This is a genomic window from Streptomyces sp. NPDC058289, assembly GCF_042880975.1.
GTDB classification, from domain to species: domain Bacteria; phylum Actinomycetota; class Actinomycetes; order Streptomycetales; family Streptomycetaceae; genus Streptomyces; species Streptomyces stoeckheimensis.
This window is the reverse complement of sequence record NZ_JBHVYI010000031.1, coordinates 1-55,401: the sequence shown is the minus strand read 5'-3', so window position 1 is coordinate 55,401 and position 55,401 is coordinate 1. Positions and strand designations below refer to the sequence as shown.

54 protein-coding genes and 3 pseudogenes are annotated in these 55,401 nt (G+C 71.5%); 29 read left to right on the top strand and 28 right to left on the bottom strand.

What is annotated here, in order from left to right:
- The first annotated feature begins 86 nt into the window (after positions 1-86).
- From purB to ACFVX6_RS18130, 3 genes are all read left to right on the top strand, one after another.
- On the top strand, positions 87-1,520 hold the full coding sequence (gene purB / locus ACFVX6_RS18140; RefSeq protein WP_388495207.1) for an adenylosuccinate lyase: 1,434 nt from the start codon (positions 87-89) through the stop codon (positions 1,518-1,520).
- On the top strand, positions 1,517-2,077 hold the full coding sequence (gene mug, locus ACFVX6_RS18135; RefSeq protein WP_389692610.1) for a G/U mismatch-specific DNA glycosylase: 561 nt from the start codon (positions 1,517-1,519) through the stop codon (positions 2,075-2,077). Before purB ends, mug begins: the two co-directional genes overlap by 4 nt.
- A gap of 74 nt (positions 2,078-2,151) precedes the next feature.
- Positions 2,152-2,802 carry an HAD family hydrolase gene (locus ACFVX6_RS18130; RefSeq protein WP_389692608.1) on the top strand — a complete coding sequence of 217 codons (651 nt, stop codon included), beginning with the start codon at positions 2,152-2,154 and terminating at the stop codon, positions 2,800-2,802.
- Between the two features lie 38 nt (positions 2,803-2,840).
- Here ACFVX6_RS18130 and ACFVX6_RS18125 read toward each other — a convergent pair whose 3' ends face one another.
- Positions 2,841-3,590 carry an ABC transporter permease gene (locus ACFVX6_RS18125; RefSeq protein ID WP_389692543.1) on the bottom strand — a complete coding sequence of 250 codons (750 nt, stop codon included), beginning with the start codon at positions 3,588-3,590 and terminating at the stop codon, positions 2,841-2,843.
- A 26-nt stretch (positions 3,591-3,616) separates the two neighbouring features.
- Entirely contained in the window at positions 3,617-4,528 is a 912-nt protein-coding gene (locus tag ACFVX6_RS18120; RefSeq protein WP_389692541.1) for an ABC transporter ATP-binding protein, read from the bottom strand.
- A 108-nt stretch (positions 4,529-4,636) separates the two neighbouring features.
- On the opposite strand from ACFVX6_RS18120, the gene ACFVX6_RS18115 reads away from it, so the two are divergent.
- The 3 genes from ACFVX6_RS18115 to ACFVX6_RS18105 all read left to right on the top strand — a co-directional run bounded on the left by ACFVX6_RS18115 (position 4,637) and on the right by ACFVX6_RS18105 (position 7,755).
- Positions 4,637-5,830 (top strand): sensor histidine kinase, encoded by a 1,194-nt coding sequence (locus tag ACFVX6_RS18115; protein WP_389692539.1) that lies wholly within the window; start codon positions 4,637-4,639, stop codon positions 5,828-5,830.
- 4 nt (positions 5,831-5,834) lie between these two features.
- Complete coding sequence (locus ACFVX6_RS18110) at positions 5,835-6,485, top strand: response regulator transcription factor (protein ID WP_250740194.1); 651 nt, start codon at positions 5,835-5,837, stop codon at positions 6,483-6,485.
- A gap of 112 nt (positions 6,486-6,597) precedes the next feature.
- Complete coding sequence (locus tag ACFVX6_RS18105; protein WP_389692537.1) at positions 6,598-7,755, top strand: ROK family transcriptional regulator; 1,158 nt, start codon at positions 6,598-6,600, stop codon at positions 7,753-7,755.
- Between the two features lie 131 nt (positions 7,756-7,886).
- Here the strand turns inward: ACFVX6_RS18105 and ACFVX6_RS18100 are convergent, their stop codons facing one another.
- Positions 7,887-8,648: a GntR family transcriptional regulator gene (locus ACFVX6_RS18100; protein WP_389692535.1), complete on the bottom strand. Its 762-nt coding sequence runs from the start codon at positions 8,646-8,648 to the stop codon at positions 7,887-7,889.
- Between the two features lie 424 nt (positions 8,649-9,072).
- Between ACFVX6_RS18100 and ACFVX6_RS18095 the strand changes: the two genes are divergently transcribed.
- The 4 genes from ACFVX6_RS18095 (at position 9,073) to ACFVX6_RS18080 (ending at position 15,144) form a co-directional block, all read left to right on the top strand.
- Positions 9,073-9,912, top strand: a complete 840-nt coding sequence (locus tag ACFVX6_RS18095; protein WP_389692533.1) for an alpha/beta fold hydrolase — start codon at positions 9,073-9,075, stop codon at positions 9,910-9,912.
- A 137-nt stretch (positions 9,913-10,049) separates the two neighbouring features.
- Positions 10,050-11,648, top strand: a complete 1,599-nt coding sequence (locus ACFVX6_RS18090; protein WP_389692531.1) for an alkaline phosphatase D family protein — start codon at positions 10,050-10,052, stop codon at positions 11,646-11,648.
- A gap of 115 nt (positions 11,649-11,763) precedes the next feature.
- Positions 11,764-13,203: a GNAT family N-acetyltransferase gene (locus ACFVX6_RS18085; RefSeq protein ID WP_389692529.1), complete on the top strand. Its 1,440-nt coding sequence runs from the start codon at positions 11,764-11,766 to the stop codon at positions 13,201-13,203.
- A 228-nt stretch (positions 13,204-13,431) separates the two neighbouring features.
- Positions 13,432-15,144 carry a DUF885 domain-containing protein gene (locus tag ACFVX6_RS18080; protein ID WP_389692527.1) on the top strand — a complete coding sequence of 571 codons (1,713 nt, stop codon included), beginning with the start codon at positions 13,432-13,434 and terminating at the stop codon, positions 15,142-15,144.
- A gap of 100 nt (positions 15,145-15,244) precedes the next feature.
- Here the strand turns inward: ACFVX6_RS18080 and ACFVX6_RS18075 are convergent, their stop codons facing one another.
- The 4 genes from ACFVX6_RS18075 to ACFVX6_RS18060 form a co-directional block, all read right to left on the bottom strand.
- Complete coding sequence (locus ACFVX6_RS18075) at positions 15,245-15,748, bottom strand: rhodanese-like domain-containing protein (RefSeq protein ID WP_389692525.1); 504 nt, start codon at positions 15,746-15,748, stop codon at positions 15,245-15,247.
- Between the two features lie 100 nt (positions 15,749-15,848).
- Positions 15,849-18,860 carry an AAA family ATPase gene (locus ACFVX6_RS18070; RefSeq protein WP_389692523.1) on the bottom strand — a complete coding sequence of 1,004 codons (3,012 nt, stop codon included), beginning with the start codon at positions 18,858-18,860 and terminating at the stop codon, positions 15,849-15,851.
- Positions 18,857-20,029, bottom strand: coding sequence for an exonuclease SbcCD subunit D (locus ACFVX6_RS18065; protein WP_389692521.1), 1,173 nt, complete (start codon positions 20,027-20,029; stop codon positions 18,857-18,859). The genes ACFVX6_RS18070 and ACFVX6_RS18065 overlap by 4 nt, the downstream gene beginning before the upstream one ends.
- 141 nt (positions 20,030-20,170) lie before the next feature.
- Positions 20,171-20,797 carry a YigZ family protein gene (locus ACFVX6_RS18060; protein ID WP_389692519.1) on the bottom strand — a complete coding sequence of 209 codons (627 nt, stop codon included), beginning with the start codon at positions 20,795-20,797 and terminating at the stop codon, positions 20,171-20,173.
- Positions 20,798-21,290: 493 nt separating this feature from the next.
- Here ACFVX6_RS18060 and ACFVX6_RS18055 point away from each other — a divergent pair, with 493 nt between their 5' ends.
- Positions 21,291-21,695, top strand: coding sequence for a CoA-binding protein (locus tag ACFVX6_RS18055; protein ID WP_389692606.1), 405 nt, complete (start codon positions 21,291-21,293; stop codon positions 21,693-21,695).
- 571 nt (positions 21,696-22,266) lie between these two features.
- On the opposite strand, the gene ACFVX6_RS18050 is transcribed toward ACFVX6_RS18055, so the two are convergent.
- On the bottom strand, positions 22,267-22,848 hold the full coding sequence (locus tag ACFVX6_RS18050) for a helix-turn-helix domain-containing protein (RefSeq protein WP_389692517.1): 582 nt from the start codon (positions 22,846-22,848) through the stop codon (positions 22,267-22,269).
- 126 nt (positions 22,849-22,974) lie between these two features.
- Here ACFVX6_RS18050 and ACFVX6_RS18045 point away from each other — a divergent pair, with 126 nt between their 5' ends.
- A complete protein-coding gene (locus tag ACFVX6_RS18045) occupies positions 22,975-23,844 on the top strand; it encodes an EamA family transporter (protein ID WP_389692515.1) in 870 nt (289 codons plus the stop codon).
- A 172-nt stretch (positions 23,845-24,016) separates the two neighbouring features.
- Complete coding sequence (locus ACFVX6_RS18040; protein ID WP_389692513.1) at positions 24,017-24,505, top strand: hypothetical protein; 489 nt, start codon at positions 24,017-24,019, stop codon at positions 24,503-24,505.
- Positions 24,506-24,557: 52 nt separating this feature from the next.
- On the opposite strand, the gene ACFVX6_RS18035 is transcribed toward ACFVX6_RS18040, so the two are convergent.
- On the bottom strand, positions 24,558-25,316 hold the full coding sequence (locus ACFVX6_RS18035) for an acyltransferase (protein WP_389692511.1): 759 nt from the start codon (positions 25,314-25,316) through the stop codon (positions 24,558-24,560).
- A gap of 126 nt (positions 25,317-25,442) precedes the next feature.
- Between ACFVX6_RS18035 and ACFVX6_RS18030 the strand changes: the two genes are divergently transcribed.
- A complete protein-coding gene (locus ACFVX6_RS18030; RefSeq protein ID WP_389692509.1) occupies positions 25,443-25,988 on the top strand; it encodes a gamma carbonic anhydrase family protein in 546 nt (181 codons plus the stop codon).
- Between the two features lie 99 nt (positions 25,989-26,087).
- Here the strand turns inward: ACFVX6_RS18030 and ACFVX6_RS18025 are convergent, their stop codons facing one another.
- The 4 genes from ACFVX6_RS18025 to ACFVX6_RS18010 form a co-directional block, all read right to left on the bottom strand.
- Positions 26,088-26,798, bottom strand: coding sequence for a DedA family protein (locus ACFVX6_RS18025; RefSeq protein ID WP_389692507.1), 711 nt, complete (start codon positions 26,796-26,798; stop codon positions 26,088-26,090).
- A 61-nt stretch (positions 26,799-26,859) separates the two neighbouring features.
- The gene (locus ACFVX6_RS18020) at positions 26,860-29,385 is read right to left on the bottom strand and encodes a beta-glucosidase (RefSeq protein WP_389692505.1); all 2,526 of its coding nucleotides are present in this window, start codon (positions 29,383-29,385) and stop codon (positions 26,860-26,862) included.
- Positions 29,386-29,588: 203 nt separating this feature from the next.
- On the bottom strand, positions 29,589-29,741 hold the full coding sequence (locus ACFVX6_RS18015; protein WP_389692604.1) for a DUF2191 domain-containing protein: 153 nt from the start codon (positions 29,739-29,741) through the stop codon (positions 29,589-29,591).
- Positions 29,742-29,904: 163 nt separating this feature from the next.
- Positions 29,905-30,339 (bottom strand): hypothetical protein, encoded by a 435-nt coding sequence (locus ACFVX6_RS18010; RefSeq protein WP_389692503.1) that lies wholly within the window; start codon positions 30,337-30,339, stop codon positions 29,905-29,907.
- Between the two features lie 145 nt (positions 30,340-30,484).
- On the opposite strand from ACFVX6_RS18010, the gene ACFVX6_RS18005 reads away from it, so the two are divergent.
- The 3 genes from ACFVX6_RS18005 (at position 30,485) to ACFVX6_RS17995 (ending at position 32,264) form a co-directional block, all read left to right on the top strand.
- Positions 30,485-31,057, top strand: coding sequence for a hypothetical protein (locus tag ACFVX6_RS18005; RefSeq protein WP_389692501.1), 573 nt, complete (start codon positions 30,485-30,487; stop codon positions 31,055-31,057).
- 88 nt (positions 31,058-31,145) lie between these two features.
- Positions 31,146-31,700 (top strand): hypothetical protein, encoded by a 555-nt coding sequence (locus ACFVX6_RS18000; protein WP_389692499.1) that lies wholly within the window; start codon positions 31,146-31,148, stop codon positions 31,698-31,700.
- Positions 31,701-31,871: 171 nt separating this feature from the next.
- On the top strand, positions 31,872-32,264 hold the full coding sequence (locus ACFVX6_RS17995) for a hypothetical protein (protein WP_389692497.1): 393 nt from the start codon (positions 31,872-31,874) through the stop codon (positions 32,262-32,264).
- Between the two features lie 256 nt (positions 32,265-32,520).
- Here the strand turns inward: ACFVX6_RS17995 and ACFVX6_RS17990 are convergent, their stop codons facing one another.
- Positions 32,521-32,973, bottom strand: a complete 453-nt coding sequence (locus tag ACFVX6_RS17990; RefSeq protein ID WP_250740213.1) for a DUF4442 domain-containing protein — start codon at positions 32,971-32,973, stop codon at positions 32,521-32,523.
- Between the two features lie 95 nt (positions 32,974-33,068).
- Here ACFVX6_RS17990 and ACFVX6_RS17985 point away from each other — a divergent pair, with 95 nt between their 5' ends.
- Positions 33,069-34,130: a hypothetical protein gene (locus ACFVX6_RS17985; protein ID WP_389692495.1), complete on the top strand. Its 1,062-nt coding sequence runs from the start codon at positions 33,069-33,071 to the stop codon at positions 34,128-34,130.
- Positions 34,131-34,299: 169 nt separating this feature from the next.
- Positions 34,300-35,577, top strand: a complete 1,278-nt coding sequence (locus tag ACFVX6_RS17980) for an MFS transporter (RefSeq protein WP_389692602.1) — start codon at positions 34,300-34,302, stop codon at positions 35,575-35,577.
- Positions 35,578-35,674: 97 nt separating this feature from the next.
- On the opposite strand, the gene ACFVX6_RS17975 is transcribed toward ACFVX6_RS17980, so the two are convergent.
- From ACFVX6_RS17975 to ACFVX6_RS17935, 9 genes and pseudogenes are all read right to left on the bottom strand, one after another.
- Positions 35,675-36,466 carry a spermidine synthase gene (locus ACFVX6_RS17975; RefSeq protein ID WP_389692600.1) on the bottom strand — a complete coding sequence of 264 codons (792 nt, stop codon included), beginning with the start codon at positions 36,464-36,466 and terminating at the stop codon, positions 35,675-35,677.
- 67 nt (positions 36,467-36,533) lie between these two features.
- Complete coding sequence (locus tag ACFVX6_RS17970) at positions 36,534-37,415, bottom strand: patatin-like phospholipase family protein (RefSeq protein ID WP_389692598.1); 882 nt, start codon at positions 37,413-37,415, stop codon at positions 36,534-36,536.
- Between the two features lie 125 nt (positions 37,416-37,540).
- A pseudogene (locus ACFVX6_RS17965) lies at positions 37,541-38,464 on the bottom strand (GTP-binding protein); the annotation flags it as partial.
- A 118-nt stretch (positions 38,465-38,582) separates the two neighbouring features.
- Complete coding sequence (locus ACFVX6_RS17960; protein WP_389692493.1) at positions 38,583-39,125, bottom strand: NUDIX hydrolase; 543 nt, start codon at positions 39,123-39,125, stop codon at positions 38,583-38,585.
- A 4-nt stretch (positions 39,126-39,129) separates the two neighbouring features.
- Positions 39,130-40,251: an adenosylhomocysteinase gene (locus tag ACFVX6_RS17955; RefSeq protein ID WP_389692491.1), complete on the bottom strand. Its 1,122-nt coding sequence runs from the start codon at positions 40,249-40,251 to the stop codon at positions 39,130-39,132.
- A gap of 16 nt (positions 40,252-40,267) precedes the next feature.
- Positions 40,268-40,717: an ATP-binding protein gene (locus ACFVX6_RS17950; RefSeq protein WP_389692489.1), complete on the bottom strand. Its 450-nt coding sequence runs from the start codon at positions 40,715-40,717 to the stop codon at positions 40,268-40,270.
- A 117-nt stretch (positions 40,718-40,834) separates the two neighbouring features.
- Positions 40,835-41,680, bottom strand: a complete 846-nt coding sequence (locus ACFVX6_RS17945) for a helix-turn-helix domain-containing protein (protein WP_389692487.1) — start codon at positions 41,678-41,680, stop codon at positions 40,835-40,837.
- Complete coding sequence (locus tag ACFVX6_RS17940; protein ID WP_389692485.1) at positions 41,677-42,429, bottom strand: DUF6879 family protein; 753 nt, start codon at positions 42,427-42,429, stop codon at positions 41,677-41,679. Before ACFVX6_RS17940 ends, ACFVX6_RS17945 begins: the two co-directional genes overlap by 4 nt.
- A 162-nt stretch (positions 42,430-42,591) precedes the next feature.
- Positions 42,592-43,527, bottom strand: coding sequence for a major capsid protein (locus ACFVX6_RS17935; RefSeq protein ID WP_389692483.1), 936 nt, complete (start codon positions 43,525-43,527; stop codon positions 42,592-42,594).
- 644 nt (positions 43,528-44,171) lie between these two features.
- On the opposite strand from ACFVX6_RS17935, the gene ACFVX6_RS17930 reads away from it, so the two are divergent.
- The 3 genes from ACFVX6_RS17930 (at position 44,172) to ACFVX6_RS17920 (ending at position 45,119) form a co-directional block, all read left to right on the top strand.
- Positions 44,172-44,336, top strand: a complete 165-nt coding sequence (locus ACFVX6_RS17930; protein WP_389692481.1) for a hypothetical protein — start codon at positions 44,172-44,174, stop codon at positions 44,334-44,336.
- A gap of 210 nt (positions 44,337-44,546) precedes the next feature.
- Positions 44,547-44,783 (top strand): small ubiquitin-related modifier, encoded by a 237-nt coding sequence (locus ACFVX6_RS17925; protein ID WP_389692479.1) that lies wholly within the window; start codon positions 44,547-44,549, stop codon positions 44,781-44,783.
- A gap of 114 nt (positions 44,784-44,897) precedes the next feature.
- A complete protein-coding gene (locus tag ACFVX6_RS17920; RefSeq protein ID WP_389692477.1) occupies positions 44,898-45,119 on the top strand; it encodes a hypothetical protein in 222 nt (73 codons plus the stop codon).
- A 2-nt stretch (positions 45,120-45,121) separates the two neighbouring features.
- On the opposite strand, the gene ACFVX6_RS17915 is transcribed toward ACFVX6_RS17920, so the two are convergent.
- From ACFVX6_RS17915 to ACFVX6_RS17900, 4 genes and pseudogenes are all read right to left on the bottom strand, one after another.
- Positions 45,122-45,469, bottom strand: coding sequence for an HNH endonuclease (locus tag ACFVX6_RS17915; RefSeq protein ID WP_389692475.1), 348 nt, complete (start codon positions 45,467-45,469; stop codon positions 45,122-45,124).
- Positions 45,470-46,430: 961 nt separating this feature from the next.
- Positions 46,431-47,927, bottom strand: a complete 1,497-nt coding sequence (locus ACFVX6_RS17910; RefSeq protein ID WP_389692473.1) for a recombinase family protein — start codon at positions 47,925-47,927, stop codon at positions 46,431-46,433.
- A 49-nt stretch (positions 47,928-47,976) separates the two neighbouring features.
- Positions 47,977-48,243 (bottom strand): annotated as a pseudogene (locus tag ACFVX6_RS17905) (GTP-binding protein); the annotation flags it as partial.
- Positions 48,244-48,586: 343 nt separating this feature from the next.
- Positions 48,587-49,318, bottom strand: a complete 732-nt coding sequence (locus ACFVX6_RS17900; RefSeq protein WP_389692471.1) for a DNA alkylation repair protein — start codon at positions 49,316-49,318, stop codon at positions 48,587-48,589.
- 49 nt (positions 49,319-49,367) lie between these two features.
- Between ACFVX6_RS17900 and ACFVX6_RS17895 the strand changes: the two genes are divergently transcribed.
- From ACFVX6_RS17895 to lnt, 5 genes are all read left to right on the top strand, one after another.
- The gene (locus ACFVX6_RS17895) at positions 49,368-50,105 is read left to right on the top strand and encodes a TVP38/TMEM64 family protein (protein WP_389692469.1); all 738 of its coding nucleotides are present in this window, start codon (positions 49,368-49,370) and stop codon (positions 50,103-50,105) included.
- Positions 50,106-50,153: 48 nt separating this feature from the next.
- A complete protein-coding gene (locus tag ACFVX6_RS17890) occupies positions 50,154-51,032 on the top strand; it encodes an undecaprenyl-diphosphate phosphatase (RefSeq protein WP_389692467.1) in 879 nt (292 codons plus the stop codon).
- A 113-nt stretch (positions 51,033-51,145) separates the two neighbouring features.
- The gene (locus tag ACFVX6_RS17885) at positions 51,146-51,322 is read left to right on the top strand and encodes a hypothetical protein (RefSeq protein WP_266876352.1); all 177 of its coding nucleotides are present in this window, start codon (positions 51,146-51,148) and stop codon (positions 51,320-51,322) included.
- A 69-nt stretch (positions 51,323-51,391) separates the two neighbouring features.
- Complete coding sequence (locus ACFVX6_RS17880; protein WP_389692465.1) at positions 51,392-51,871, top strand: nuclear transport factor 2 family protein; 480 nt, start codon at positions 51,392-51,394, stop codon at positions 51,869-51,871.
- A 46-nt stretch (positions 51,872-51,917) separates the two neighbouring features.
- Positions 51,918-53,630 carry an apolipoprotein N-acyltransferase gene (lnt, locus tag ACFVX6_RS17875; protein ID WP_389692463.1) on the top strand — a complete coding sequence of 571 codons (1,713 nt, stop codon included), beginning with the start codon at positions 51,918-51,920 and terminating at the stop codon, positions 53,628-53,630.
- Here lnt and ACFVX6_RS17870 read toward each other — a convergent pair.
- Entirely contained in the window at positions 53,554-54,459 is a 906-nt protein-coding gene (locus ACFVX6_RS17870) for a Gfo/Idh/MocA family protein (RefSeq protein WP_389692596.1), read from the bottom strand. The two genes, lnt and ACFVX6_RS17870, sit on opposite strands and share 77 nt — an antisense overlap.
- A gap of 85 nt (positions 54,460-54,544) precedes the next feature.
- Between ACFVX6_RS17870 and ACFVX6_RS17865 the strand changes: the two genes are divergently transcribed.
- A complete protein-coding gene (locus tag ACFVX6_RS17865) occupies positions 54,545-55,066 on the top strand; it encodes a DinB family protein (protein ID WP_389692594.1) in 522 nt (173 codons plus the stop codon).
- Between the two features lie 72 nt (positions 55,067-55,138).
- Positions 55,139-55,401, top strand: a pseudogene (locus ACFVX6_RS17860) (hypothetical protein); the annotation flags it as partial.

Sequence of the window (55,401 nt, the reverse complement as noted above, 5' to 3'; positions counted from 1 at the left end):
CGCCCGCTCTCGTAGCAAGGCACAATCCAGGCCGGGTCCCCTACCTGCGTAAACGCACAGCCGAGGCCCAAGTAGAATCCCTACACGTGACTGCCAAGCCCCGCATCCCCAATGTCCTGGCCGGCCGCTACGCCTCTGCGGAGCTCGCCGTCCTGTGGTCCCCCGAGTACAAGGTGACGCTGGAGCGGCGGCTGTGGCTCGCCGTGCTCCGCGCCCAGAAGGATCTCGGCATCGAGGTCCCCGACGAGGCCCTCGCCGACTACGAGCGCGTCCTGGAGACCGTCGACCTCGCCTCCATCGCCGAGCGCGAGAAGATCACCCGGCACGACGTGAAGGCCCGCATCGAGGAGTTCAACGCCCTCGCCGGCCACGAGCACGTCCACAAGGGCATGACCTCCCGCGACCTCACCGAGAACGTCGAGCAGCTCCAGATCCGGCTCTCGCTGGAACTGATCCGGGACCGCACGGTCGCCGTCCTCGCCCGCCTCGGCAAGCTGGCCGGCGAGCACGCCGAGCTGGTCATGGCCGGCCGCTCCCACAACGTCGCCGCTCAGGCGACCACCCTGGGCAAGCGCTTCGCCACCGCGGCCGACGAGCTGCTGGTCGCGTACGGCCGCCTGGACGACCTGCTGACCCGCTACCCGCTGCGCGGCATCAAGGGCCCGGTCGGCACCTCGCAGGACATGCTCGACCTGCTGGGCGGCGACGCCGCGAAGCTGGCCGACCTGGAGCAGCGGATCGCGGCCCACCTCGGCTTCGGCCAGGCCTTCACCTCGGTCGGTCAGGTCTACCCGCGCTCGCTCGACTACGACGTGGTCACCGCCCTGGTACAGCTGGCCGCGGCACCCTCCTCCATCGCCAAGACGATCCGCCTGATGGCCGGCCACGAGCTGGTGACCGAGGGCTTCAAGCCCGGCCAGGTCGGCTCCTCCGCGATGCCGCACAAGATGAACACCCGCTCCTGCGAGCGCGTGAACGGCCTGATGGTCATCCTGCGCGGTTACGCGTCGATGACCGGCGAGCTGGCCGGCGACCAGTGGAACGAGGGCGACGTCTCCTGCTCCGTGGTCCGCCGGGTCGCGCTGCCCGACGCGTTCTTCGCTCTCGACGGCCTGATGGAGACCTTCCTGACGGTCCTCGACGAGTTCGGCGCCTTCCCCGCCGTCGTGGCCCGCGAGCTGGACCGCTACCTCCCCTTCCTGGCCACCACCAAGGTCCTGATGGGCGCCGTGCGGGCCGGGGTGGGCCGCGAGTCCGCCCACGAGGTCATCAAGGAGCACGCGGTGGCCTCCGCGCTCGCCATGCGCGAGCAGGGTGCCGAGCGCAACGAGCTGCTGGACAAGCTGGCCGCCGACGAGCGCATGCCGCTGGACCGGGCCCAGCTGGACGCCCTGATGGCCGACAAGCTCTCCTTCACCGGCGCGGCGGGCGACCAGGTCGCCGCGGTGGTCTCGCGCATCGAGGAGATCACCAAGGAGCACCCCGAGGCCGCGGGCTACACCCCCGGGTCGATCCTCTGACCCCCGAAGAGCTGAACGCCGCCCGTGACCGCGTCCTCCCGGACGTGGTCACGGGCGGTCTTCGTGTCCTCTTCTGCGGCATCAACCCGGGCCTCCTCTCCGCCGCGACGGGCCACCACTTCGCCCGCCCCGGCAACCGCTTCTGGCCGGTCCTGCACATGTCTGGCTTCACCCCGCGGCTCCTCTCCCCCGCCGAGCAGGAGGAACTGCCGACCTATCGCCTCGGCATCACGAACGTCGTGGCCCGCGCCACGGCCCGCGCCGACGAGCTGAGCGCCGAGGAGTTCCGCGAGGGCGGCCGCATCCTGACGGCCAAGGTGGAGCTCCTGCGCCCCCAGTGGCTGGCCGTGGTCGGAGTCACCGCCTACCGCACCGCCTTCGGCGACCGGAAGGCCCAGATCGGCCCCCAGGACCGGACCATCGGCGCCACCCGGATCTGGGCCCTGCCCAACCCCAGCGGCCTCAACGCCCGCTGGACCGCCGCCGCCATGGCCCAGGAGTACGCCCGCCTCCGCACAGCCGCCGAACACCCGGGCCCCGCCGACGCCGACTCGTAGACCACCCGCCTTGATCGCCTCCTAGATCACCCGTCCCCGCGGTCGTCCGGAGGGTTGTCTATTCTCCGGGGATGATCATCAGGCCGATAGAACTCGTGATATTCGACTGCGACGGGGTTCTCGTCGACAGCGAACGGATAGCCGCCCGCGTGCAGGTCTCCCTCGGAGCGGAGCTCGGCTGGCCCCTCACCGAGACCGAGGTCGTCGAGCGCTTCATCGGGCGCTCCTCCGTCTCCATCCGCGAACAGATCACCGAACGGCTCGGTCCGCAGACGGCCGACCTCTGGTGGGACCTGTTCGAGGAACGTCACCGGGAGGCGGTGGACCACGCCCTGTCCCCCGTCGAAGGGCTGCCGGAGGCGCTCGACGCGATCGACCTGCCGACGTGTGTCGCATCCAGCGGCTCCCACGAGAAGATGCGGCACACCCTCGGCCGCACCGGCCTCTATGAACGGTTCGAAGGCCGCATCCACAGCGCCACCGAGGTCTCCCGCGGCAAGCCCGCCCCGGACCTCTTCCTGTACGCCGCACAGCGGATGGGTGTGGATCCCGCCGCCTGCGCGGTCGTCGAGGACAGCCTGCCCGGCGTCCGGGCGGCCCGCGCCGCCGGGATGCGCGCCTTCGGCTACGCCGGCGGGCTGACCCCCGCCGATCAGCTCGAAGGCCCCGGGACGGTCGTCTTCGACGACATGCGCCGACTCCCCGCCCTCCTCGCCGACCACTGACCCCGCCGGGCGGCGGGGTCCGGGCAGCCGGTCCGGCGTCAGGCGTCCCGCCGCCGCACCGACAGCCATCCGCCGGTCACCGCGACCAGCGCCCACAGCGCAAGCACTCCGAGACCGGCCCAAGGAGCGAGGCCCCCCGAGGTGTCCAGCCGCATCATCATCTGACCGGCACGGTCCGGCAGGTAGCCGGCAACGCCCTCGGAAGCCTGACCGAGAACGAACGGCAGGATCAGCACGAAGGGTATGAGCAGGCTCAGGACGGCTGAAGCGCTACGCAGCACCGCCGTCAGTCCGGCCGACAACAGGGCCATCAGCGCGAGGTACGCGCCGCAGCCGAACATCGCACGGTAGGTGCCCGGGCTGCCCAACTCCAGGGTGTACGGGCCCATGAAAGCCTGTCCGCCGACGAAGGTGGCCACTGCGGCGAGCTGGCCGACCAGGAAGGCGAGCCCTCCCACCATGACCATCTTCGACAGGTAGAGCCGCGTACGGTTCGGCACCGCGGTCAGCGACGTGCGCAGGGCGCCGTTGTGGAATTCCGCGGACAGTGCGGTCGCACCGAAGGCGAAGGCCGCTATCTGGCCGAAGTTGAGGCCGTAGAAGGCCGCGAGGAGCGGATCCTCCCCCAAGCTGCCTTCCTCTGCCGTGCCGATCAGCGAGGCCGTCAGCACCTGGATGCCCACCGTGGCGGCGAAGACGGCTATCAGCGCCCCGAAGGTGCCGCGCAGGGACCGTATCTTGATCCATTCCGAGTGCAGGACGGGGACGGTGGGCAGAGCGGTGCTCATGGGGAGGCCTCCTTGGAAGGGGTGGGTCAGCGGGTGGCGGCGAACTGGGCGCTGTCCGCGGTGAGATCGAGGTAGGCCTGCTCCAGGGAGGCCCGCTCGTCGATCAGTTCCAGCATCGCAATGCCTTCGCGGGCGGCGATGACGCCGAGTTGCTCGGCCTGTATGCCGTCCACGGTCCACCGCCCGCCCTCGGCGGTGACCAGCTCGAAGTCGTCCCGGGCCAGGGTGGCCCGGAGCCGGACGGGGTCCGTGGTGCGCAGCCGGACCCTCGGGGTGCTGCGGGCGTCGATGAACTCCTCTATGGAGGTGTCGGCCAGCAGCCTGCCCCGCCCCAGCACGATCAGGTGGTCGGCGAGGGCCGCCGTCTCGGTCATCAGGTGGCTGGAGACGAGGACCGTGCGCCCCTCGGCGGCCAGGCCGCGCATGAGCTCGCGGATCCAGATGATGCCCTCGGGGTCGAGGCCGTTGGTGGGCTCGTCCAGGAGGAGCACTTCCGGGTCTCCGAGCAGCGCGGCTGCTATGCCGAGGCGCTGACGCATGCCCAGGGAGAAGGTCTTGATCCGCCGCTTGGCCGCCGAGGCTATCCCCGACTGCTCCAGGACCGCTTCCACCCGGCTCATCGGGATGCGGTTGGCCGCGGCGAGGAAGCGCAGGTGGTCGCGTGCCGTGCGGCCGCCGTGCGCCGACTGCGCGTCCAGCAGGGCCCCGACCTGGTGGAGGGGATCGGGGAGTTCGGTGAACCGCCGGCCGCCGATGGTGGCCGTCCCGGAGGTGATCCGGTCCAGGCCGAGCAGCAGCCTCATCGTGGTCGACTTGCCGGCCCCGTTGGGCCCGAGGAAGCCGGTGACGCGGCCGGGCATGACATCGAAGGTGAGGTGGTCCACGGCCCGGGTCCGGCCGAATTCCTTGGTCAGTTCTCGGATCTCGATGCTGTTCATGTCTCAAGGTTCGCCGCCGGCACCACCCCTCTTCCTCCCCCATGCGAGGGTTCCTTCTCCCCCACGTGGGGGAGGAGCCGCACCGCCCCGAACTGCGACGATGAGGGGATGCACCGACTGTTCCGCGCCGCGCTGCGCCCAGTGACCTACTCCCGCTGGGTGCATCTGTGCGTGCCCATGCTGATGCTGGCCATGTGGATGTTCATAGGGCCCGAGGCTCCGTGGGTGCCGATGCTGCTGGTGATACCGATGGGGCTGCTGCCTTGGATGCGCCTGGCCGAGGGACTCCAGGCGCAGTTCCTCCTCGCTCCGCACGAGCGCACCGCGCCGGGCGATCGAGAGGCCGAGGAGCAGAGTTTCAGCACCGTCGCCTCCAAGCGGTGGAGCGACCGGTGGCGGACCCTGTTGTGGCTGGAAATACGGCTCGTCGTCGGGCTGGTCGCCATATTCGCCACGGTGTGGCTGCCCGTACTGACGGTCCAGCTGGTCAGGACCGGCCTCGGCGGGACGGTCATCGACGACCGGCTGGTGCCCGCCGGCCTCCCGACTTGGGCGGCCTGGGCACTGGCTCCGCTGCCCCTGGTCCTCCTGATCGTCGTCGTGGTCCTGCTCGGCGACATGATCACGGCCATCGCCCGTCGGCTCCTGGGCCCCTCGGCCGCGGAGCGGCTCACCGCCCTGGAGGTGCGCACCGAGCAGCTGTTGGAGCGCACCCGCATCGCGCGGGAGCTGCACGACTCCATCGGCCACGCCCTGACCGTGGCCGTCGTCCAGGCCGGGGCCGCGCGGGCGGCGGGCGATCCGGAGTTCACGGACCGCGCGCTGAGCGCGATCGAGGAGACGGGCCGGGCCGCGCTGGAGGACCTGGACCGGGTGCTGCGCATCCTGCGCGAGTCCGGTCAGCGGCCGTCCCAGCGGCCGACCCTGGCGGAGGCCGACCGCCTGCTCGAGTCCGCGCGCGCCTCCGGCGCCACCGTCGACGCGCAACTGGTCGGCCCGCTCGACCAGTTGCCCGACCCGGTGAGCCAGGAGGGGTACCGGATCCTGCAGGAGGCGCTGACCAATGTGCTGCGGCACTGCGGTCCCGTACCGGTGCGGGTGCGGATCGGCATGGTCGCCGACCGGCTGGACCTGGAGGTGACCAATCCGCTGCCGGACCGGCCTTCCGTCATGACCGGCGGCGGAACCGGACTGCGCGGGATGCGGGAGCGGGCCGCACTGCTCGGCGGGGAGACCGAGACCGGGCTGTACAAGGGGGGTTGGAGGGTGCGCACGCGGCTGCCGCTGGAGCGAATACGCTGACCGGATGCCGGTTACCGTACTGCTCGTCGACGACGAACCCCTGGTGCGCGCGGGGCTGCGCGCCGTCCTGGACGCCCAGCCCGACATCGAGGTGATCGGCGAGGCCGCCGACGGCGCCGCGGTGGTCCCGCTCGTGCGGCAACTACGCCCCGACGTCGTGGCGATGGACGTGCGGATGCCGCTGCTCGACGGCATCGAGGCGACCCGCGCGGTCCTGCGGAGCGTGGACTCGCCGCCGAAGATCCTCGTGGTCACCACCTTCGAGAACGACGAGTACGTCTACCAGGCGCTGCGGGCCGGCGCGGACGGGTTCCTGCTGAAGCGGGCCCGTCCGTCGGAGATCGTGCACGCGGTCCGGCTGGTGGCGGAGGGGGAGACGCTGCTCTTCCCTTCGGCGGTCCGGTCGCTGGCCGCCGAGTACGGGAACCGTCAGGCGCGGACGGTGCTGGAGCGGGCGGCGCTGACCGAGCGCGAGGAGGCCGTGCTCCGGCTGATGGCCAAGGGGCTGACCAACATCGAGATCGCCCGCGAGCTGATCGTGGGCACCGAGACGGTGAAGTCCCACGTCAGCGCGATCCTGGCGAAGCTGGGGGCGCGGGACCGCACCCAGGCCGTGATCACCGCGTACGAGTCCGGGTTCGTCGCTCCCGCATGACCGGCCCACGAGGGGAAAGGCTGATTCCGGCCGATGGGGGGCCGCTTCTCGCCGCCGCGGCCGGTGCGCAGTACGATCCGGCTGACAAGCTCGCTAGCTGGGAGGACACACGTTGGGGCAGCTGACCGGCGGGGACCCCTCTCTGCTGCGGCGGATCAACTCCGCCGTGGTGCTGCGGGCCCTGCGTGCGGCCGAATCGCCGACGCTCACTGACCTCACCCGGGTCACCGGGCTCTCGCGGCCCACCGTCGAGGGAGTCGTCGAAGGGCTCATCGGGACGGGCCTGGTCGTCGAGGCGGGCGCGGAGGAGGGTGCGCGGCGCCAGGGGCGCCCGGCCAGACGGTTCCGCTTCCGCGCGGAGGCGGGGCACCTGCTCGGCGTGGAGATCGGCGCGCACCGGATCGCGGTGCTGCTGTCCGGACTGGACGGCCGGGTGATCGGCGCCGGCACCAAGGAGGTCGCCGAGACGGCCTCCGCCGACGAGCGGCTCGAACGGGTCCGCGGTGCGGTGGCCGACCTGCTGCGTCGCGCCGGGGTGCCCCGGGACTCCCTGCGGGCGGTCGGTGTCGGCAGCCCCGGGATCGTGGAGGCCGACGGCACCGTACGCCTCGGCACGGCCCTGCCCGGCTGGACCGGGCTGCCGCTCGGGGAACGGCTCCGGCGCTCGTTCCGCTGCCCGGTGCAGGTGGAGAACGACGCCAACGCCGCGGCGGTCGCCGAGCACTGGAAGGGCGCCGCGACCGACACCGACGACATGGTCTTCGTGATGGTCGGGCTCAGCCCCGGAGCGGGCTCCCTGATCGGGGGCCGGCTGCACCGCGGCTTCGGCGGGGCGGCCGGGGAGATCGGCGCACTGCACCTGCTGGGACGCGAGGTCACGCCCGAGAAGCTGCTGTCGACGACCGGCGAACCGCTGCACCCGCTGGACGAACGGGCGGTGGCGGAGGTCTTCGCGATGGCCAAGCGCGGGGACGTGGGGGCGGTGGCAGCGGTGGAGCGGTTCATCCAGCGGCTGGTCCACGACGTGGCCGCGCTGGTCCTGGCGATGGATCCGGAGCTGGTCGTGGTCGGCGGCTGGGCGGCCGGGCTGGACGGGGTGCTGGATCCCCTCCGCCGGGAACTGGAGCGGTACTGTCTGCGCCCGCCGCGCGTGGCACTGTCCCGGTTGGGCGAGGCGGCGGTGGCCACGGGAGCCTTGCGGTTGGCGCTGGACCACGTGGAGGAAGAACTGTTCGCGGTGGAGAAGACGGTCACCGCCCGGCGCCGCTGATCCCCTCCGGGGACGCAGAGCGGGGCCACCACTGTGTGGCGGCCCCGGTCAGCAGGTGGTCAGGACGCGACCCGTGGACGTGGTCGGAAAGCGACTCGTGGACGTGGTCGGAAAGCGACTCGTGGACGTGGTCAGGAAGCGACCCGCGTGTCGTGGGTGATCTGCACGTCGCCCGAGTCACCGAAGGTCAGCCGGCAGGTGTCCGCCCGGTAGGTGGCCACCGAGACGGCCGCCGTGCCCGCCGCCGTGAAGTAGCGGGTGGTGACCAGCAGGACCGGGGCGCCGGGCAGGCGGTCCAGTTCCTTCGCGTCCTCGGCGCGGGCGGAGCCGAGCTCCACCGAGCGGTCCTGTCCGTCGAGGACCAGCTTCTGCAGCTCGCGCATGACGGCGCGGGCACGCGCCGGACCGGCCGGGGCGTCGATCTCGGAGAGACCCGGCACCGAGGAGGCCGGCACGTACAGCAGCTCGGCCGCGAGGACCTGGCCCTGCTCGACGCGGCTACGGCGCACCGCGAGCACCATCTCGCCGGGGGTGGTCCCGAGGAGCTTCAAGAGGGCCGGGGGCAGCACGGCCTCCTCCGCCGCGTCCACGGGCTCCCACCCGTCGACGCTCTCGCCGGGCCAGCTGTGCTGCGCACCGCCGACGTCGACGCCCACGCGCGGCGGGGCGACGGTGGTGCCGACGCCCCGGCGGCGCTGGAGGCGGCCTTCGAGCTCGAGCTGCTCCAGGGCCTGGCGCAGGGTCGCCCGGGCGACACCGAAGCGGGCGGCGAGCTCGCGCTCGTTCGGCAGGATCTCGCCCACGGCGAAGTCCTGGTCGAGCGCCTCACTGAGGACGGTCTTGAGGTGCAAGTACTTCGGCTCCGGCACCGATTCGAGCTGCATGGTCCCCACCCTGACTCCTCCTGCAATCGCCGCACTCGCCGTGTTCCAGCGTGAGTTCCGCGCCTTTGTTTATTAAAGGTTCCTGCACTATGCCTGCGACGATAGGACGGCGCACCCCCTTGGTCAAGACCAATGCTCACCGCTTTACCGGGCAGATCGGGCATATGCATCACCTTGTTCACGGGATGTTCGCGAGCACCGCCGAAGACACGCGGAAGACGTCACGGAAGTCACCCCGAAAGACCCCTCGAAAGACCCCCCGGAAGACCCCTCCGTAGACCCCTCGGAAGTCCTGCGGACGCCCCCCCGAAGACCACCGCGAAAGCCGAAGTCCCGCCTCCAGGGGCTACCGGGCGGTAACCGGCCGAGAGACACTACTGACAAGCCGTCTCACACGGCCGCCGAAGCCGCCCGACCCCCGACGAGGAGCAGCATGACCGCCACGGTCTCCTTCACGATCGATTCGCCGCTGGGCCCCCGCACCACCACCGCCGCCTACGAGCGCAAGGGCGCGGGCGAGCCGCTCCTGCTGCTCCACGGCATCGGCCACCACCTCCAGGCCTGGCGCCCGGTGACCGGCGTCCTGGCCGCCGAGTACGACGTGATCGCCGTCGACCTGCCCGGCTTCGGCGTCTCGGAGCCGCTGCCGCACGGGGTTCCGTACGATCTGGGCACCATCGCCACGGCGCTGGGCGCGCTCTGCACGGCGCTCGGGATAGAGCGGCCGCACATCGCGGGGAACTCCCTCGGCGGGCTGCTCGCCCTGGAGATGGGACGCATCGGCCTGGCGCGCTCGGTCACCGCCCTCTCCCCCGCCGGGTTCTGGTCCGAGGGGGAACGTCGCTACGCCTTCACCGCACTGCGTGCGATGCGTGCTGGCGCCGGCGCGCTGCCCCGCTCCGCCGTGGAACGGCTCGCCCGCAGCGCCGCCGGACGCGCCGCGCTCACCGGCAGCATCTACGCGCGACCGGGACGGCGTTCGCCCGGCTCCGTGGTCGCCGAGACCGTCGCCCTGCGCGAGGCCACCGGCTTCGATCAGACCCTGGCCGCGGGCGGCTCCGTACGGTTCACCGCGGATCTGCCCGGTCTGCCCGTCACCATCGCCTGGGGCAGTCGCGACCGGCTGCTCCTGCGCCGCCAAGGCGTCCGCGCCAAGCACACCATCCCCGGCGCGCGCCTCGTCAGGCTCCCGGGCTGCGGCCACGTCCCCATGAACGACGACCCGGCCCTGGTAGCCCGCGTCATCCTGGACACAACCAAGCTCGCCCGATGAGGTGTTGACGGGGCGTCGGCCGTGCGCACCAGTGTTCACGCATGGTTCGCATGCACGACGTGGGCGGTCCGGTGTACGGCCGGTGTACGGCGGCACACTGGTCCGGCCCGTCCCCGCCGGCCTCTGGAGACGCACCGATGGCACCTCTGCCGCACACCCGACGCTCCCTGCTCGGCGGTTCCCTCGCCGTTCCGGTGGGCCTCGCCCTGTCCAGCGCCCTCACGGGCGCCCTCGCCACGCCCGCCCACGCGGCGGCGCCCGCCTTCGTCCGATCGGACCGCCCGAACGCCTTCTGGGGGGTCCAGTCCGGCGAGATCACCGCCCACTCGGCCACCGTCTGGACGCGTTCGGACCGGCCCGCGCGGATGTACGTCGAGACCTCCCCCAGCGAGTCGTTCCGCTACGCCGTCCGCCGCCACCGCGGTCCGCTGCTCGGCCCGGACACCGACTTCACCGGCACCACCACCCTGCGCGAGCTCCCGCCGGGACAGCAGATCCACTACCGGGTGCTCCTCGCCGACCCCGACGATCCGCGCCGCAGCGGCGAGCCGGTCCACGGCACCTTCCGGACCACCCCCGCCTCCCGCCGCCGCGACGTGCGCTTCCTGTGGTCCGGGGACCTCGCCGGCCAGGGCTGGGGGATCAACCCGGAGCTCGGCGGTTACCGCGTCTTCGACGAAATGCGGCTGAGGGACCCCGACTTCTTCCTCTTCAGCGGGGACACCATCTACGCCGACGGGCCGATCCAGGCCTCGGTACCGCTGCGCGACGGAACCCTGTGGCACAACGTGACCACCGAGGAGAAGGCGAAGGTCGCCGAGACCCTCGCCGAGTACCGGGGCAACTTCCGCTACAACCTGCTCGACCGCAACCTGCGCGATTTCAACGCCCAGGTGCCGGTCCTCGCCCAGTGGGACGACCACGAGGTGCGCAACAACTGGTACCCCGGCCAGATCCTCGACGACCCCCGCTACACCGTGAAGGACGTCGATACCCTCGCCGGCCGGGCCCGCCGGGCCTTCGGCGAGTACTTCCCGGTCACCGACCTGCGCGGCGGCCGCGCCGAGGGGCGGATGTACCGGGTGATGCGCTACGGGCCGCTGCTCGACGTGTTCGTCCTCGACATGCGCACCTACCGCGACGCGAACTCCCCCGGCCGCCAGACCGACGACCCCATCGGCATCCTCGGCCCCGAGCAGCTGGCCTGGATCAAGCGCGAGCTGTCGCGCTCCCGGGCCACGTGGAAGGTGATCGCCGCCGACATGCCGCTGGGCATCGTGGTGGCCGACGGGGCCGCGAACTTCGAGGCCGTCGCCCAGGGCGACCCCGGCGCGCCGCTCGGGCGCGAACTGCAGATCGCCGAGCTGCTGCGCCACATCAAGCACCAGCGCATCACCGGCACCCTCTGGCTCACCGCCGACGTCCACTACACGGCCGCGAACCACTACGCACCCGAGCGGGCCGCCTTCACCGACTTCGCACCCTTCTGGGAGTTCGTCTCGGGCCCCATCGGCGCGGGCGGGTTCCCCGCCGGCCGGCTGGACGCCACCTTCGGCCCGGAGATGGTCTACGTCCAGTCCGGACCCTTCGCCAACATGTCCCCGTCCGAGAACCCCCCGTACTACGGGGAGGTCGAGATCGACGGGGAGGGCGGCGAGCTCACCGTCCGGCTGCGCCGCCAGGGAGGCGGCGTACTGTTCACGCGGACCCTCCAGCCCGGACGGGTGGGGCAGTAGGGTTCGATATCTGAAATCAGCCGGAAAACAGGGCGAAATCGGCCAGATGGATCCTTAACCAGTCGGTCACAGATCGTTCGTGATCACGCAACACCCCTGCGTCACAGTGGTCTGCATGACTGAGCGTATTCCTGCCTCTGCCCACCGTCCCCACCGCCACCACTGGCGCCGCGACGTCGTCGAACTCGCCGCTCTCTTCTGCGCCGTCGCGGTCGCCGACGCCATCGCCAATCTCGTCGTGCACGGTCCCCGGGGCCCGGTGCTGCTCGTCGCCTCGGCCGTCGCACTCCTGGTCACGGCGGCGTTCCACACCTGGTGGGCACGCCGCCACAGCCATGCGCCGCCGCCCACGGACACCGCGCTCCCGGACCCGGCCACGGGGACGGGGACCGGGGCGGTCGCGGAGGAGGCCGGTACGGACACCCCGCCGGCCTCCGTCCTGTGGCGGATGCGGACGACCGTGCGCGACGAGCCCGGCAGCCTCGCCGCGCTCTGCACCGCCCTCGCCCGCAGCGGGGTCGACATCCTGACCCTGCAGACGCACCCCCTCCCCGAGGGCGGCACGGTGGACGAGTTCCTGCTGCGCGCACCGCAGCAGCTCCCCTCCGCCGACCTCACCCGGGCCATCGCCGGCGCCGGCGGCCAGAGCACCTGGATCGAGCGCGCCGACGCCCACGACTTGGTCGACACCCCGACCCGCGTCCTGGGGCTGGCCACCCGCACCGCGCTGGACGCCGCCGAGCTGCCGCTCGCCCTGCGCCAGTTGCTCGGCCGCTGCACCATCCACTCGATCCCGGCGACCACCCTCTCCGGGCGCCCCAACGCCGGCGCCGACGCGCCCGTCGAAGGCGTCCTGGAGGCCACGGTCATGCGGCTGCGCGATCCGTCCGGCGGTGCCATCACCATCGAGCGGCCCTACCTGCCCTTCACCCCGACCGAGTTCGCCCGCGCCCGCGCGCTCGTCGAGCTGGACGCCCGGCTCGGGCCGCGGGTCCCGCGCAGCCGCGACGTACTGACCCTCCCCGAGGGCAACGAGATCACCGTCCGCCGCGCCGACGGCTCCGACCTGCCCGCGGCCCGCGCCATGCACGACCGCTGCTCGGAGCGCACCCTCGGCCTGCGCTACCACGGCCCCGTCGCCGACGCCGACCGCTACCTCGGCCACCTGCTGAGCCCGCGCTTCGGCCGCACCCTCGCGGCGACCACCGCCTCCGGCAAGCTCGTGGCCCTCGGCCACCTGCTCTGGGACGGCGACGAGACCGAGGTGGCGCTGCTCATCGAGGACGACTGGCAGCGCCGCGGCATCGGCTCCGAGCTGCTGGGCCGGCTGATCGGGATGGCCGTCGAGGCCGGATGCGACAGCGTGTACGCCGTCACCCAGGCCCAGAACACCGGCATGGTCGCCGCCATGCGCGGCCTCGGCCTCCCCCTCGACTACCAGATCGAGGAGGGCACCCTGGTGATCACGGCCCGGCTGGACGCGACCCCGGTCAGCTCCCGGCTGCCGTACGAGCTCCCGGGCGAATCCCGCGGCCTGCCCCGCGGCCGGCAGTAAGTCGGAGCCACCCGCCAGCCACCCCGGCCCGCTCCTGAAGTCACCGACGGAGACCGCCCTTACCCGTACGGGGAGCGTCGAGAGCCCTCGTAGCAGCAGGTGCGCGGCCGGCCGCTGCAGGACGGGGTCGTTATTGCCGCCTACACCAGCCTGCTGACGATCTTCGCGTCAGCAGGCTGGCGATCTTTGGTGATGACGCGGACCCGTCCCGCATACGAAGATGTCCACATGTCAGACATCATCACCAGTGACAGCACCGCACGGCTGCCCCGTCAGGTCGCCGATGCCTACGTCGACGACCTCATCGCCATCGACCCGATCATGGGCACCTATCTCGGTGTCGCCGCGAGCTCCGGCAAGCTCCCGGACCTCTCCCCCGCGGGCCGCGCGGCGGCCGCCGAACTCTCCCGCGCCACCCTCGCGAAGCTCGACGCCGCCGAGCTGCTGCCGGGCGCCGACAGCGACGCCGAGCGCCGCTGCGCCCGGCTGCTGCGCGAGCGGCTCACCGCCGAACTCGCCGTCCACGAGGCCGACGAGGACCTGCGCGCGGTCAGCAACATCCACTCTCCCGCGCACTCGGTCCGCGAGATCTTCTCCCTGACCCCGGCCGAAACCAACGAGGACTGGGCCGCGATCGCCGAGCGGCTGCGCGCCGTACCGACCGCGTACGCGGGCTACCGCGAGTGCCTCGCGCTCGGCCTGGACCGCGGCCTGTTCGGGAGCCCGCGCCCCACCGTCACCTTCATCGAGCAGCTCACCGCCTGGGCCGGCGAGGACGAGAGCGCCGAGGGCAAGGGCGGCTACTTCGTCGAGTTCGCCGCCGCGGGCCCACAGACCCTGCGCGCCGAGCTCGACGAGGCCGCCGCCGCCGCGACCGCTGCCGTCGTGGAACTGCGCGACTGGATGCGGGACGTGTACGCCCCCGCGGTCGAGGGCAAGCCCGACCCGGTGGGCCGGGAGCGCTACGCCCGCTGGTCGCGCTACTTCAACGGCACCGACCTGGACCTCGACGAGGCGTACGCCTACGGCTGGTCGGAGTACCACCGCCTGCTGGCGGAGATGAAGACGGAAGCCGCCAAGATCCTGCCGGACGCCGGTCCCTGGGAGGTGCTCAAGCACCTGGACGAGCACGGCACGCACATCGAGGGCGTGGACGAGGTCCAGGCCTGGCTGCAGGGCCTGATGGACGAGGCCATCGAGAACCTCGACGGCACGCACTTCGAACTCGCCGAGCGGGTCAAGCGGGTGGAGTCGCGGATCGCGCCGCCCGGCGGCGCCGCGGCCCCGTACTACACGAACCCGTCCGAGGACTTCTCCCGTCCGGGCCGCACCTGGCTGCCGACGATGGGCCAGACCCGTTTCCCCGTCTACGACCTGGTCTCCACCTGGTACCACGAGGGCGTTCCGGGCCACCACCTCCAGCTGGCGCAGTGGACGCACGTGGCGGACCAGCTGTCCCGCTACCAGGCCAGCGTCGGCCTCGTCAGCGCCAACGCCGAGGGCTGGGCGCTGTACGCGGAGCGGCTCATGGACGAGCTGGGCTACCTCAAGGACGCCGAGCAGCGCCTCGGTTACCTGGACTGCCAGATGATGCGCGCCGCGCGGGTCATCGTGGACATCGGCATGCACCTGGGTCTGGAGATCCCGGCGGATTCGCCGTTCCACCCGGGCGAGCGCTGGACCGTGGACCTGGCGCAGGAGTTCTTCGGCCTGCACAGCGGCCGGCCGGGCGACTTCGTCGAGAGCGAGCTGACCCGCTACCTGTCCATGCCGGGCCAGGCGATCGGCTACAAGCTGGGCGAGCGCGCCTGGCTGCTGGGCCGCGACAACGCGCGTGCCGCGCACGGTGATTCCTTCGACCTGAAGGCCTGGCACATGGCGGCCCTGTCCCAGGGTTCGCTGGGCCTGGACGACCTGGTGGACGAGCTGTCGAAGCTCTGACCGCCGGGATCCGCACCACGGACGGGCGGACGGGCCGGCTCCGCGAGGGAGCCGGCCCGTCCGTCCGTGCAAGCGTCGGCCGGTCTTCAGCAGCCGGTCTTCAGCAGCCGCAGTCGTCGGAGTCCGTGGGGGCGGTCAGCGGGTCGGCCTCGGCGCGCTGCTCGCGGCCCTGCCAGGTCTCGACCTCGAAGCCCTCGCGGATCCAGTACTCGATGCCGCCGAGCATCTCCTTGACCTGGAACCCGAGCTGGGCCAGGGCGAGCGCGGAGCGGGTGCCGCCGTTGCAGGCGGGGCCCCAGCAGTACGTCACCACGGGAACGTTCTTGTCGAGGAGGCGCTCCGCCTGCTCGGCGACGAGGGCGTTCGGGAGGTGGACGGCCCCGGGCACGTGGGCCTGGTCCCAGGAGGGGGTGGAACGGGAGTCGACGAGCTGGAAGCCGAGCTCGGCGCCCTCCTCCCGGTGGGCCTTGAAGGCGGCGGCGACGTCCGAGACGTCGGCGTGGAAGGCGAGGGCGGCCGCGAAGTAAGCGGCGGCCGCGGCCGGTGCGGCCGGGGGGACCCGCAGGACGGGGTTGGCGGAAACCGGGGAGTTCGTGGTCGTCATACCGAGAAATCTACAATTTGTTGATCACGTCCCGGAGAGGGCCTCCCCCGGAGGACCGACATGTCCACGGGGGCCGCTTTCACCCCGTTGACCAGGTGTTTCAGCCTGTTCCGCCCGCCGTGCGGTGCCGTACCACCGAGCCTCCGCGCTGCTTGACGATCTCCAGCTGGGCCTGCACCCGGGTCCGCAGGTCGGCGACGTGGCTCACGATGCCGACGCTGCGGTCGCGTTCGCGCAGCGAGTCCAGCACGTCGAGCACCTCGTCCAGCGCCTGGTCGTCGAGGCTGCCGAAGCCCTCGTCGATGAAGAGGGTGTCGAGCCGCATGCCGCCCGCCTCGTCGGTGACCACGTCGGCCAGGCCCAGCGCGAGGGCGAGCGAGGCGAAGAAGGTCTCGCCGCCGGAGAGCGTGGCGGTGTCCCGCTCGCTGCCGGTCCAGGCGTCGACCACGTGCAGCCCGAGTCCGGAACGCCCTCGTCCGCTCGCCTTGGCGTCCGAGTGCAGCAGGGTGTAGCGGCCGCCCGACATGCGCAGCAGCCGTACCGTGGCCGCAGCGGCGACCTGTTCGAGCCGGGCCGCGAGCACGTAGGCCTCCAGCCGCATCTTGCGCTCGTTGTCCGCGGAGGTGCCCGCGGTGAGCCCGGCGAGCCGGGCCACCCGTTCGTAGGCCTCGCGCAGCGGTCCCAGGGAGCGCAGCTCCCGCTCCGCCTGGAGGGAGAGCCCGTCGAGGTCCTTGCACCGGACCCGGGCCGCGTCCACGGCGGACCCGGCCGTACGAAGCTTCGCGGCGGCCAGCGCCGCATACGCCTCGGCCGCCTCCGGCGCGGCCGGGGGCAGGGCCGCCGCCGCGGCGGTGTCGCTCTCGCCGAGGCGGTCGGCCAGCATGGCCTCCTCCGCCTGCCAGGCGTCCGTGCGGCGTTGGAGCGCGCTGCGTTCGTACTCGGGGAGCACGGCCTCGGCCGCCTCCTCGGTGGTGTCGAAGCCGGCCTTGAAGGCGGCGTCGGCGAGCTGGTCGTCGGCTTCCTTCAGCCGGGCGGCGGTGGTCTCGGCCCGGCGCAGCGAGGCGGCCGCCGCCGTGACCATGCGGACCCGGTCCTCCAGGACTCCGGCGCGGGCCGCGACGCTGGGAGCGTCCGCCCGCACGAGGGCCAGCTCCGCTTCCAGCGAGGCCTGTTCCCGGTCGAGCGCCTCGCGGCGCGAGGCCCTGGCTGCGGCCCGGGCCTCGGCTTCGCTGCGCTCGGCACTGCGCACGGCGTGCTCCCGCTCGGCGCGGGCCAGCCGCTCGCGGGCGGTGTGCAGTCCGGCGGCCGCGGCGTGCGCCTCGGCGTGACGGGTACTCAGCCCGGAGGTGAGTTCCAGGAGTTCGGCGGTGGTGGCCTCACCCGCGGCGGCCGCGGCCTCGGCGCGGGCCTCCCGGACGGCGGCCAGCCTGCGCTCGACGCCGGCCCTGCGCTCCTCGGCCCCCTCGAAGCGGGCCTGCGCCGCCTCCTCGGCGGCCCGGTCGACGTGACCGGGGGCGGGCCGGGCCGGAGCGGGATGCTCCGCTGCCCCGCACACGGTGCAGGGCTCCCCCGCCACCAGGGCGGCGGCGAGTTCGGCGGCGATCCCGCGCAGCCGGGTCTCCTTGAGCTCGAGCCAACGCTCCCGGGCGGCGGCCGACTCCTCGCGGGCGGTGAGCAGTTCGCCCGAGGCCTGCTCCGCGTCGGCGTCGAGGGCGTCGCGCCGCCGGGCGGCGTGCAGGTGCAGCCGGGCGGGCTCCAGCTTGCCGGCGAGCTGCTCGGCCAGGGTCGCGGCCTGCTGGGCGGCGTCCGCGCGCCCGGACAGCTCGGTCCGGGTGGCATCCCAGCGGCCGAGCCACTCGGCGGTCTCCTGCTGCTGCTCCTCGGCGGCCCGGGACTCCCGTTCCAGGTCGGCCCGTTCGCGGCCGATCTCGGCGCTGCGCTGCTCGGAGCGGCGGGCGGCTCCGAGGGCTCCCAGATCCTCGCGCAGCCGCTGCTCGACCGCGGCCAGCTGCTCGGTCCCCGCCTCGGCGAGCTGCGGCGGCAGCTCCGCCCGGGCCACCGACTCCGCGTGCGCGGCGGCCATGTGGGCGCCGGCGGCGGCTCCGCGCAGCTCCAGGGCGGGGGCGACCAGGGCTCCGCGCCGGGCCCGGTCGAGCAGGGCGCGCACCCGCTCCCGCTCCGGACCGGCCTCGGTGAGCAGGGCCGCCCGACGGGTGGTCTCCGCGTGTCGGCGCTGCAGCCGGTCGAGCTCCCGCTCCTCCTCGGCGGCCCGCCGGGCGGCGTGGTACCGCCCCTCGACGGCGGCGAGGGCGTACTCGGCGACGGTGAGCCGCTCCCGGGCGGAGCAGCGCGCGACGGCGGCCCAGGCCCGGATCGCCCCGGCCAGCCCGGGATCGCCCGGCTGGTGCCGGGGCAGCGGCCAGGCGCGCAGGTCGGCGGCGTCCCCGGCGGCCTGGGCGAGCCGCTGGGCGGTGTGCAGCACCTGCTCGTCACCGGCGCGGACCTTTGCCTCGGCGGCGCGACGGCGCTCGCCGAGGAGGGTTTCGACGGCGGCGAAGCGGCGGGTGTCGAAGAGCCGGCCCAGCAGTCGGCCGCGTGCCACTTCGTCGGCCCGCAGGAAGCGCGCGAACTCCCCTTGCGGCAACAGCACGACCTGGCAGAACTGCTCGCGGCTCATGCCGAGCAGCTGCTCGATCTCCTCACCGATCTCCTGGTGGGACCGGCTCAGCGCGTCCCACTTCTCCCCGTCGTACTCGCGCAGCCAGCTCTGCGCCTTGTCCTTCGTCGTCCCGGTGCCGCGCTTCTTGGGCCGGTCCTGTTCGGGGCGCCGGGTGATCTCCAGGCGCCGCCCGGCCGCGGTGAGTTCGAGGGTGATCTCGGTCGGGGTGTCGGAGGCCGCGTGATCGCTGCGCAGGCTGGTGCCCGGGGCCTGCCGGGAGCCGGGGACGGATCCGTACAGGGCGTAGCAGACGGCGTCCAGGACGGAGGTCTTGCCCGCGCCGGTGGGACCGTGCAGCAGGAAGATCCCGGCGCCGGAGAGGGCGTCGAAGTCGATCTCCTGGGGTTCCGCGAAGGGCCCGAAGGCGGTGATGCGCAGCCGGTGCAGCCTCATCGGTGGGTCTCCTGCCGGCTGTCCTCGGCCCGTACCTCGTCGAAGGCACCTTGGAGGACGTCCCGTTCGGCCTCGTCGGAGAAGCCACCGCCCCCGCGCACGTGGGCGACGAAGTCCTCGGCGATCTCCCGGTCGCTGCGGCCCTTGAGGCGCTGGGCATAGGACCCGCCGGCGTCCTCGCTACGGCCCTCGGGGTCGAAGGCGAGGCTCAGAACATGGGGGAACCGCGCGGCGAGCCGGGCCATGGGGTCCTCGGGCCGAATGGCGTCGGTGAGGGTGGCTTCCACCCAACAGTCCTCGTACCGGGCGTACGCCCCCTCGGAGAGCAGCTCCTCCAGGGGCCCCCGCACCCGGGCCAGCCCGCGCGGCACGGGGGTGTCGACCCGCTCGGCACTCACGATCTCCCCGCCCTCCCCCATCTCCACGAGCCACATGCTCTTGCGCTGATCGGCTTCGGAGAAGGAGTACGCGAGCGGGGAGCCGGAGTAGCGGACCCGTTCGTTGATCGTCTGGCAGCCGTGCAGGTGGCCGAGGGCGGCGTAGTCGACCCCGTCGAAGACGGAGGCCGGCACGGCCTCTACGCCCCCGACGGTGATGTCGCGCTCACTGTCACTGGCCTGCCCGCCGGTGACGAAGGCATGGGCGAGCACAACAGACCGCGTCCCGGGCGCCCGCTCGGCCAGATCCGCCCGGATCCGGTCCATGGCCGCACCGAGCACGGCCTCGTGGCTCACCTTCCCGGCACCGAACTCGTCCTTGACCAGCGCGGGCTCCAGGTACGGCAGGCCGTACAACGCCACGTCACCGTGTACGTCGGCCAGCACCACGGGGTCGGCACACCCGGCGGGGTCGGTCCTGAGATGGATCCCGGCCCGTCCGATCAGCCCGGCCGCGACACCGAGTCGGCGGGCGGAGTCATGGTTCCCGGAGATCATCACGGTGGGCACACCAAGATCGGCGAGCCGGTGCAGGGCCTGGTCGTACAGCTCCACGGCAGGCAGCGGAGGGACGGCCCGGTCATAGACGTCACCGGCCACAAGCACGGCGTCGACCTCGTGCTCCCGCACGGTCTCGACGAGGTGATCGATAAAAACGGCCTGGGCACCGAGCAGGTTCACGCGGTGGAAGCTCCGCCCCAGATGCCAGTCGGAGGTGTGCAGGAACTTCACTCGCCGGCACCGCCGCGCATACCGTCTCCCCCTGCTGGATGACCCCGCCGGCCGGACCGCGCCGGCCGGACCCTGAACCCCTCTACGCTAACGCCTCCCCGGCGTCGCTCCGTCCCCTTCGTCCCTTCGCCCCCTCGGCAGTCAGGGCGCGTACGTCTCCCCGCCCGGGGTGAGGGTGGCGCTGCCGGCGGTGCTGTCGGCGAGCCAGGCCTCGAAGGCGGGCAGGTCCGCCTCGGGCAGGGCGACCTCGATCTCCACGGCGGCCCCGTAGCGCACGTCGACCACGGTCCTGCCGGTGGAGCGCAGGTCGTTCTCGGTCTTGCCGGCCCGCTGGTGGTCGACGGTGACGGTGACCAGCCGGTACCGGTGCCGGGTGACGGTGCCGAGCACGTCGAGGGCCTCTCCGACGACCCCGCCGTAGGCACGGATGAGCCCGCCGGCGCCGAGCTTCACGCCGCCGTAGTAGCGGGTGACGACGGCGACGGCGTAGCGGATGTCCCGGCGCGTGAGCATCTGCAGCATCGGCACCCCGGCGGTGCCGCCGGGCTCGCCGTCGTCGCTGGCCTTCTGCACGGAGGCGTCGGCGCCGATGACGTAGGCGAAGCAGTTGTGCGAGGCGGTGGGGTGCTCCTTGCGGATCCGGGCGACGAACTCCTGCGCCTCCCGCTCGGTCGCCGCGGGCGCGAGCGCGCACAGGAACCGGGAGCGATTGATCTCGGACTCGTGCACACCCTCACGGGCCACCGTCACGTACTGGTCTGCCTTCACCCGTCCACCCTAAGCCGTGGCCCAGGCCGGACCGGCCGGAGGAGAACCGGGCGCCCTGCTGACCCGCCTCGGCCGTTGACCCACTGACCACGAAGGCGGGCGCGGCTGCCGCCGGACCCGGGACCGCCCACTGCTCCGGGGGCCGGACCCAGGGAGCGAAGCGCTGATCGGGGCCCGCGTCCTCGCGTCAGTACCGCAGGACCGTTTCCCGGGCGATGTCGAGGCGCCCGGCGGCGATGGGGCACGAGACCGGCTCCTGCCCGCCTCCATCGGCCTCGAAGGCGACCACGACCGGCGGCTCCTCGCCGGGCCGGCGCGTGATCTTCAGGAGTTCGTCGGGCGGCGGGGCCCGGAAGACCGGATCGAGAGAGCGGCTTGACGAGTGAGGACCCTGAGGCGCCTACGGGGAATCCGACATGCGTCTTTTCTGTTGATCGAGCTGGCGGCAATCAGCGGTCAGACGCAGCAGGACCAGCAGCAGGAGGCGGCACGCGTGTACGGCGATCCGGGAACCATCCGCAAGATCCTCACCGAGCTCGGCGACACCTGGGCCGTGGTGGGCCTGTCCAACAACCGGGACCGGGCCGCGTACCGCGTGGCCGAGGTCCTCCAGCAGTACGGCAAGCGCGTGATCCCCGTGCACCCCAAGGCGGAGACGGTCCACGGCGAGCAGGGCTACCCGTCGCTGGAGGCCATCCCGTTCAAGGTGGACGTGGTGGACGTCTTCGTGAACAGCGCCCTTGCGGGTGCGGTCGCCGACGAGGCCGTCGCGAAGGGGGCGGAGGCGGTCTGGTTCCAGCTGAACGTGGTCGACGAGGCCGCCGCCGCCCGTACCCGCGCGGCCGGGCTGGACATGATCATGGACCGCTGCCCGGCGATCGAGATCCCCGCCCTCTGAGGCCCCGGGGGCCCTCCCGGGCTTCAACCCTTTCAACGCGGCTCAAGTATCCAAACCGCCCAAACGGTACGAATACTTGAGACCGCGCCTCCCCGTCGGGGTCTGCCGCGCACCTCAGGCCGACCGCGACCAGGGAGTCCCGCCGTGATCAGTCATGCCCACAGCCATGCCCCCAGCGATGTCCACAGCCACGCCCGGATCGCCGTGCTCGACCTCGACGGGACCCTGGTGGAGGGCGCCGACGAGCTCGTACGGCTCCTGCACGCGGCCGGGCTGCGGACGGTGCTGATCTCGGGGAGCCCGTACGAGATCGTCCGGCGCGCGGCGGCGGAGCTGGGCATCGGCGGGGCCCACGGGAGCGGGCCGAGTTCCGCCGCGGCCGCTGCACCGGAACCCTCACCACGGCGCCGGCCCTGCCCGGCGGCAAGCGTGCGCCGTCTGCCAGGACCTGATCGCGACGCACCCGGTGCCGGGCGCGGCAAGCCGCGAAGCGAACCGCGACGCCGGCCTGGGGGTCGCCGGCTCGCGCTGACCCCGCCGCGGACACGCGCGGGCCGTCAGCCGCGGGCGGTCAGCCGTGGGCGGTCACCGGCGGGATGGAGACCGCCATGGTCATCTCCATCGGACCGGGCCCCTCGTTGCGGTAGGCGTGCGCGGCGTCCGCCTCGAAGGAGACGGCCCCGCCGGCCGGTACGGCGTACGTCTCGTCCGCGACCACCAGCGTCAGCTCGCCCACCGTGACGTGCAGCATCTCGAAGGTGCCCGGCGGGTGCGGGTCCGAGGCGGTCCCCTCGCCGGGCTCCAGTCGGTAGGTCCACATCTCCACCGGCCCGCGCCGGTCGTCGCCGAGCAGCATGCTCGCGCCGCTGCCGCCCTCGGTGGACCACATCCGCACCCCTTGCCCCGGCAGCACCACCTTCACCCGCGGACCGCGGTCGTGGTCGAGCAGGGTGGTGATGCTGACGCCGAGCGCGTCGGCGAGTTTGACCGTCGTGCCGACACTGGGGTTCGTACGGGCCTGCTCGATCTGGATGATCATGCCCCGGCTCACCCCCGCACGGGCGGCGAGGGCCTCCAGGGTGAACCCGCGCTCCCCGCGCCAGCGCTTGAGGTTGCGGCCGAGTGCCTGGGTGAGCTGTTCGAGGTCCGACACCGTTCCATCCACTCCGTACAATATTTTGGATGACAGGGTTCAATAGACTGAACTATCGTGCGCTGTACTTCACGTGTACTTCATCGTGTACTCCACCGTCCAACGCACTGTACTGCGAGGCCTGCCATGACCGCCCTGTTCGCCTTGGCCACCGCCGCCCTGTGGGGCCTCGCCGACTTCGGCGGTGGGCTGCTCACCCGCCGGATACCGGCCCTCACGGTGGTCGTGGCCTCCCAGGTCCTCGCCGTCCTCGTCCTGGGCGCGGTGGTCCTGGGCACCGGCGCCTGGCGCGAGGCCGGACCGCAGCTCTGGTTCGCGGTGGGGGCGGGGCTGGTCGGTCCGGTCGCGATGCTCAGCTTCTACAAGGCCCTCGCCCTCGGCCCGATGGGCGTGGTCTCCCCGCTCGGATCCCTCGGCGTGGTGGTGCCGATGGGCGCGGGACTGCTCCTGGGCGAGCGGCCCGGCGCCGCCCAGCTCGCCGGGATCGCGGTGGCCGTCGTGGGCATCGTCCTCGCGGGCGGACCCGAGCTGCGCGGCGCTCCCGTGCAGCGACAGGCCGTCGTCCTCACCCTCGTCGCGGCCTTCGGCTTCGGCGCGGTGATGGCCCTGATCGCCCCCGCCTCCTCCTCCGTGCCCGGTCTGTTCCTCGCGCTGTTCGTCCAGCGCGTCACCAACGTCGCCGTCGGCGGCACGGCCCTGTGGGTGCGGACCCGGCGCGGCGTCCCGGCCCTCCCGGCGGGTACGGGCGGCCGGCGGATCCTCTGGGCGCTGCTGCCGGCGCTCGCCTTCGTCGGACTCGCCGACGTCGCGGCGAACGGCACCTACTCCATCGCCGCCCAGCACGGCCCGGTCACCACCGCCGCCGTACTCTCCTCCCTCTACCCGGTGATCACCGCCCTGGCCGCCTTCGCCGTCCTCAAGGAACGCCTGCGCACCGTCCAGGCGGCGGGCGCGGGCCTGGCCCTCGCGGGCACGGTCCTCCTGGCAGCGGGCTAGGGCCTCCTGGGCACCCCTCTCCTGCACGGAGGTGCGACACCGCCGCCCCGCGCCCGTCCCGCCCTCCCGTCCGGCATGCCCGGACCAAGCCCCGCCACCGCGCGGGGCTTTGGTGCGTCACAGACCGGTCACAGGCACCACACAGCCGCCGCGACCCGGACAGAGTGGCGCGATGCGCACACACCGCCCCGCCGTCGCACTCGCACTCGCCGCCGCAGGCCTCCTCGCCCTCACCGGCTGTTCGGAGGTACTCACCAGCGAGCCCAAGCCCGACGCCAAGCCCGTCTCCTCGCCGTCCGCCGCACCCAGCACGGCGCCCACCAGCGCAGCCACCACCGCAGCCCCACCCGCACCCGCACCCGCACCCGTGGGCAGCAAGTCCGCCGCGCCGGCCTCCACTCCGCCGGCAGCCCCGGCACCGGCACCCGCCCGGGCCGCCGTACCCAACGGCGTCGGTCAGGTCCTGCAGACCGCTCAGGACGACGCGCAGGCCGCAGGGTTCTTCCTCCTCGGCTCCACCGACGCCCTCGGCCGGAACCGCATGCAGGTGCTCGACCGGAACTGGAAGGTCTGCTCACAGGCGCCTTCCGCCGGCACACAGGCCGCCACCGGCACGAAGATCGTGTTCAACACGGTCAAGCTCGAAGAGACCTGCCCCTGACCCGCCGGCGCCTGCCGACCGGCGACCGGCGACCGGACAGCAGGCGCGGCGTTCACTCCGGCTCGGCCATGTCCGCCAGTGCGCGCAGCTGGTCCGGTGTCACCCCGTCGGGGATCGGGACCGGCGCCGGGGTGCGCAGCGGTGGCTGCCAGCCCGTCTCGGGGTCCCAGCGGCGGACGATGCGCGCCGGCGCCCCCGCCACCACGGCGTGGTCCGGCACCTCGCCCCGTACGACGGCGCCTGCCGCCACCACGACGTTGCGGCCCAGCCGCGCCCCCGGCAGGATCACCGCGCCGGTCCCCAGCCAGCAGCCCGGGCCGATCTCCACCGGGGCGCTGCGCGGCCACTGCTTGCCGACGGGCTCGTGCGGGTCGTCGTAGCTGTGGTTGGTGGAGGTGATGTACACCCCGGGACCGCAGAAGGTGTCGTTGCCGATCGTGATCCGGGTGTCGGCGATGACGTGGCTGTCACGGCCGATGACCACGCCGTTGCCGAGGACCAGCATCGGCTCGGCGCCGAGGTCGAGGTCCGGCATCATCCCGGCGGTGAGCGTGACCTGTTCCCCGATGATGCAGTGGTCGCCGAGCCGGATCCAGGGCGCGCCGAAGACCGTGCCCTGCGGGAAGGCGAGCCGGGTGCCGTGCCCGATCGCGCCGAAGCGCAGCCCTCCGGGGGTCTCGGCGGTGACCGCGCCGGCCTGCTGCATCCAGCGCCAGCCCGCGTGGACCGCGCGCCCGGCGAGCCGGCGGCGCAGCGCCGTCAGGGAAGAGAGCGCCGTCTGAGAAGAGAACGTGTTCTGGTTCTTCGCCACCGGGTCACCGTAGCGCGCCGGGAGCCCGGGCCGCGCCGTGATCTTCACCCCATCCCCGGGGGTGCGGGCGGCGTGGCCTACGGTTCCGGTAGCGCGACGCGACGTACCGGAAGAGGAAGAGAACACATGACGCAGCAGGCGGCCCAGGCACTCGTGGCGGGTGTCGGCGGGAAGAACCCCGAGATCGACCCGACGGCGTTCACCGCTCCCACCTCCGTCGTGGTCGGGGACGCGCGCCTCGGCGCGGGCTCGAGCATCTGGTACTCGGCCGTGCTCCGCGCGGACTGCGGGCCGATCACGCTCGGTGCCGACAGCAACGTGCAGGACAACTGCACCGTGCACGTGGACCCCGGTTTCCCGGTCTCCATCGGCGAGCGCGTCTCCATCGGGCACAACGCCGTCGTGCACGGCTGCACGGTCGAGGACGACTGCCTGATCGGGATGGGTGCGACGGTCCTCAACGGCGCGGTGATCGGCGCCGGCTCGCTGGTGGCCGCCCAGGCGCTGGTCCCGCAGGGCATGATCGTCCCGCCCGGCTCGCTGGTCGCCGGCGTACCGGCGAAGGTGCGGCGCGAGCTGACCGCGGAGGAGCGCGAGGGCATCAAGGTCAACGCCCTCATGTACACCGAGCTGGCCAAGCAGCACAGCGCCTCGGTGGCCCCGGGCGCGTAGCGGGCGCTGCCACCCCGTGCTCGCCGGCGCCCCGCGCTCGCCCCCTCCGCCGGCGATGCCGCGCCCGCCCTCGGGCCCGGCGGAGGAGGGGCGAGGCTCTCAGTCGGTGAGCACGGTCGGAGCGGCCGAAGCCTGCCCCGGCACCTCAGCCGTGTCCGGGGCCGCAGTCGCAGCCGCGTCGGCACCGGCCTCGACCCGCGCCGCCGCGGCCGCCTTCTTCATCCGTCCGCGCACCACCACGGTCATGGCGAGCCCGCAGACGAGGGCCAGGGCGAGGGCCACCCACGAGAACCCCTTCAGCCAGGGCTCGGCGACGATCCCGATCGAGTAGATGACGGCCGTCGTACCGCCCGCCCACAGGATCCCGCCGAGGACGTTCGCGATCAGGAACCGCCAGTACGGCATGTGCAGCACGCCCGCCAGCGGCCCCGCGAAGATCCGCAGCAGTGCCACGAACCGCCCGAAGAAGACGGCCCACATGCCCCACTTGTCGAAGGAGCGCTCCGCCATGGCCACCTGGTCCGGCCCGAAGTGCTTGGGGAAGCGCCGGCCCAGCCGCTCCAGCATCGGCTTCCCGCCCCTGCGCCCGATCGCGTAACCGATCGAGTCGCCCACGATCGCCCCGGTGGTCGCGCAGATGCCCAGCACCACGGGGTCGATGTGCCCCTGCTGCGAGGCCAGCAGTGCCGAGCTGACCAGGACGATCTCCCCCGGCAGCGGGATGCCGAGGCTTTCCAGTCCGATGACGAGCCCCACCAGGAGGTAGATGCTGACCGCCGGAATCGTCTCCAGCCATTCCTGGATGTGCACCGGTACGTCCTCCCGAGTTGTTCCGCCCGGCCCGCCCCCTGTGGCGGACCGAACGGGCAGCCTATCCGGTCGCCACCACAGCCTTTGCCCGCAGCGGCAGTTCGCGCGAGGAACGCCCCGCGAACACTGCGCGGCGTCCCGTCCCCACCACCCACGCGTCCCGCCCGGGATCCCAGGAGGACAGGGTGCGCGCGTCGAGGTCCATGACGATCCGCCGCTCCTCGCCGGGTTCGAGGGTGAGGCGCCGGTACCCGGCCAGCGCCCGGACCGGCTGGTCCAGCTTCAGGTCCGGGGACGGGCCCACGTAGACCTGGGCCACCTCCGTGCCCGTCCGGCGTCCGGTGTTGCGGACGGTGAACTCCACGCGCAGCCCGCCGTGCTTCCCGTGCGCGCCGCCCCGCCGGACCGCCAGCTTCTCGTACGCCCACGTCGTGTACGAGAGCCCGTGCCCGAAGGCGAACAGCGGAGCCACCCGCTGCTGGTCGTACCAGCGGTGACCCACGTGCACCCCCTCGGTGTACTCCTGCCGCCCGCCCACCCCCGGGTAGCGCACCGGGTCCGCGCCGACCGGGGTCGCCCGCTCGTCGGCCGGGAAGGTCTGGGTGAGGCGGCCGCCCGGGTCCGCGTCGCCGAAGAGCACGTCGGCGGTGGCGGCCGCGCCCTCCTGCCCCGGGTAGTACATCTGGAGGACCGCTCCGGTACGCGGGAGCCACGGCATGGTGGTACCGGACGAGGTGTTGAGCACGACCGTGGTGCGCGGGTTGGCGGCGGCGACGGCCTCGATCAGCGCCGCCTGGCCGCCGGGGAGCCCCAGGGAGGTGCGGTCGCTGCCCTCGGTGGCGTCCTCGTAGGCGAACAGCACCACGCTACGGGCCGCCTTGGCCGCCTTGACGGCCTCGGCGAGGTCGGCGGCCCGGGTCGCCTTCGTCGTGTGCCGCAGCCGCAGCCGCTGCCCCTCGGGTCCGCCCTCGGCGAAGACGGCGAGGCGGTGTTCGCCCGCCTTGAGCGCCAGGGTGCGGCGGCGCACGGTGCGGCCGTCGGGCGCTGCACCGAGCAGTCCGCCGGCGAACTGCTCGGCCACGCCCTGCCGTACGGGGAAGAGCTCCTCCCCGTCGAGCCGGACGGCCGGCCGTTTCCCGGTGTAGTGGACGAGCAGGGTCCACTCGTCGTCGGCGGCCAGCCGGAAGGTCCCCTCGTAGCCCCAGGTGCGCCCGGGTGCCACCGCCCGGTCGTCGAGGCCGGCGTCGGGCGTCAGCAGTTTCGCCGGCAGCGGGCGCCCGTAGAGGTCCTCGCCGAGCGCGTAGCCCACCGTGGAGCCGCTCCCGGCCCGCCGCCGGATCTCGTCGAGGGGTGCGGCGGCCGCGTCCGGCACCACGTGGGCGCTTCCGCCGCCGCCGACGAAGGGGGTCCGCCCGGTGGGGCCGATCACGGCGATGGAGCGGGCGGCGGGGCCCGTCAGCGGCAGGGTGGCCCGCTCGTTGCGCAGCAGGACCGCTCCGGCGGTGGCGATCTGCCGTGCGGTGCGGGCCCCGGCGGCGGCGTCCCGGGCGGGCCGGGCGGCGGGGTGCCCGGCGAGCAGTCCGAAGCGGTCCATGGTGGTCAGGATCCGGCGTACGGCGAGGTCCACGGTGTCCTCGTGGACGGAGCCGCCGCGCACCGCCTCGCGCAGCGGGGCGCCGTAGTGGGTGCCCGCGGGCATCTCCATGTCGAGGCCGGCGCCGATCGAGGCGACGGTGCTGTGGGTGGCGTCCCAGTCCGACATCACCCAGCCGTCGAACCCCCAGCGCCCGCGGAGCAGTTCGTCGAGGAGCGGCTTGTTCTCGCAGGCGTAGACCCCGTTGACCTTGTTGTAGGCGCCCATCACGGCACCGGCCCCGGCGGCCACGGCGGCTTCGAAGCCCCGTAGCTCCGTCTCGTGGAGGGTCTGTTCGGTGGCGATCACGTCGACGGTGTCGCGACCCTTCTCCTGGTTGTTGAGCGCGAAGTGCTTGACGGTGGCGATGAGCCCCTCGTCCTGGATGCCCCGGACGACTTCGGCGACCAGGTCGGCCGTCAGCTTCGGATCCTCCGAGAACGTCTCGAAGTTCCGTCCGGCGTACGGGGTGCGGATGAGGTTGGCCATCGGCGAGAGGAGCACGTCGATGCCGAGCGCCCGGCCCTCGCGGCCGATGACCCGCCCGTACGCGCGGGCGAGCGCCGGGTCGAAGGCGGAGGCGAGCAGGACCGGCGCGGGCAGCGCGGTGGCGGGCTTGGCGACGCGCACCCCTGCCGGACCGTCGGCGAGGCGGAGCGCCGGGATGCCCAGGCGCGCGATGCCCGGCACGTAGCCGGCCTGGCCGAGCGGTTCCGGGTCCGGGCCGCCGTGCAGCAGGACGGTCTTCTCCTCCAGGGTGAGCCGGTCCAGCAGGGCGTCGATCCGGGCGGCGCTGCCGGCCGCGGGAGCGGCGGCGGGGGACGCCCCGGAGGCGGAGGCCCTACGGGGCTGCGCGCCGGGCGGCGGCGCCGGTACGCAGGAGGCCGCGCCGAGGGCGGCGCCCATCGCCCCGAGGAGGCGCATCGCACGGCGTCTGGACACGGCCTCGCTCATGGGCGCTCCCTGCGGCGTGGGCATCGGCGTCAGGTGGCGGGAGCGGCCCGCGCCGGACCGCTCCCGCCGCCCACTGTGCGCCGATCGCCGCGCGGGCCCGCTTCAGGCGCGCCACCGCGACGCCGATGTTCAGCCCTGCGGCGGCGGCCGCCCGATGTTCAGCCCTGTGGCAGCGGCCGCCCGAGCTCGACAAACACCGAAGCTCAGCCCTGCGGCGGCTGCGACCCGAGGTCGACCTCGCGGCGGGGCTCGTCCTGGAGCTGGACCCGTGCCTCGGTGCGGTGGCCGCGCTCGATGTAGTCCCGTACGACGGCCTCGACCGCGTCCTGGGGCGAACCGATCCCGGCGAGGACCATCACCTCCACCACGAGCTCGGCGTCGAGGCTGATGCTGATCTTGGCTCGGCCCGGCACGGGACCCCCTCCATCCGTCGTCGGAGGAGGGACTCTAGCGGGCTCAGGTCTTGGGGCGCAGCGTCCGGGGCCACCCGCGCAGAACCGCAAGCGGCCGCTGGCAAGTTCACCGTCCGGCCGGCGGGAGCACGCCCTTCTTCCGGGCCTCCGCGATCCACCGGCCGGCGGTCGCTTCCGACTTCGCCCACCGGGTGGCGATGGCACGCCGCGGTGGGATGTTGCGCTCGGTCGCCCACCGGTAGACCTCGGCGACCTTGGCGATGTGCTCGTCGGCGCCCCCGTACGGGCGACCCTCGGCGGCCGGCGCGGGCTGAACCTCGCCGGCGATCTCGGCGGTCCGGGCTTCGGCGGCAACCCGGAGCAGCCGGTCCAGGGGGAGCCGGCGCAGCCATGTCGCGGTCACCGGCTGGTCGTTCGGCGCCTTGACGTAGAACCCGTTCGGCTTCGAGCCGCCCGTGGGGAAGCCGATGATGAAGCTGTGGCCCTCGAAGCCCGGGAAGTCCTCCACCGTGACCCCGCTCCCACTGTTCTTGATCCTCACGCCTCACCTCTCACCACAAATTTGATCGCTCGCTTGTCTCAGACGCGTGCAACTTTGATGCGGGTATGCCACCATGATGCCGCCCCTGCCGCATTGCGCCGCACCGCATGACCTGGGGAAACCATCCTTTTCGCAAGGACCCCGCATGTCTGAGTACCCGCAGCAGCCCTACCCTCAGCAGCCCCCGCAGTACCCCGCCCCGAAGCAGGGGATGTCGACCGGCAAGAAGATCGCCCTCGGTTGCGGCATTCCCACCGTCCTGGGTCTCGTCCTCGTCGGCGGCTGCACGGCCATCGTCGGCAAGGCCGCCGACGACGTGTCCAAGGAGATCGACAAGTCCTCCGACAGCTCCATCGTCCAGCCCGAGGGGGCGAAGCCGTCCGGCGGCGGCCCGGTCGACGCCGAGCCCGACATCACCAAGGACGTCGCCGTCAAGTCCTGCAAGGTCGCCCCGACGAACTACGGCACCAAGGAGGTCGAGGTCGAGCTGGAGTTCACCAACTCCGGCGAGCGCCGGTACTCCTACGTGGCGGAGGGCGAGGTGCTCGTGAACGGCGAGAAGAAGGCCGACATCACGTCCTTCGCGCAGAACCTCGACAAGGGCCAGAAGTACACCGACGACAAGGCGGGCAGCGGAGCGTACGACGTCGCCGACAAGCTCAAGGCCGGCGACAAGCTCGAATGCAAGCTCATCAAGGTCAGCCGCAACTCCTTCTGATCCGCCGACCGAGGGAGCCCGCCCCCGCAATGACGGGTCGGGTTTTCTCGTGCAGTTGCCGCGCGACAATCCCCCGAAGGAGAGCGTCATGTCCACGCCGCCGAGCCCGGACCAGATACCGCCACAGCCCACCTACGGGTACCCGCAGCCCGGATTGCCCGCCGCCCCGGCGTGGCCGGCCCCCGCCGCACCGTCCAACAAGTGGCCCACCTCGGCCAAGGTCGTCACCGGCTGCGCCGCGGCGGCTCTGGTCATCATGGGGACCGTACTGGCCACCGTGTCCCTGACCGGAGGCACCGAGAACAGCACGGCCGCCGCACAGGAGACCTCGACACCCAGCCCGACGCCGACGCCGACACCCACGGTCACCCCGACGCCGACGGTCACCCCGACGCCGACGCCGGTGCGCCCGATCACCCCCACACCGAGCCACACCTACAGCTCCACCGACGAAGCGATGGCACGCCTGGGGTGGGCGGGAATGGACGCGGCAGGACACAAGACGGTGTGCGACGGCTACCTCATGTTCAGCCGGGAAAAGCTCATCGAGACCCTCGGGAAGTCGTACAAGGAGAGCGGTATCACCGCCAACCCCGGAGCCATGTACGACATCGTCATGGTCCAGGAATGCCCCAAGCCCTGATGTGCTCAGCGTCTGAGCAGAACGTCATTTCCCCTGGTCCTTGGGGCGCAGCGTCCAGACCACGGTCCTTGGGGGTCCTGGATCTTGCACCTGGGGCGCATTCGGCGAGTCCGTCGCCGACTTGGACACTTCCACCACCGGCAGCCACAGCACCCGCCGAAGGAGCACCACATGAGCGACCACCAGGCCCTCGTCCTCAAGCTCAGCGCCCGCAAAGAGCTGGACTGGGACAAGCGAATCGACCCCTTGAACCGTGAGGCCAACGGGTGGAAGGAGGGCATGTCCCTCCAGGACGTCTACGACACCAACCGCGGAATCTGGCGGATCGCCGCCGAGAAGCTCGCCCCCTGCGAGTACGTCCTGTTCTGCGCCTACGGCCAGGTCCGCCTGATCATCAAGCGCACCGGCCACGAGATCGTGCGCCACCCCCTGACCAACATCAGGCACCGCGTCCTCGAGGGCGACATCGTCACCGAAGGCGACATCCACACCAAGTGGTTCGGAGCCGACACCCCCGTCTTCAGCACGAACGCCCGCCTCTTCCACGGCTTCATCAGCCTCTGATCCACCGCGTCGGACGCGCCAGGCCCCGGCGACACCGAGTACGCGGCGTCGCCGGAGAACGGCGTGCGGATGCTGCGGCACCTCTGCGCAACGAGGTGGATCGCGTCGGGCGGGTCGCCGGTCGACGTGGCCGACCGGCTCGGGCACGAGGACCCGCTCATCGCCTTCGAGCGATAAGCCCACGGCCGGAACGGCGCGGGTGATCGCGGGTCCAGCGCCGTGGACGCCTTCCTTGGCGCTCCTCCACGTGTGCCGACTACGCGTTGGGGCGCAGCGTCCAGACCACGGTCATCTCGCCCGTCACGGCCTCGTCCTCGCGCTGGATGGCGATGGTGACGGGGAACTCCGGGCGGCCGCCCGCGTCGAGTTCGGCGACGACGTCGGCGGCCGGGCGGCCGAGGGTGGCGGTGGCCGTCACGACGCCCTTGGCGAGCTTCTTGTAGCCGATCTCCGCGCTCACCGCGAGGGGCACGGCGCGGGAGAGCTGGTCGCCGAAGGCGGCCAGGACGATCGCGCCGCTCGCGGACTCGGCGAGGGTGAACATGGCGCCGGCGTGCGGGCCGCCGAGGTGGTTGTGGAAGTCCGGCTGGTCCGGAAGCCGGACGACGGCACGCTCGGGGGTGGTCTCCAGGAACTGGAGGTTCAAGGTCTTGGCCATCGGCACGGTCGCGGCGAGCAGTTCGCCCACGTTCATCTGTTCAGCGCTCATGGAGAGCGATGTTACCCGCGAGTAGTCACCCTTGGCCATACCCGACCGGGGGTGGCCGTGGCTCCCCGCCCGCACTCCCACTATCGTTACCGGCCATGTGGCCAGGACAGCAGCAGCCGCCCGGGGGAGAACCCAACCCCCAGGACGCGCATCAGAACCCGTACCAGCAGCAGCCGGGAACGCCGAACCCGTACCAGCAGCAGCCGCCGACCGCGGCGTACGGGGAGCAGCAGCAGCCCGGCTACGGGTACCCGCAGCAGCCCCCCGCTCCCCAGGGATGGGGCCAGCAGCCCCCGACCGTTCCCGTACCCCAGTGGGGCGGCACGCCGCCGCCCCCGCCCCCGCGCGGCGGGAGCCCGTTCTCGACCAAGACCGTGGCCATCGTGGCGGCCTCGGCCGTCCTCGTGACGGCCGCCGCCACCGGAGCGTTCGTCCTGACCCGGGACGACGACACCTCCAACCAGGCGGACGACAAGCCGACCGCCTCCCCCTCCGCCCCAGCCTCCTCGGCCGCGCCCGCCCCGGCGAGCCCGAGCGCCAACCCGCGCGGCGGCGCCGAGGCCAAGCCCGTGATCCCCGGCTGGAAGGTCGTCCTCAACCCGAAGTACGGCACCGCCTTCGACGTCCCGCCGGACTGGGAGGTCAAGTCCTCGGGCCTGTCCATCGGCTTCGAGGACCACGCCAAGAACGACGGCTCGCCCCTGGTCATGATGGGGGCGCCCGCCATCCTCAAGGAGGACTGGTGCAAGGTCGACGCCGACAAGGACGGCAAGGAGGATTCGACCGAGCTGGCGAGCACCGGAACCAAGGGCGGCATGGGCGCGAAGGGCACCGCCGAGGCCGCGTACAACGAGGCCGGCAACTGGGCCTTCGCCGCGTACGCGCAGAAGGCGCCGAAGGGCACCACCAAGGTGGTCGAGGCCAAGGAGTACACGACCTCCTCCGGGCTCAAGGGCCACATGGCGACCGCGACCGTCAGCGGCCTGCCCAAGGAGAACAAGTGCTCCACGGACGGCAAGTCCATCGCCTTCAGCTTCTTGACCACCAACGGTGACCTCTCCACCTGGGTCCTCTACGGCGCCGCCGGCGTCCAGGGCGAAGTGAGCAAGGAGACCTACGAGAAGATCCTGAGCAGCGTCCGCCTCCAGGCGAGCTGATCCACCCCGCTCTCCCTCCCGGGCCGGAAATCCGTTTGGATTCCCGGCCCGGGACGGGGATAGTCCGGAGGTGAGTTCTTCCCCCGCCTCCTCCCCCGGTCCCGCCCGTCCGGCTTCCACCCGCCGCAGCTCCCGCCGCAGGCCGGAGTGGGCCGGCCGCAACTACACCCTGCTGACGGGTGCCGCGGTCATCACGAACCTCGGGAGCCACGGAGCGCTCATCGCGACCGCCTTCGCGGTCGTCCAGGCAGGCGGCTCCGCCGGCGACGTCGGCCTGGTGGCCGCCGCGCGTACGCTGCCGCTCGTCCTCTTCCTGCTCATCGGCGGAGCGATCGCCGATCGGATCCCCCGCCACCACGTCATGGTCGCGGCCAACGCCCTCAACGGCATCTCGCAGGCCGTCTTCGCCTTCCTCGTCCTGACCGGCGATCCGGAGCTGTGGCAGATGATGCTGCTCACGGCGTTGTGCGGCACCGGTACGGCCTTCTTCAACCCGGCGGCCGAGGGCATGCTCATGGCCAGCGTCTCCGGCCCGCAGGCCAACCGCGCCTTCGCCCTCTTCCGGATGGCGATGAACGGCGCCGGTGTGGGCGGAGCCGCCCTCGGCGGAGCCATGGTCGCCTTCATGGGCCCCGGCTGGGTGCTCGCCGTGGACGCGGCCGCCTTCGCCGCCGCCGGAGCCCTACGGGCCTTCCTCGACGTCGGCCACATCGCCGAACGCGCTCCCGGCGGCGGCCTGCTGACCGATCTGCGCGAGGGCTGGGTCGAGTTCAGGAGCCGCCCCTGGCTGTGGAGCATCGTGCTCCAGTTCTCCGTCGTCGTGGCCGTGGTCGGCGCCGCCGAAGCGGTCTACGGGCCCCTGGTCGCGCTGGACCAACTCGGCGGGGCGGCTCCGTGGGGCGTGGCCCTGGCCTTCTTCGGCCTCGGCACCATCGGCGGGGCCGTCCTGATGATGGTCTGGAAACCGCGCCGCCTGCTGCTGGCCGGCACCCTGTGCGTGTTCCCGCTGGCGCTCCCCTCCGCGGGACTGGCGGTGCCGCTGCCGGTGTGGGGGCTGTGCGTGGTGATGTTCGTGAGCGGAGCGGCCATCGAGGTGTTCGGCGTGAGCTGGATGACGACGATGCACCAGGAGATCCCGGAGGAGATGTTCTCCCGCGTCTCCGCCTACGACTGGTTCGGCTCGCTCTCGATGCTCCCGCTGGCCACGGCGGTGGCCGGGCCGGTCGAAACCGCGATCGGCCGCACCTCCGCCCTCTGGGGCTGCGCGGCCCTGGTGGTCGTGGTGACGGCCGCCGTCCTCCTGGTCCCGGACGTCCGCCACATGACCCGCAAACCGTCCGGCGCCATCGGCCCCGGCGCAGGCGGCCCCGACCTGGCCAAGGCGAGTCCGGCCGCCGCCGGCTCCGCCGAATCCAGCCCCGCCGCCTCCAGCCCCGCCGGCGTTTGAGGCGACTCTTCGGCCCCGCCGGCGTTTGAGGCGACTCTTCAGCCCCGCCGGCGTTTGAGGCCACTCTTCGGCCCCGCGCAGCGGCCGGCGCGCGCCGTCAGCCGAGGCTGAACGCCCCCTCCGGCGGCTCGGGCGAAGCCACCGCGTCGGCGTCGGACACCGGCCGAGCCCCCCGCATCAGCCGCGCGAGAGCCGCCCCCGTCTCCACCCGCGCGGGAAACACGTCACCCGCGCACACCCGCGAGAGCTCCGCCACCGGCAGCTCCCGCTCCGAGGCCAGCAGCACCGCGTTCCCGAACCGCCGGCCCCGCAGCACCCCCGGCTCCGCGATCAGCGCCAACTCCCCGAAGGCCGCTCCGAAGTTCGCGAGCTGCCCCCGCAGGAAACCGAACGGCGCCCCGTCGGCGAGGTTGGCCACGTACACCCCGCCGGGCCGCAGCACCCGCGCCACCTCCCGCGCGTACTCCACCGAGGCGAGCGAAGCGGGCACCCGGGATCCCCCGAAGACGTCCCCCACCACCACGTCCGCACTCGCGTCCGGCGCCGCGGCCAGCCAGGCCCGCGCGTCGGCGACGTGCACCGTGATTCCGCTCCCGGCCGCCACCGGCAGGAACTCCCCGACCAGCGCCACGAGCCCGGCGTCGAACTCGACGACGTCCTGCCGCGACCCCGGCCGGCCCGCCGCCGCGTACCGCGGCAGGGTCAGTGCGCCGCCGCCCAGGTGCAGCAGGTCCAGCGCGGCCCCCGGCTCGCCCACGCAGTCCAGGACGTGCGCGAGGCGGCGTACGTACTCGAACTCGAGGTGCTCCGGGTCGTCGAGGTCCACGTACGACTGCGGCGCCCCGTCCACGGTGAGCAGCCAGGCCCGCTCCCGGTCGATGTCCGGCATCAGTTTGGCGGTGCCCTGGGCCACGTCCCGGATCACCGGGATCTGTTCGTCACTCACCGCACCATTGTCAGGCCCCCGGAGCCGCCCACACCTCGCGCGCCTGCTCCACGTGCTCCGCGGCCTGCTCCAGCCCCGCCCGCGCGGCGGGATCGCGGCGCCCGGGGTCCAGTACGTTGCGTCCGAAGACCTTGCGGGCCTGCGACGACGGGGTGATCAGCAGCACCTTCGCCCCGGCCTCCCGCAGTCGCGCGGCCTGCGCCGCGGGCGAGGGGATCAACCCGGCGCCCGTGGCCATCGGCGCGAGGATGACCACGCGCCCGTAGCCGGAGGCGAGGTCGGCGTTGGTCGCGGAGCGGATCCCGCCGTCGACGAACCGCCGTCCCGCGACCGTCACGGGCGGCCACACCCCGGGTACGGCGCAGCTCGCCGAGACGGCGTCGACCAGCCCGGCCTCGCTCCCGCGCTCGAAGGCGGCGAGTTCGCCGGTCAGTGCGTCCACCGCCGTGACGACGAGGCGCCGCTCGGGCCAGTCGTGCGACACCAGCCGGGCTTCCAGCACCTTGCGGCGCACGCCCTCCGGCTCCGTGTCGGCGGCGAGGGCGAAGGCGCCGATCCGGCGCCGGTAGGACTTCGCGTCGCGGGAGCGCACCATCGCGACGGCGTACCGCCCGATCAGGGAAGCCCCCAGCTTCGCGGGGAGCTCCCCGCCGGGGTCGCCGAGCTGGCGCTCGTACAGCTCCTGCGGGGTGAGCAGTCCGGAGGTGAGCTGCGCGCCGACGACCGAGCCGGCCGAGGTCCCGACGACGAGGTCGGCGCCGGTCAGGTCGACGCCCGCGCGGGCGAGTCCGTAGAGCATCCCGGCCTCCCAGCCGACGCCGGTCAGCCCGCCGCCGCCGAGCACCAGAGCCGTGCCCTTGCCCTCCCCGCCGCCGCCGTCGCCGCCGCCCATGCCGCCGTCGCCCATGCTGCCGTCTTCCACGAACTGCTCCCTCCCCGCATGCCTGTGGTGACGGCAGTCTGGCGCAAGCCGACCACCGCCACCACAGCGGGTACCGCCCGGCCGCTACCGGCCCGCTATCCGACCTCGGTCACCGTCCCGGCCCCGACGGTGCGCCCGCCCTCGCGGATCGCGAAGCCGAGCCCGCCCTCCAGGGGGACGTCCCGCCCGAGCTCGACGGTCATGATGACCGTGTCTCCCGGCCGGGCCGGGCCCGCCTCGCCCAGGTCCACGTTCCCCACCACGTCGGCGGTGCGGATGTAGAACTGGGGCCGGTAGCCGGTCGCCACCGGCGTGGTGCGGCCGCCCTCGCGGGCGGACAGCAGGTACACCCGCGCCGTGAAGCGGCGCCTCGGTACGACGCTGCCGGGCGCGGCCACCACGTCCCCGCGGCGCACCGCGTCGCGGGGCACCCCGCGCAGCAGCAGCGCGACGTTGTCCCCGGCCTCGGCGGACTCCATCGGCTTCCCGAAGGTCTCCAGTCCGGTGACCACGGACTCCACGGCCGCGCCCTCGCCCCCGCCGCCGAGCAGTGCGACGCGGTCGCCCATGGCCACGGTGCCCCGCTCGACGGCGCCGGTGACGACGGTGCCGCGACCGGTGATGGTGAGGACGTTCTCCACCGGCATCAGGAAGGGCGCGTCGGTGTACCGCACGGGCATGGGCACGTACGTGTCCACGGCGTCGAGCAGGGCCTCGATCGACGAGGTCCACTGCGGGTCACCGTCCAGCGCCCCGAGCCCGGAGACCCGTACGACGGGGGCTGCGTCCCCGCCGTAGCCGTGCGCGGTGAGCAGCTCGCGGACCTCCAGCTCTACCAGGTCGGTGAGCTCGGGGTCCCCGGCGTCGGCCTTGTTCAGCGCGACGACGATGTGGTCGACGCCCACCTGCCGGGCGAGCAGCACGTGCTCGGCGGTTTGCGGCATGACCCCGTCAAGGGCGGAGACGACGAGGATCGCCCCGTCGAGCTGGGCCGCGCCGGTGACCATGTTCTTGATGTATGTGGTTGGTTCACCCTTGCATGACTTTAGCTGTGTCGAGCAGGCATGAGAAGAGCCCCCGTTCGCCGGCCGCCGGAACGGGCCGTGAACGGGGGCGATCATGAGTTGGTGACGCGCTTCAGCGAAGGGCGGCGGCCACGCGAGCACGCAGCGTCTCGTCAGCGAGGGTGTCGACGCCGCGCCACGCGTACCCGCTGACTTCCTCTTCTTGGAGCGTCACGGTCTGGTTGCCAGTCGCGCGGAAGACGTACCGGAAATCCGCGTGCCAGTGGGCGTCCTCGCCCTTGCTGTCGTTCGCGGGGATCGGGTGTACGTCGATGTGCACGGGCGTGGACTGGACGGGGGCGAGGCTGAGGGTCACTCCCGTCTCCTCGACCAGTTCGCGGAGCGCTGCGCCCAGCAGGTTCACGTCCTCGGTCTCAAGGTGCCCGCCCGGGGTCAGCCACTTGTCGAGCGCGTTGTGATGGATGAGGAGCGCCTCGCCCCGGTCGTTGACGAGCACAGCGCCCGCAGTGACGTGGCCGCGAAACTCCTTGCGGCTCGTCACCTCTGCCCCCTGATCCAGGAGCTCGACCAGCGGGGCAAGCGCGTCCTTGTCCTCGGGATACGCGTCGGTGTACTCGGCCAGGGTGGTACGGATGTGGTCTGCCGTGATGGGCATTCGATCACCTGTTGTAGTAGTGGAGCCAGGTAGCCGCAATGGCTTCCCGGTCTGCTGTGGGCACCTCGTACATGCCTGCGTCCAGCCCGCCGCGAGCCAGCATGGCCGCGCCCGCGAGGATCTCGGCCTGAACGAGGAAGATGAACGGTCCAACGCTCGCGCCGTGGATGAAGTTGACGGCCTCGCCGCCATTCAGCAGATAGAAGTAGTGCCCGGTCGTGCTGTAGCGGCTCACGTGCTCGCCAGCACTCTCGCGGATATAGCCCGAGGGCAGTCCGCTCAGCTCCAACTCATCCTCAGAGCTGGTCACGGTTGCTACGTAGGCCCCGTTCTTGAGCTGCGGGAAGTCCTCGCCGTGCAAGGACAGCGCCCCCGTCGCGCAGAGAACGAGCCCCGCTGTGGCTATGGCCCGGTCCCGGTCCCGGGCCACCTCGAAGCCCTGTGACATGGCCTGTGCACGCCGTACGGGGTCGATGTCGTAGACGATGACCCGCACGCCCTTGACGTGCAGCAGACGGGCGATGCTGGACCCGAGCTTGCCGAACCCGAGGACCAGGGCCGGGCGCCCGTGCAGGATGTCCCCACGCTGCCGTAACAGCGCTTCAGCGGAGAACACGACGGACTGCCCGACGAGGAAGTCTTCCGGGTCCTTGAGCGGCGAGCGAGCCACGGACACGACCGGGCACGGCAGCTTGTCCCGCTCGGCGTAGCGCTTGTGTCCGTTCTCGGTGTCCTCGACCACGCCGAGGATGGTCCCCGAGAACCGTTCGCACAGCGCGTCGAGCGAGGGAGCGAAGTACCCGCCCACGTCGAGTAGAACGACACTCTCGCCGGCCGCCCTGGTCTCCAGGTACGTCACGGCCGTGTCGGGGTCGCTGAACATGTCGCGGGACAGCTCGTCGCACGCCACGGTCCGTTCGATCTCTCGGCGAGCGCTGGCGTGGATGGACTTCGGCTTGGGCAGAACGGCCCGCAGGTGCGACACCTTGCCCACGGCCCCGACGAACGCAGGGCGCTCGGGCAGCAGATGAGTGATCAGCAGCGAGGACGGACGTTCATGCGGTGTGAACGCTTCGGCGAGCTTGCCGAAATACGTGTCGAGCCGCGCACGATCGGCTGATTCCATGGGTGCCCCTTCTCTGTCAGCGGTGGAACTCGGTCCAGACGGCTTTGCCGGGGTTCCGTGCCTGCACGCCCCATGCGTCCGAGAGCGCGGCCACCAGCAGAAGCCCCCGCCCGGTCGTCGCGTCGGTGCTCACATCGGTTCGCGGGAGGCATGGCATCGGTTCGCCGCTGTCGTGCACCTCTGCCCGAATGACTGGTCCGTCGTGCACCAGCTTCAGCAGGAAACCGCGCCCAGGTGGTACTCCGTGACGGACAGCGTTGGCCGCGAGCTCGCTCACGCACTGCACGATCTCGTCCGTACGGCTGTCCACCTGCCAGTCCACCAGGGCGAGCCGGGTAAAGTCCCGGGCTCGGGGTACCGCCCGGAGCGTCCGCAGGTAGAACCGACTACGGGATGGCGGATCACTCGGCGCGATCGTCTCGGGCCCGTGTGTCCTTCCGCCGCCCCAAGAGACAGGCAGCGTCATTGCGCTGCGCCTGGTGATGTTCGTACTGTCTCGGCCCACCGTCCCGCCCTTCACATCTGGCTCTGTGTGCCAGAACGCTAGGCAAGGTGGGGGAAGCCGGAGGGACGGTATTCGCGCTTATTCTCGCGGGCTCAAGAACTGCTTGGCTCGCGCGAGCGCACGATGCGCGTCGGCCCCGTAGATAGCATTCCTCTCCAGCGCCTCCCACGCACGAACGTGCAGCGCAACGTCCTCCGGATCGTCCAACCACATCTCGGCGTGCCATGTTTCGGTGATCACGAGGTTGTTGTCATGCATGGAGAACCCGACTCCGGGGGGCACGTTCAGGTCCGCTTCGAACGGCACGATCCCTACCCTGACGTTCCCCGGACCGAGCCGTCCCACGATCCGGTCAAGCTGCGCGGAGAGCACAGAGGGCGGACAGGGACGGGCACGCAGGGCTCCCTCCCAGACGAGGAAGTGAAATGACCGGCTCTGATCGGTGAGGATGTCCTGCCGCCCCATACGTGCCTGCACGGCAGCTTCTATGTCCCTGGGGGCGGTATGGATCGTGGAGTACCGGGTCAGGACGGAACGCGCATAGTCCGCAGTCTGCAAAAGCCCCGGTATCAGTGCGGGGTCGAAGCTGCGGCGGGAGCGCGTCTTCTGCGCTTGCGCCCAGTGCGCTTCCTGCACGGCGCGGTATCCGCCGACCAGTTGGCGGCGCCAGGATCGGTACTGCGTCTCCAGCCCACGCAGTCGCCCGACCAGTTCACCTGTTGCCCCTGGGTGCCCGGTGGCCCCGGCCCATGCAATGAGATCGGCGACGGTCGGCGTCTGCTTGCCGTTCTCCAGCTTGCTGACCTTGGACTGCCCCCACCCGAGCCGTTCTGCTAGTTCGCGGCCCACGAGCCCACCCTCGGTGCGCAGCTCCCGTAGGCGCGCACCGAGGGAAACCCGGGCTTGCTGAAAGTCCGTACTCACTCAGCGGACGGTACCTGAGCCGCGAACTCCCGGCAGGGGACTGCGTGGTGCCATGCAGCGTCCCGTACCTGGCAGGCCCGCAGCACCTCAGCTGGTTCAGTGATCAGCTCCATGCCGATGGTGCGTTCACCCTCGAAATGGAAGCGCGCAACGGTGCGGGAGTCGAAGAGCCAGAAATCCGAGAGGTTCACGCCGTGGCGCTCGGCATCGTCACGCCACAGGTGCCGGATGTCCTCGCCGGCTGCCACGTTCGTCCGGGCGCACGCGAGAAGGTACTGCTGCCCGGTGGTCGGCGGGTTGTCCACGATCCGAACCCGCTCGAACCGCTTACCGTTATCCACCATGCGCCGCACGTTGGCGAACCACGGGTGCCCGACTTCCCCGGCGGTGTCACCGGTCCGTAGGAACTCCTGGTAAGACGGCATCGCTTGGTCGGATGCATACCCGCCCCGGGTCTCCAGTCGCCATGCGGTGTGCTCGAAACCGTCGTTGATGAACTCGCTGATCTTCTGTTGCGGAACGAATTCCGGCACGTGCGTGACCTCCCTCGGGGAGAAGTTCGCCAGCAGCGCCCGGGGGACGACGACGAACGCTTCTCCCTCTTTGACGTACTTGAGCTGCGCGACGTCCATGGGGTCGGTCACAGCGTCCCCTTGCACGAGAACCTCCCCAGTCTCCAGGTCCTCGTACAGCGTCGGGCAGTCGCCCACTCCGGACGTGCTCCCGAGGACCCGCAGTCGCCTGGCCATGGCTGTTCCCCTCGTCGTCGGACACAACAGCGCAAGCATGATGATCCGGGGAGGCGTCCGTCCGGGGTGATTCTTGATTATTCGCATCCGTGGCAACACGCAGAAAGCCCCCGCACCCGTCACCCCGCGAAGGGAGACGAGCACGGGGGCTCTGTGGGTCTGTCAGCCGTTGAGTACGTTGGCCAGTCGGGCTGCGGCCTTGCCACCGAACAGGGCCAGACCGCAGTAGAAGTCGATACGGGTTCGATAGACGGGCTTGTCGTGGGACTCGCCCAGGTCAGTCGCCTGCACGCCGCCGTTGGTCAGCCCGGTCACTCCCGCGTCGGCCTCGGTGGAGCCGAAGCGGACGGCGTAGATGTCACCGGTCTGCTTACCGCCCGTCCCGATGCTCAGGGGCAGCACGTCCGTACCGTCCAGCTTCTGACCCGCGTCCAGCATCGGAATACCGTTCCACATCACGGCGCGCTTACCGGCAATCTCTGACGTCAGCAGTTCGGAACCTCCGAGCCGGCGGAACCCTGAAGCGATCTTGGCCCGCACGTCCGCGTTCATGTAGAGCGCGCCGTTCGAACCGTCGATGCCACGGACCCGCGCTGTCAGTGTGTCCAGCGCATCAAAGAACTCATAGCCGTTTGCCACCGGACCGAGACCCCTGGCATCGGCGACCTGCGTTCCGAACAGTCGCTTACGCAGGCCATCGAACCCCTTGGGGTCCACCGTCACGTCACCGTTGAAAAACTGATCCGAGAAATGGATGGAGGCAGCCTTGACCTTCATCATGACCTGAACGGCTCGCTGGTCGTTCAGGTTTCCGCGCGTCTGGGCTATGAACTTGTCCACGTCGGCATCACCACCCAGGATGGCGAGCGTCTCGATCTTCTGGTTAAGCGTTCCGGTGCTCTCCGGGTACGCCTCGGTGACTGCACGGAACGAGACACCCGGGAGGGTGGACTCTTCGTTGTACCGGTAGGCGTTTCCGGCAATCTTCATCAGCGGGAGCCGGTCCAGAATGGGTGACTTCTGAACGAACGTCTCAATAACCCCGCGCTGCAACTGATCCTGCGAGAGCTTGGCGGACTCGGCAAGGGTAAGGCTCATGAATTTCTCCAAAATTGATTGCGGATAGATTTAGCAGTGAAATGGGATTTCCATTTCACTACACAGGAAAGGTGTAATTAGCCTTGGGAGTTTTTTGCCTCCCTGCCGCTCGGGAAGGAGAGGGGCTGACGCCCTCCCCCTGGTCAGAACGGCGGGAGCTCGCGCGATTCGCGTCGTGAACGAGCCTCAGCAGCGAATCCGCCCGGTTGATTGCGTGCTGTCTCTCGGTTGTGACACGAGACGCACAGCGGACGAAGATGACGTGACGCGTCAGGGTTCGCGTCGCCCCGTGCGATCAACTCGCGTCGGGACAGCGGGAAGTGATCCGCCACGTTCGCCAGACGGCCACACAGCGCGCACCAGGGATGCCGGTACAGGTAGGCACGTCGGATGCGCTGCCAACGTGTGTCATAGACAGCGCCACCACGTGACGCACGGTCCGCGTTGGCCTCGCGCTCATGCTCGACACAGCGTCCGCCGGCTCGGGTGAGCTCAGGGCAGCCGGGTACCGAGCACGGGGGGCGGGGTCTGCGGGGCATGGGATGGTCGCCGCCGATCTGTCAAGGAGTAGTGGCGTCGTGACGGAACGTCATGCCATGATCTGCCACGGCCAGCAGGGTGCCGACCAGTGAAGGAGATGGGCCATGTCTGACCAGGTGGACCAGGCGAAGCTGGACCCGACGAAGGTGACCCGCGTGGCGCTGGAGAACGCGGGGTCGATCGCGGGCCTGATGCTCACGACCGAGTGCATGATCACGGACCCCGAAGAGGAGAAGGGCGGCATGGGGTCGGCCGACGTAGCGACGTGATGTGATCCCGATCCCGGTGCGGCCTTCCCCGAGCCCGCGCCGGGGCATCGCACTGTCCAGCTCAGGACAACCGGGTATCGAGCACGGGGGGCGGGGCTTTCGGGGCATGGAGGATCACCTCCGATCCGTCAAGAGTGATGGTGCGGTGACGGGGTGTGATGTCATGAACCGCAAAGGTCGGCAGGGTGCCGACCAGGAGAGGGGTGTCACGTGACGGACGCCGGACACATCAACGTGAAAGTCGTTGGCCAAGATCAAGCCGAGATCTATTTCAAGATCGATCGAACTGTTCAGTTGCAGAAGTTGATGGATTCCTACTGTGAGCGGCAAGGTAAGTCGCGTTCATCCGTACGGTTCCTCTTCGACGGGACTCGCGTGCAACCCACCAACACCGCGACGCAGTTGGACATTCAAGAGGGCGACACGATCGACGTGATGGCTGAATAGATCGGCAGATAAGGCCGTCTCTGAAGCGCCCGCCCCGGTACAGCGCGCCGACACTGTGCCGGGGCGGTGGTCTGTCCGGGCGTGACCCAGGCGCGTCAAGATCGTTAGCAGCGCATGAACAACACCAAGCGCGTACTTGCCGCTATCGCCCTCGCAGGGGCTGCACTGTCCCTCGGCTGCTTCGCTGGGTCTGCGGTCGCAGAGCCGAATCCGCCAATCGACGTGTACGGCGGGGCATACCGAACGATTGCAGTGGACGTTGTTCACGCAGAGACTGCGGCCAACCTGGGCAATATCGACTTCGGCAGTGCCACGATGACAGGCGACAAGGGCTAGTCCTAGAACGGCGGACCAGCGGTCCCGAAATCCTCGCGCGTCTTGAGTCGATGGCACGGACGGCACAGCGTCTGTACGTTCCCGTCCGTGTCCATCCCACCCAACGCGAGCGGCTGTATGTGGTCCACGTCGATGTTCGACGCGAGGACATGCCGACCACAGCGCCCGCACGCCCAGTAGCCCGACTTCCGGATGATCCGGCGGAGCCGAGCGGCAGCGCTGTTGCCCCGTGCGAGGACTTCCCGACGCTTCCGCCGAGCCCGTACCGCAGGACGGTCCTCGTACGCCCGGTAGTGGGGCTCACAGCGGCCCCGATGGGTCGCAGGCTCCGGACAGTCGATACAACGCATGCGGCCCCCTTGTCGGAGTCATGTCTTAGGTTGGTCGGATGACTACAACCAATGAGGCAGCCGAGCCCGCTCCGGGCTACCGCCGTTTTGCCGGACGCTGCCAAACGTGCGGTCTCGGTCTCCAGTGGGAGGCGTACAGCCGAACCGCACTTGTCGACAGCAACGGACAGACGTACTGCGAGCCGGTACGTGGGATGCACGTCGTCGACTAGTGCCCGCCCGAGGACTTGAACCCCGGAACTCTGCGGCCGATATCCCCGAGTCGGGGCCGGTACCGCGCACCTCTCACCGTTGGGTCAGCGGGCCGTAAGTGCGCTACCAGGTAGCGTCAGTTTTGGTTGACACGGTCTGGTGCTCGCCGTGCTCCTGGTGCTCGTTGTCCTCGCCGGCGAACCGGTCCGAACGTGGGGACCACACGCGCTTACAACCCCTTTCGGCACGCTCCGGAGAGCGGGATACTCATGGGCGGTGTGGTCCCCGCACGCGCTGCCTCACGACTCCTGCGGCCACCCCCGTAACGAGAGGGTGCGTGGTGCATGGGCAACGCCAGTAGAGAGAGTGGGCACTCGGTCCGCCGTTCACTCTGCGGTGGGGTGCGCGGTAGTCCCGCTCCCTCTACTTGTTGTCGGGACGGACGGATTCCCTTGGTCTCGCGGTGCATCACCGCTACCGGGCTCACCGTCTCCCTACTAGTTGTAAGGACGCAGGGATTCCCGCCGGACCGAGAGTGTGACGATGTGACGCACAGAGGGTGTTCCTAGATATCTCTTATAAAAATAGAGAGAACATAGGACAGGGCCCTTGTACGTCACATCGTCACGCGTACCGTCCGCTGTACCTCGCCGGCTCGGGCCGCGTCAGTCGCGCTGTGGCGCGAGGGGCCCTGTGCGCCTGTCTGCGGGCATGGGAAAGCCCCAGCGGTCCGAGGGGACTACCGGGGCGGTGCAGATCAGCTTCAGGGCTACACCGGGTGCCCAGTGTCCGTGACTTGAGCCCAGTAGATGTCGCATCTGGCGTCACCGTCGAATAGCGCGCCACGGCGTGACGCCTGCGTCACGATGATTTCGTCGATGGCGACTCGGAGGAGGTCGCGGCGCAGCGAGGTGTCCGCTGCCTCCCACGCTGCGTCGAGCATCTCGTGGTCGTCGAACATGCTGAGATCCACACGAAGGCCTGCATAGCTGGCCGCGTTCTCTTGCGCCGAGCGGAGAGTCTCCTCCGCCTCGCTGACGAGCCGGGGGAAGTGCTTCCCCATGGTCCCGTTGTAGAGCCCGGCTGCACGGTCGTTGGCGAGCTGCTCAATGGCGGCCTCAGCCGCCTTTACTGCCGCCACAGCTTCCCGCGCCTCCTCGCTCGCTTCGGGAACCGTCAGCGCTGCCCAGCGTTCGGCCACGGCGATCATCAGCGGGTCGAACATTTTGGCGTAGGCCACCTCTGCGAACCAGCGGGAGAAGACGTAGTCCTCTATGCGCTGCCGCATGGCTGAGGCGGGCGCTGGGCACGGCTTCCCCATGGCGTGGCCGTTGCAGACGTACGAGCGGCCCATGGTCGGCATCCTGGACCCGCAGCCGGCGCAGCGCAGGAGGTCAGTCAGCAGGTGCGACGCGCGTCCGACCCGTGTGCCGAGTGCGCCCCGCTGATGGCCTGCCTGTACCCGCCTGGCCCGTTCGACGGTCTCCGCCGGAACAGGGTCGACGTCGGCAGCCATGACACGTAGACGCTTGCCGGAAGTATCCCGGTAGGCCACGGGCCACGTGTGTGCGCGGGAGAGGGCTACTACCTGCCAGCCCTCATATACGGGGTTGGCCACGATCCGACGGACCGTCGACGCTCCCCAACTGCCGCCCCGGGGGGAAGGGATGCCATCGGCGGTCAAGCCACGAGCCACGGTGCGGGCCGACCTCCCGTCGCCGATTTCCTCCAGGATGCGCAGCACGACACGCCATTCCTGCGCGTGATACAGCTTGCCATCCGCGTCCTTGCGCAGTCCGTACGGTGCAGCCGCCAGCCATACGCCCTTGCGGCGCTGAGTGTCCTTGGTGTCGCGTACTCGGTAGGACAGCAGGTCGGACGACGACTTCGCCCGCTCGGCATCCATGATGATGCGTTCGCGGTCACGAGGGTCAGCGCTGTCGAGCCGCTCGTAATCGAAGATCAGACGCGTTCCGGCATCCAGAAGTCCGGCGACTACACCCGCACCCTTACGGCTGAACCGGTCCACGGCGTAGCACCAGAGCGCCGGAACCTCCTTACGCTTCAGTGCGGAAAGGGCAAGGTCGAACTCAGGGCGCCTCGTGTCGGTCCACGCGCTGAGGTTGTCCTTCCAGACCTTCCGCACCCGGTAGCCGTGCTGGTCAGCCCACGCGCGGCCCCGGTCCTCCTGTGTTTGGAATGTCAGCGCCTCGACACCTTCGCGCACGATCTTGCTCTTGCGGAGGTACAGGTCTATCTCTTCCACGTTCCCCACCCTGTGACGGTCGGATCCCATCATGACAGGGTGCGCCGACCACATAGTCGGCGTGGCCCGGCATGTCCACGTGGGCGTAGTGCCGGGTGTCGGTCTCGTACTCGACGTGCGTGAGGTTGATGGTGATGCCGCGCCGGGCCTCCTCGGGGGCCCGGTCGATCCGGTCGAACGGCACGAAGGAGGCGCCGCCGCGCCCGGCGAGGACCTTGGTGATGGCGGCGGTCAGCGTCGTCTTGCCGTGGTCGACGTGACCCATGGTGCCGATGTTGAGGTGCGGCTTGGTGCGCACGAAGGCCGTCTTGGCCATGATGTCTTCCCGTGTGATCCGAAGTTGGAAATACGGGACCCCCTGAGCGAACCGACCCTCCCCCTGTGGGGTCCGCCGGACGATCCGGGAAGGGTCAGCTTCGTGCGCCGTCGAGTGCGACTGCACCTACGGCGAGTTCTGCGGGGACGGCAGCCTTCGGCGCGTCCGCGACTGCGGACGGCGCTGCGGGGAAGGCGTGCCTGGACATGCGGTCGATCCTGCCGGAGCGGGCGCGGCGGGGCCAATGAATTTCGGGCCTCCGGTCGGCACTTGCGCCGGGCCGGTCCGGACGTGCGCCCCGTCGGCGGTCGCAGGGCCTACGCCCCACCGGGCGTCGCAGGCCCTAGGGCCCGTCGATGTTCTTCAGCGCCTCGCGCACCGAGAGCGGGGACAGCGACTCCCGCTCGGCGGCGACGAAGGCGCGTACGGCGTCGGGGGCCGTCTTGGCGTACTCGCGCAGGCACCAGCCGATGGCCTTGCGGACGAAGAAGTCGGGGTGCCCGCCCTGGCGGCGGCAGTAGGCGAAGAGCCGGTCGGCGTCGGTCGCGGACTTGTACCGGAGCTGGTGGAGCAGGGCGGTGCGGGCCACCCACAGGTCCTCGTCCCCGATCCACTCGTCCATGACGGCGGCGAGCGCCGGGTCCGCCGCCACGAGGGGCCCGACCGTGTGCGCGGCGAGCAGGTCGACGGTGTCCCACCAGGGGACGGTCACGATCAGGTGCCGGACCACGGGCAGGAAGCCGGAGGAGCAGCGGGAGACGTGCCGGCGCAGGTAGTCGACCGCGAAGTAGCGGTACTCACGCTCCGGTAGTTCCCAGCAGCGCAGCGCGAGGGCCGCACAGTCCGCTTCGGACGGTTTCGGGGTGTTCTCGGTCACGGACCGGGACAGCACGCGACGCAGCGGGGTGGGGATCCCGAGGAAGGGCGAGACGTCCTTCATGTACGCGGCCATGGGCCCGGCCCGCCCCGCGTCGGCGGCGGCGCCGTAGGACTCCGTGAGCCGCGCCAGCAACAGGTCGGCCAGATCGCTGTGCGGAACCCGCGCTTCGGTCGGCCGCCGGTCGTTCGACTGCATGAGGCCCAGATTACGGCGCTCGGACAGGGGGGTCGGTTAGTCTCCCGGAATGTCCCTCCTCCTCGCGCCGTGGACGCGGCTCTCGCTGCTCGTCGTGATGCTCCTCGCGGCCGGCGTCTGCGTCGTGCTGTTCGAGCCCCAGCGCCTGCTCTCGGAGGGCTGGCCCCCGGGTCTCCCGGTGGGCACCGCCGTCCTGCTCTTCGCCGCGGCGTACGGGGTGTGCACGGCCGCCCTGGTGCCGCGCCCGCTGCTGAACCTGGCCTCGGGGGCCCTCTTCGGCTGCCAGTTCGGCCTGGTCGCCGCGGTCGGCGGCTCGGTCATCGGCGCGGGGATCTCCTTCGGTCTCGGCCGGATGATGGGGCGTGACGCCCTGCGTCCGCTGATCCGCGGCCGTTGGCTGCAGGCGGCCGACGACCAGCTGGCCCGGCACGGCTTCCGCTCGATGCTCGCGGTCCGGATCTTCCCCGGCCTGCCCTTCGCCGTGGCCAACTACGCCGCCGCGCTGTCCCGCTGCGGCTGGCTCCCCTTCCTCCTCGCCACCGCGATCGGCGTGGTCCCGAACACCGCCGCGTACGTGATCGCGGGGGCCAGCGCCTCCTCCCCGACCTCCCCCGCGTTCCTCGCCTCGTTCGGCTTCATCGCCCTTTCCGCGGTGGGGGCGGCGGTCGTCGCCTGGCGCAAACGGCACCGGCTGGCGCCCGTACGAAGGCCCGAGCGGCCCGTGTCCGCGCGGGAACTGACGGCCGTACACCCCCCTGTGGTCACGGCCGCACCTCACGGGCCCTAGCATCGGACGCGAACTGCCCGACGATCACAAGGACGAGCGCACCCCGACATGAGCTGGTTCGAATCCCTAATCCTCGGTCTCGTCCAGGGGCTTACGGAGTTCCTCCCGATCTCCTCCAGCGCCCATCTGCGGCTGACCGCGGTGTTCGCCGGCTGGCAGGATCCGGGAGCGGCCTTCACCGCCATCACCCAGATCGGCACCGAGGCCGCCGTGCTGATCTACTTCCGCAAGGACATCGCACGGATCATCTCCACCTGGTTCCGCTCGCTGTACACGGCGGCGCTGCGCTCCGAGCAGGAAGCCAAGATGGGCTGGCTGGTGATCGTCGGCTCGATTCCGATCGGCGTCCTCGGCCTCGCCTTCAAGGACCAGATCGAGGGTCCGTTCCGCAATCTGTGGCTGATCGCCACCACCCTCATCGTGATGGGCATCGTGCTCGGCGTGGCCGACCGGCTGGCCGCGCGCGACGAGGAGGGCGGCCGGCACCGCGCCATCCGTGAGCGCAAGACCCTGAAGGAACTGGGCGTCAAGGACGGCCTCATCTTCGGTCTCTGCCAGGCGATGGCCCTGATCCCGGGTGTGTCCCGCTCCGGCGCGACGCTCTCCGGCGGTCTGCTGCTCGGCTTCACCCGTGAGGCCGCCGCCCGCTACTCCTTCCTCCTCGCCATCCCGGCCGTGCTGGCCTCCGGTCTGTTCGAGATCAAGGACGTGATGGAGGACCCGGGCCACATCGAATGGCCTCAGACGATCTTCGCCACGGTCATCGCCTTCGTCGTCGGCTACGTGGTCATCGCCTGGTTCATGAAGTTCATCTCCAGCAAGAGCTTCATGCCCTTCGTGATCTACCGGGTCCTGCTCGGCATCCTGCTGTTCGTCCTGCTCGGCATGGGTGTCCTCAGCCCCCACGCCGGCGAGTCGGCCGGCTAGTACGGCTGCACTCACCGCTTCGCGTGAATCGGAGGCCGCCCGGGAACGTTCCTGGGCGGCCTCCGCGTCGTTGTGGAGGGAGAGACCTGAAGACGAGCAGCAGGGGGTGTCCCATGGGTCGAGTGGTGCTGGAGCGGTTTCCGGCCGGAAGTCCGAGGGGGAGTTGGCCGGCCGAGGAGTACGCGGCGCAGCGGACGCGCGAGGGCGTGCCCGCGGAGGTGGTCATGGATCTGGCGAGCGACGCGTACCTCGTGGTGGTCCGTCCACGGGAGGCGCGTTCCGGTCACTGATCCGGTGCCGGGGCATCCGGGCCGCGCACGCCCCTTGGCCTTCGCGGCCCGCGCCCCCACACTGACCCGATGACGCAGCGTGTGGACCTTGCGGGCGTGATGGACCGACTGGCGATCGACGAGCTGGTCACGGGGTACGCCATCGCCGTGGACGACGGGGACTGGGATGCGTACCGCGCCCTGTTCGCCCCGGGCGGGCGGGCCGACTACGCCTCGGCCGGCGGGATCGAGGGTCCGGCCGGAGAGGTCGCGGACTGGCTCGCGGAGACGATGAAGCTGTTCCCGGTGCGCCAGCACCTGATCGTGAACCGGCTGATCCGGATCGCGGATCAGGGCGGCTCCCCCGGTGACACGGCGGAGGTCCGGGCCGACTTCCTCAATCCCATGCGGCTCGCCGGGGAGGAGCCCGACGACGGCGAGGCCCCCGTGACCGCGCCCAACTTCGTCGCGGCGGGCCGCTACACCTTCGCCGTGGTCCGTACCGCCCGGTCCGGCTGGCGGCTGTCGCGGGTCACCGTCCACGAGAAGTGGCGGCACATGTCGTTCTGATGGTTCGACGGGCAGGGGTGTTCCACACTGGAAGCGGAGGCCCTTCATGGTGCTGACGGTCTCGGCGGTCTCGAAGCGGGTTCCGGGGTGGCGTGCGGCGGCGGCGGTCACCTCGGGGGCCCTGCCCTGCCTCGCCTTCCCCGCCCCCGCGCTGTGGTGGTTCGCCTACGTCGCCCTGGTGCCCTGGATCCTGCTCCTGAGGTCGGCCCCCACCGGCCGGCGCGCCGCCCTGGAGGGCTGGCTCGGCGGCGCCGGCTTCGTCTTCGCCGTCCACCACTGGCTGTTGCCCAGCCTGCACGTGTTCCTGTTCGTGCTGGCGGCGCTGCTGGGCCTGCTCTGGATCCCCTGGGCCCTGCTGGTGCGGGAGTTGCTGGGCAGACGGCCCGGCGGGGTCCGGGCGGGCGCGGCGCTGGTCCTCGTGCCCGCGGGCTGGCTGCTGTCGGAGCTGGCCCGGTCCTGGCAGGGGCTGGGCGGGCCGTGGGGGCTGCTCGGTGCCAGTCAGTGGCAGGTGGCGCCCGCGCTGCGGCTCGCTTCGGTCGGCGGGGTCTGGCTGGTCGGTCTGCTGGTCGTGGTGGTGAACTGCGCGGTGGTGCTGCTGCTCACGGCGCCGGGGGCGCGGGTTCCGGCGCTGGCCGGGGTAACGGCCTGTGCGGTGCTGACGGGGGCGGTGTGGCTGTGGGCGCCCCGGCCGGAGCTCTCCGGCGTGCTGCGCGTGGCCGTCGTACAGCCGGGTCCGGTCGAGGACGGCCCGGACAGCGCGGAACGGCGGTTCGCCGTCGGGGAGCAACTGACCGGGACCCTGGCCGGGCCCCTGGCCGGGCCCCTGGCCGGGCAGACGCCTGCGGGGGTCTCGGCCGGGCTCCGCCCCGACCTCGTGGTGTGGGGGGAGAGCAGTGTCGGCGAGGACCTGACGGCCCGCCCGGACCTGGCCCGGCGGCTCGCCGCCCTGTCGGCGCGGGTGGGGGCTCCGCTGCTGGTCAACGTGGACGCGCGGGCCGCCGACCGGCCGGGGATCCGCAAATCGGCGGTGCTCGTCGGTCCCGGGGGCCCGACCGGCGACCGGTACGACAAGATGCGCCTGGTCCCCTTCGGGGAGTACGTGCCGGCCCGCGAGCTGCTGGGCTGGGCCACCTCGGTCGGCAAGGCGGCGGACGAGAACCGCGTCCCGGGCGACGCCCCGGTCCTGATGGACCTGCCCGGCCGGGCGGACGTCCGCCTCGGCCCGCTGGTCTGCTTCGAGTCGGCGTTCCCCGACATGAGCCGCCGCCTCGTGCGCGACGGGGCCGCCGTGCTGATCGACCAGTCGGCCACGTCCAGCTTCCAGGACAGCTGGGCCCCGGGCCAGCACGCCTCGCTGTCCGCCCTGCGGGCGGCGGAGACAGGCCGGCCCGAGGTGCACGCCGCCCTGACCGGGGTCAGTGCGGTGCACGGCCCCTCCGGGGAGCGGATCGGGCCCGCGCTGTCCACCTCGGCGCGGACGGCGCGGGTGTACGAGGTCCCGCTGGCCCGGGGCACGACCCTCTACGTCCGCTTCGGGGACTGGGCGGTGGGCGCGGCGCTGGCCGCCCTGGCCGCGTACTGCACGGTCTCGGGCGCCCGCTCCGTACGGCTCCGGCGGCCCCTGGGGCGGCCCCTCGGGACTTCGGCCGGGGATCCGGCCGGAGCGGCCCTCAGGGAGCCGCTCAGGACGTCTGGTCCAGAGCCGAGCGCACGACCCGCTCGCACAGTTCGTGGGTCAGCAGCGCGTCGCGGGCGCTGAGGGTCGTGCCCGCGGCGACGGCCTCCAGGAAGGAGTCGACGACCTGCTCGATGCCGCGCTGGCGGGCCACCGGCACCCAGTCCCCGCGCCGCCGGACGGTGGGCTGGCCCTTGTGGTCGATGACCTCCGCGAGGTTGACGACCTGGCGCTTGGTGTCCTGCCCGGAGACCTCCAGCACCTCCTCCGTGGAACCGGAGAGCCGGTTCATGATGCCGAGCGCGGTGAAGCCCGTGCCCGACAGTTGGAGCACCACCTGGCTCATCAGGCCGTCCCGCACCACGGCCCGTACGTCGACCTGGTCGACCTCGCCGGGCAGCAGGAAGCGCAGCGTGTCGACGACGTGGATGAAATCGTCCAGGACGAAGGTCCGTACGTCCTCGGGCAGGCCGACCCGGTTCTTCTGCATGACGATCAGGTCGCGCGCGTGGTCGGCGCACTGCGCGTAGCCGGGCGCGTGGCGGCGGTTGAAGCCGACGGCGAGGGAGACCCCGCGTTCCTCGGCCAGTTCGACCAGGCGGCGCGATTCTGCGAGCTCGTAGGCGATCGGCTTGTCGACGTACGTCGGCACGCCCGCTTCAAGCAGCCGTTCCACGATCTCCGGGTGAACGGCCGTCGGGGCGTGCACGAAGGCCGCGTCGAGCTTCTGCGCGAGCAGCGAGTCCAGGTCGGTGTGCAGGCGTTCGGCCGGAACGCGGTGCTGGGCGCCGACCCGTTCGAGGGTGGCCGGGGTCCGGGTCTGCAGGTGCAGTTCGAGCCCCGGGCGGGTGGTCAGGACGGGCAGGTACGCCTTCTGCGCGATGTCGCCGAGTCCGATACAGCCGACCTTCACCGGGACCTCCAGGTTCGTTCCTTGTGGGAGTACGCAGCCTAATCGGTGGTGACCACGGACGCGTTCGACCAGGATGGGCCCCATGATGATCAGCGACGGATCCCACCGTTCCGAACCCTCCACCACGGCCGACGAGCGCGAAATGCTCGACGGCTGGCTCGACTACCACCGCTCCACCCTTGCCTGGAAGTGCGAGGGACTGTCCGACGCGCAGCTGCGCACGACCCCGCTGCTGCCGTCCGACCTGAGCCTGCTGGGGCTGGTGCGCCACATGGCGGAGGTGGAGCGGTACTGGTTCCGGGAGATCATGCTGGACGAGGAGCTGCCCGAGCTGTACAGCACCGGCGAGAACCCGGACGGGGACTTCCACTTCGCCGACGAGGACACCTGGGCCGCGGCCGAGCAGGTGTGGCAGACCGAGATCGAGCTGGCCCGGCAGGCCGCGGCCGGCCGCTCCCTGGACCTCGCCTCCAAGCCCGAGAGCCACCGCCGGGGCGAGGTGTTCAGCCTGCGCTGGGTCTACACCCACATGATCGAGGAGTACGCGCGCCACAACGGCCACGCCGACCTGCTGCGCGAGCACCTCGACGGCGCCACGGGCGAGTAGCCGTCACCCGTGCGGGGTGAATATCGGCTCCGGGTTTTCGCAACGGGGTCTTCGCACAGCAGAGTTGTGTGAGTGCATCCAACCCGAACCACGACAAAGCTGCTGCTCGGCGTCGCCTGTGCGGTCTCGGCCGTCTCCGGCTGCGTGAACGTGAACCCGGCCCCCGTGCAGCCGGTGCCCGCCCCCGGCACTCCGGGCGCGCCGCCCCGGCACGAGCCCCGCGGCGGGCCGGGGGCCGCGCCGGTGGTCGTCCGGGCACCCGCCCTGGAGGCGCTGGAGGCCGTGGAGGCGCTGCCCGGACGGCCGGCCGGGCCGGCACCCTCCACGTCCGGCCC

Excerpts from the sequence above, each read along its gene's own strand:
- ACFVX6_RS18125 (WP_389692543.1), bottom strand. The coding sequence starts at position 3,590 with ATGAGCACCGCTCTGCCCACCGTCCCCGTCCTGCACTCGGAATGGATC.
- ACFVX6_RS18120 (WP_389692541.1), bottom strand. The coding sequence starts at position 4,528 with ATGAACAGCATCGAGATCCGAGAACTGACCAAGGAATTCGGCCGGACC.
- ACFVX6_RS18115 (WP_389692539.1), top strand. The coding sequence starts at position 4,637 with ATGCACCGACTGTTCCGCGCCGCGCTGCGCCCAGTGACCTACTCCCGC.
- ACFVX6_RS18110 (WP_250740194.1), top strand. The coding sequence starts at position 5,835 with ATGCCGGTTACCGTACTGCTCGTCGACGACGAACCCCTGGTGCGCGCG.
- ACFVX6_RS18095 (WP_389692533.1), top strand. The coding sequence starts at position 9,073 with ATGACCGCCACGGTCTCCTTCACGATCGATTCGCCGCTGGGCCCCCGC.
- ACFVX6_RS18090 (WP_389692531.1), top strand. The coding sequence starts at position 10,050 with ATGGCACCTCTGCCGCACACCCGACGCTCCCTGCTCGGCGGTTCCCTC.
- ACFVX6_RS18085 (WP_389692529.1), top strand. The coding sequence starts at position 11,764 with ATGACTGAGCGTATTCCTGCCTCTGCCCACCGTCCCCACCGCCACCAC.
- ACFVX6_RS18080 (WP_389692527.1), top strand. The coding sequence starts at position 13,432 with ATGTCAGACATCATCACCAGTGACAGCACCGCACGGCTGCCCCGTCAG.
- ACFVX6_RS18075 (WP_389692525.1), bottom strand. The coding sequence starts at position 15,748 with ATGACGACCACGAACTCCCCGGTTTCCGCCAACCCCGTCCTGCGGGTC.
- ACFVX6_RS18070 (WP_389692523.1), bottom strand. The coding sequence starts at position 18,860 with ATGAGGCTGCACCGGCTGCGCATCACCGCCTTCGGGCCCTTCGCGGAA.
- ACFVX6_RS18045 (WP_389692515.1), top strand. The coding sequence starts at position 22,975 with ATGACCGCCCTGTTCGCCTTGGCCACCGCCGCCCTGTGGGGCCTCGCC.
- ACFVX6_RS18040 (WP_389692513.1), top strand. The coding sequence starts at position 24,017 with ATGCGCACACACCGCCCCGCCGTCGCACTCGCACTCGCCGCCGCAGGC.
- ACFVX6_RS18030 (WP_389692509.1), top strand. The coding sequence starts at position 25,443 with ATGACGCAGCAGGCGGCCCAGGCACTCGTGGCGGGTGTCGGCGGGAAG.
- ACFVX6_RS18020 (WP_389692505.1), bottom strand. The coding sequence starts at position 29,385 with ATGAGCGAGGCCGTGTCCAGACGCCGTGCGATGCGCCTCCTCGGGGCG.
- ACFVX6_RS18015 (WP_389692604.1), bottom strand. The coding sequence starts at position 29,741 with ATGGTCCTCGCCGGGATCGGTTCGCCCCAGGACGCGGTCGAGGCCGTC.
- ACFVX6_RS18005 (WP_389692501.1), top strand. The coding sequence starts at position 30,485 with ATGTCTGAGTACCCGCAGCAGCCCTACCCTCAGCAGCCCCCGCAGTAC.
- ACFVX6_RS18000 (WP_389692499.1), top strand. The coding sequence starts at position 31,146 with ATGTCCACGCCGCCGAGCCCGGACCAGATACCGCCACAGCCCACCTAC.
- ACFVX6_RS17995 (WP_389692497.1), top strand. The coding sequence starts at position 31,872 with ATGAGCGACCACCAGGCCCTCGTCCTCAAGCTCAGCGCCCGCAAAGAG.
- ACFVX6_RS17990 (WP_250740213.1), bottom strand. The coding sequence starts at position 32,973 with ATGAGCGCTGAACAGATGAACGTGGGCGAACTGCTCGCCGCGACCGTG.
- ACFVX6_RS17985 (WP_389692495.1), top strand. The coding sequence starts at position 33,069 with ATGTGGCCAGGACAGCAGCAGCCGCCCGGGGGAGAACCCAACCCCCAG.
- ACFVX6_RS17975 (WP_389692600.1), bottom strand. The coding sequence starts at position 36,466 with ATGCCGGACATCGACCGGGAGCGGGCCTGGCTGCTCACCGTGGACGGG.
- ACFVX6_RS17970 (WP_389692598.1), bottom strand. The coding sequence starts at position 37,415 with ATGGGCGGCGGCGACGGCGGCGGCGGGGAGGGCAAGGGCACGGCTCTG.
- ACFVX6_RS17960 (WP_389692493.1), bottom strand. The coding sequence starts at position 39,125 with ATGCCCATCACGGCAGACCACATCCGTACCACCCTGGCCGAGTACACC.
- ACFVX6_RS17955 (WP_389692491.1), bottom strand. The coding sequence starts at position 40,251 with ATGGAATCAGCCGATCGTGCGCGGCTCGACACGTATTTCGGCAAGCTC.
- ACFVX6_RS17950 (WP_389692489.1), bottom strand. The coding sequence starts at position 40,717 with ATGACGCTGCCTGTCTCTTGGGGCGGCGGAAGGACACACGGGCCCGAG.
- ACFVX6_RS17940 (WP_389692485.1), bottom strand. The coding sequence starts at position 42,429 with ATGGCCAGGCGACTGCGGGTCCTCGGGAGCACGTCCGGAGTGGGCGAC.
- ACFVX6_RS17935 (WP_389692483.1), bottom strand. The coding sequence starts at position 43,527 with ATGAGCCTTACCCTTGCCGAGTCCGCCAAGCTCTCGCAGGATCAGTTG.
- ACFVX6_RS17930 (WP_389692481.1), top strand. The coding sequence starts at position 44,172 with ATGTCTGACCAGGTGGACCAGGCGAAGCTGGACCCGACGAAGGTGACC.
- ACFVX6_RS17920 (WP_389692477.1), top strand. The coding sequence starts at position 44,898 with ATGAACAACACCAAGCGCGTACTTGCCGCTATCGCCCTCGCAGGGGCT.
- ACFVX6_RS17915 (WP_389692475.1), bottom strand. The coding sequence starts at position 45,469 with ATGCGTTGTATCGACTGTCCGGAGCCTGCGACCCATCGGGGCCGCTGT.
- ACFVX6_RS17900 (WP_389692471.1), bottom strand. The coding sequence starts at position 49,318 with ATGCAGTCGAACGACCGGCGGCCGACCGAAGCGCGGGTTCCGCACAGC.
- ACFVX6_RS17895 (WP_389692469.1), top strand. The coding sequence starts at position 49,368 with ATGTCCCTCCTCCTCGCGCCGTGGACGCGGCTCTCGCTGCTCGTCGTG.
- ACFVX6_RS17890 (WP_389692467.1), top strand. The coding sequence starts at position 50,154 with ATGAGCTGGTTCGAATCCCTAATCCTCGGTCTCGTCCAGGGGCTTACG.
- ACFVX6_RS17885 (WP_266876352.1), top strand. The coding sequence starts at position 51,146 with ATGGGTCGAGTGGTGCTGGAGCGGTTTCCGGCCGGAAGTCCGAGGGGG.
- ACFVX6_RS17880 (WP_389692465.1), top strand. The coding sequence starts at position 51,392 with ATGACGCAGCGTGTGGACCTTGCGGGCGTGATGGACCGACTGGCGATC.
- lnt (WP_389692463.1), top strand. The coding sequence starts at position 51,918 with ATGGTGCTGACGGTCTCGGCGGTCTCGAAGCGGGTTCCGGGGTGGCGT.
- ACFVX6_RS17865 (WP_389692594.1), top strand. The coding sequence starts at position 54,545 with ATGATCAGCGACGGATCCCACCGTTCCGAACCCTCCACCACGGCCGAC.